49 protein-coding genes, 2 tRNA genes and 2 rRNA genes (2 of these 53 cut by a window edge) are annotated in these 47,500 nt (G+C 36.7%); 1 reads left to right on the top strand and 52 read right to left on the bottom strand.

Annotation, left to right across the window (positions count from 1 at the left end; translation table 11 throughout):
• From dusB to metG, 41 genes are all read right to left on the bottom strand, one after another.
• On the bottom strand, window positions 1-866 hold the 5' portion of the coding sequence (gene dusB, locus MHH66_RS00425; protein WP_063219511.1) for a tRNA dihydrouridine synthase DusB. The gene continues 133 nt to the left of window position 1, outside the view; only the first 866 of its 999 coding nucleotides appear in the window; the start codon lies at window positions 864-866; its stop codon lies beyond the left edge, outside the window.
• Window positions 867-889: 23 nt separating this feature from the next.
• Complete coding sequence (locus MHH66_RS00420; protein ID WP_002009706.1) at window positions 890-1,093, bottom strand: helix-turn-helix domain-containing protein; 204 nt, start codon at window positions 1,091-1,093, stop codon at window positions 890-892.
• Window positions 1,045-1,560, bottom strand: coding sequence for a 2-amino-4-hydroxy-6-hydroxymethyldihydropteridine diphosphokinase (gene folK / locus MHH66_RS00415; RefSeq protein WP_002138868.1), 516 nt, complete (start codon window positions 1,558-1,560; stop codon window positions 1,045-1,047). The genes MHH66_RS00420 and folK overlap by 49 nt, the downstream gene beginning before the upstream one ends.
• Window positions 1,557-1,919 carry a dihydroneopterin aldolase gene (gene folB, locus MHH66_RS00410; protein WP_078185801.1) on the bottom strand — a complete coding sequence of 121 codons (363 nt, stop codon included), beginning with the start codon at window positions 1,917-1,919 and terminating at the stop codon, window positions 1,557-1,559. The genes folK and folB overlap by 4 nt, the downstream gene beginning before the upstream one ends.
• Window positions 1,920-2,780, bottom strand: a complete 861-nt coding sequence (gene folP / locus MHH66_RS00405) for a dihydropteroate synthase (RefSeq protein ID WP_002091558.1) — start codon at window positions 2,778-2,780, stop codon at window positions 1,920-1,922.
• Complete coding sequence (gene pabC / locus MHH66_RS00400; RefSeq protein WP_078185802.1) at window positions 2,755-3,627, bottom strand: aminodeoxychorismate lyase; 873 nt, start codon at window positions 3,625-3,627, stop codon at window positions 2,755-2,757. Before pabC ends, folP begins: the two co-directional genes overlap by 26 nt.
• Window positions 3,621-4,208 (bottom strand): aminodeoxychorismate/anthranilate synthase component II, encoded by a 588-nt coding sequence (gene pabA, locus MHH66_RS00395; RefSeq protein WP_078185803.1) that lies wholly within the window; start codon window positions 4,206-4,208, stop codon window positions 3,621-3,623. Before pabA ends, pabC begins: the two co-directional genes overlap by 7 nt.
• A 5-nt stretch (window positions 4,209-4,213) precedes the next feature.
• Window positions 4,214-5,611 carry an anthranilate synthase component I gene (gene trpE / locus MHH66_RS00390; protein WP_078185804.1) on the bottom strand — a complete coding sequence of 466 codons (1,398 nt, stop codon included), beginning with the start codon at window positions 5,609-5,611 and terminating at the stop codon, window positions 4,214-4,216.
• A gap of 223 nt (window positions 5,612-5,834) precedes the next feature.
• The gene (gene cysK / locus MHH66_RS00385; protein ID WP_002130221.1) at window positions 5,835-6,758 is read right to left on the bottom strand and encodes a cysteine synthase A; all 924 of its coding nucleotides are present in this window, start codon (window positions 6,756-6,758) and stop codon (window positions 5,835-5,837) included.
• A gap of 118 nt (window positions 6,759-6,876) precedes the next feature.
• Window positions 6,877-7,752 carry a redox-regulated molecular chaperone HslO gene (hslO, locus tag MHH66_RS00380; protein WP_078185805.1) on the bottom strand — a complete coding sequence of 292 codons (876 nt, stop codon included), beginning with the start codon at window positions 7,750-7,752 and terminating at the stop codon, window positions 6,877-6,879.
• Between the two features lie 6 nt (window positions 7,753-7,758).
• Complete coding sequence (locus MHH66_RS00375) at window positions 7,759-8,547, bottom strand: type III pantothenate kinase (protein ID WP_078185806.1); 789 nt, start codon at window positions 8,545-8,547, stop codon at window positions 7,759-7,761.
• Window positions 8,548-8,767: 220 nt separating this feature from the next.
• Window positions 8,768-10,669: an ATP-dependent zinc metalloprotease FtsH gene (gene ftsH / locus MHH66_RS00370; RefSeq protein WP_002091565.1), complete on the bottom strand. Its 1,902-nt coding sequence runs from the start codon at window positions 10,667-10,669 to the stop codon at window positions 8,768-8,770.
• An 85-nt stretch (window positions 10,670-10,754) separates the two neighbouring features.
• Complete coding sequence (hpt, locus tag MHH66_RS00365) at window positions 10,755-11,297, bottom strand: hypoxanthine phosphoribosyltransferase (RefSeq protein WP_002124550.1); 543 nt, start codon at window positions 11,295-11,297, stop codon at window positions 10,755-10,757.
• Complete coding sequence (gene tilS / locus MHH66_RS00360) at window positions 11,294-12,724, bottom strand: tRNA lysidine(34) synthetase TilS (protein ID WP_002191385.1); 1,431 nt, start codon at window positions 12,722-12,724, stop codon at window positions 11,294-11,296. The genes hpt and tilS overlap by 4 nt, the downstream gene beginning before the upstream one ends.
• Before the next feature lie 203 nt (window positions 12,725-12,927).
• Window positions 12,928-15,399, bottom strand: coding sequence for a stage II sporulation protein E (gene spoIIE / locus MHH66_RS00355; RefSeq protein WP_002091571.1), 2,472 nt, complete (start codon window positions 15,397-15,399; stop codon window positions 12,928-12,930).
• 261 nt (window positions 15,400-15,660) lie between these two features.
• Window positions 15,661-15,732 (bottom strand) — tRNA-Glu (locus tag MHH66_RS00350).
• 13 nt (window positions 15,733-15,745) lie between these two features.
• A tRNA-Met gene (locus tag MHH66_RS00345) sits at window positions 15,746-15,819 on the bottom strand.
• A gap of 159 nt (window positions 15,820-15,978) precedes the next feature.
• On the bottom strand, window positions 15,979-16,464 hold the full coding sequence (locus MHH66_RS00340; protein ID WP_002009683.1) for a S1 domain-containing RNA-binding protein: 486 nt from the start codon (window positions 16,462-16,464) through the stop codon (window positions 15,979-15,981).
• An 87-nt stretch (window positions 16,465-16,551) separates the two neighbouring features.
• The gene (gene divIC / locus MHH66_RS00335; RefSeq protein ID WP_078185807.1) at window positions 16,552-16,911 is read right to left on the bottom strand and encodes a cell division protein DivIC; all 360 of its coding nucleotides are present in this window, start codon (window positions 16,909-16,911) and stop codon (window positions 16,552-16,554) included.
• Window positions 16,908-17,561: a spore cortex biosynthesis protein YabQ gene (gene yabQ, locus MHH66_RS00330; protein ID WP_002091573.1), complete on the bottom strand. Its 654-nt coding sequence runs from the start codon at window positions 17,559-17,561 to the stop codon at window positions 16,908-16,910. The genes divIC and yabQ overlap by 4 nt, the downstream gene beginning before the upstream one ends.
• Window positions 17,558-17,866, bottom strand: a complete 309-nt coding sequence (yabP, locus tag MHH66_RS00325) for a sporulation protein YabP (protein WP_001059101.1) — start codon at window positions 17,864-17,866, stop codon at window positions 17,558-17,560. The genes yabQ and yabP overlap by 4 nt, the downstream gene beginning before the upstream one ends.
• A gap of 58 nt (window positions 17,867-17,924) precedes the next feature.
• Window positions 17,925-18,200, bottom strand: a complete 276-nt coding sequence (locus tag MHH66_RS00320) for an RNA-binding S4 domain-containing protein (RefSeq protein ID WP_002009677.1) — start codon at window positions 18,198-18,200, stop codon at window positions 17,925-17,927.
• Window positions 18,201-18,214: 14 nt separating this feature from the next.
• Entirely contained in the window at window positions 18,215-19,675 is a 1,461-nt protein-coding gene (gene mazG / locus MHH66_RS00315) for a nucleoside triphosphate pyrophosphohydrolase (protein ID WP_002009675.1), read from the bottom strand.
• Window positions 19,676-19,687: 12 nt separating this feature from the next.
• Complete coding sequence (locus MHH66_RS00310) at window positions 19,688-21,289, bottom strand: putative polysaccharide biosynthesis protein (RefSeq protein WP_078185808.1); 1,602 nt, start codon at window positions 21,287-21,289, stop codon at window positions 19,688-19,690.
• Between the two features lie 231 nt (window positions 21,290-21,520).
• Window positions 21,521-22,057, bottom strand: coding sequence for a stage V sporulation protein T (gene spoVT / locus MHH66_RS00305; protein WP_002009670.1), 537 nt, complete (start codon window positions 22,055-22,057; stop codon window positions 21,521-21,523).
• Between the two features lie 135 nt (window positions 22,058-22,192).
• Complete coding sequence (gene mfd / locus MHH66_RS00300; protein ID WP_002130216.1) at window positions 22,193-25,723, bottom strand: transcription-repair coupling factor; 3,531 nt, start codon at window positions 25,721-25,723, stop codon at window positions 22,193-22,195.
• 105 nt (window positions 25,724-25,828) lie between these two features.
• The gene (locus MHH66_RS00295) at window positions 25,829-26,053 is read right to left on the bottom strand and encodes an anti-sigma-F factor Fin family protein (protein WP_002091576.1); all 225 of its coding nucleotides are present in this window, start codon (window positions 26,051-26,053) and stop codon (window positions 25,829-25,831) included.
• 70 nt (window positions 26,054-26,123) lie between these two features.
• Window positions 26,124-26,684, bottom strand: coding sequence for an aminoacyl-tRNA hydrolase (gene pth, locus MHH66_RS00290; RefSeq protein WP_002144538.1), 561 nt, complete (start codon window positions 26,682-26,684; stop codon window positions 26,124-26,126).
• A gap of 72 nt (window positions 26,685-26,756) precedes the next feature.
• Window positions 26,757-27,710 carry a ribose-phosphate diphosphokinase gene (locus MHH66_RS00285; protein ID WP_002091580.1) on the bottom strand — a complete coding sequence of 318 codons (954 nt, stop codon included), beginning with the start codon at window positions 27,708-27,710 and terminating at the stop codon, window positions 26,757-26,759.
• Window positions 27,711-27,728: 18 nt separating this feature from the next.
• Window positions 27,729-29,108: a bifunctional UDP-N-acetylglucosamine diphosphorylase/glucosamine-1-phosphate N-acetyltransferase GlmU gene (gene glmU, locus MHH66_RS00280; protein ID WP_002166365.1), complete on the bottom strand. Its 1,380-nt coding sequence runs from the start codon at window positions 29,106-29,108 to the stop codon at window positions 27,729-27,731.
• Between the two features lie 326 nt (window positions 29,109-29,434).
• Window positions 29,435-29,728 carry a septation regulator SpoVG gene (gene spoVG, locus MHH66_RS00275; protein WP_000454042.1) on the bottom strand — a complete coding sequence of 98 codons (294 nt, stop codon included), beginning with the start codon at window positions 29,726-29,728 and terminating at the stop codon, window positions 29,435-29,437.
• A 152-nt stretch (window positions 29,729-29,880) separates the two neighbouring features.
• A complete protein-coding gene (locus tag MHH66_RS00270) occupies window positions 29,881-30,255 on the bottom strand; it encodes a RidA family protein (RefSeq protein ID WP_000869819.1) in 375 nt (124 codons plus the stop codon).
• A 123-nt stretch (window positions 30,256-30,378) separates the two neighbouring features.
• The gene (purR, locus tag MHH66_RS00265) at window positions 30,379-31,227 is read right to left on the bottom strand and encodes a pur operon repressor (RefSeq protein WP_002091587.1); all 849 of its coding nucleotides are present in this window, start codon (window positions 31,225-31,227) and stop codon (window positions 30,379-30,381) included.
• A gap of 54 nt (window positions 31,228-31,281) precedes the next feature.
• Entirely contained in the window at window positions 31,282-32,151 is an 870-nt protein-coding gene (ispE, locus tag MHH66_RS00260; RefSeq protein WP_012260164.1) for a 4-(cytidine 5'-diphospho)-2-C-methyl-D-erythritol kinase, read from the bottom strand.
• A gap of 196 nt (window positions 32,152-32,347) precedes the next feature.
• The gene (gene sspF / locus MHH66_RS00255; protein WP_002094215.1) at window positions 32,348-32,527 is read right to left on the bottom strand and encodes an acid-soluble spore protein SspF; all 180 of its coding nucleotides are present in this window, start codon (window positions 32,525-32,527) and stop codon (window positions 32,348-32,350) included.
• Window positions 32,528-32,619: 92 nt separating this feature from the next.
• Window positions 32,620-32,883, bottom strand: coding sequence for a biofilm formation stimulator Veg (gene veg, locus MHH66_RS00250; RefSeq protein ID WP_002009653.1), 264 nt, complete (start codon window positions 32,881-32,883; stop codon window positions 32,620-32,622).
• 238 nt (window positions 32,884-33,121) lie between these two features.
• Window positions 33,122-33,985 (bottom strand): sporulation peptidase YabG, encoded by an 864-nt coding sequence (yabG, locus tag MHH66_RS00245; protein ID WP_002009651.1) that lies wholly within the window; start codon window positions 33,983-33,985, stop codon window positions 33,122-33,124.
• Window positions 33,986-34,102: 117 nt separating this feature from the next.
• Entirely contained in the window at window positions 34,103-34,981 is an 879-nt protein-coding gene (rsmA, locus tag MHH66_RS00240) for a 16S rRNA (adenine(1518)-N(6)/adenine(1519)-N(6))-dimethyltransferase RsmA (protein ID WP_002091590.1), read from the bottom strand.
• Window positions 34,978-35,535, bottom strand: coding sequence for a ribonuclease M5 (gene rnmV, locus MHH66_RS00235; RefSeq protein ID WP_002029323.1), 558 nt, complete (start codon window positions 35,533-35,535; stop codon window positions 34,978-34,980). Before rnmV ends, rsmA begins: the two co-directional genes overlap by 4 nt.
• Window positions 35,536-35,795: 260 nt before the next feature.
• Window positions 35,796-36,563, bottom strand: coding sequence for a TatD family hydrolase (locus MHH66_RS00230; RefSeq protein WP_002009645.1), 768 nt, complete (start codon window positions 36,561-36,563; stop codon window positions 35,796-35,798).
• A gap of 165 nt (window positions 36,564-36,728) precedes the next feature.
• On the bottom strand, window positions 36,729-38,711 hold the full coding sequence (metG, locus tag MHH66_RS00225; RefSeq protein ID WP_063219518.1) for a methionine--tRNA ligase: 1,983 nt from the start codon (window positions 38,709-38,711) through the stop codon (window positions 36,729-36,731).
• Between the two features lie 519 nt (window positions 38,712-39,230).
• On the opposite strand from metG, the gene MHH66_RS00220 reads away from it, so the two are divergent.
• A complete protein-coding gene (locus MHH66_RS00220; protein ID WP_002063374.1) occupies window positions 39,231-39,515 on the top strand; it encodes an AbrB/MazE/SpoVT family DNA-binding domain-containing protein in 285 nt (94 codons plus the stop codon).
• A gap of 20 nt (window positions 39,516-39,535) precedes the next feature.
• On the opposite strand, the gene rsmI is transcribed toward MHH66_RS00220, so the two are convergent.
• From rsmI to MHH66_RS00165, 11 genes are all read right to left on the bottom strand, one after another.
• Window positions 39,536-40,411 (bottom strand): 16S rRNA (cytidine(1402)-2'-O)-methyltransferase, encoded by an 876-nt coding sequence (rsmI, locus tag MHH66_RS00215; protein ID WP_002138891.1) that lies wholly within the window; start codon window positions 40,409-40,411, stop codon window positions 39,536-39,538.
• Window positions 40,380-40,670 (bottom strand): GIY-YIG nuclease family protein, encoded by a 291-nt coding sequence (locus MHH66_RS00210; RefSeq protein WP_042889529.1) that lies wholly within the window; start codon window positions 40,668-40,670, stop codon window positions 40,380-40,382. The genes rsmI and MHH66_RS00210 overlap by 32 nt, the downstream gene beginning before the upstream one ends.
• The gene (locus tag MHH66_RS00205; protein WP_078185810.1) at window positions 40,657-41,397 is read right to left on the bottom strand and encodes a tRNA1(Val) (adenine(37)-N6)-methyltransferase; all 741 of its coding nucleotides are present in this window, start codon (window positions 41,395-41,397) and stop codon (window positions 40,657-40,659) included. Before MHH66_RS00205 ends, MHH66_RS00210 begins: the two co-directional genes overlap by 14 nt.
• A gap of 120 nt (window positions 41,398-41,517) precedes the next feature.
• Window positions 41,518-41,868, bottom strand: a complete 351-nt coding sequence (yabA, locus tag MHH66_RS00200; protein ID WP_002009639.1) for a DNA replication initiation control protein YabA — start codon at window positions 41,866-41,868, stop codon at window positions 41,518-41,520.
• Window positions 41,869-41,882: 14 nt separating this feature from the next.
• Window positions 41,883-42,710 carry a PSP1 domain-containing protein gene (locus MHH66_RS00195; protein WP_002009637.1) on the bottom strand — a complete coding sequence of 276 codons (828 nt, stop codon included), beginning with the start codon at window positions 42,708-42,710 and terminating at the stop codon, window positions 41,883-41,885.
• Between the two features lie 5 nt (window positions 42,711-42,715).
• Window positions 42,716-43,699: a DNA polymerase III subunit delta' gene (gene holB / locus MHH66_RS00190; protein ID WP_002009636.1), complete on the bottom strand. Its 984-nt coding sequence runs from the start codon at window positions 43,697-43,699 to the stop codon at window positions 42,716-42,718.
• Window positions 43,700-43,734: 35 nt separating this feature from the next.
• Entirely contained in the window at window positions 43,735-44,361 is a 627-nt protein-coding gene (tmk, locus tag MHH66_RS00185; RefSeq protein WP_063219521.1) for a dTMP kinase, read from the bottom strand.
• Between the two features lies 1 nt (window position 44,362).
• Window positions 44,363-45,784 carry an aminotransferase class I/II-fold pyridoxal phosphate-dependent enzyme gene (locus MHH66_RS00180; RefSeq protein WP_033708702.1) on the bottom strand — a complete coding sequence of 474 codons (1,422 nt, stop codon included), beginning with the start codon at window positions 45,782-45,784 and terminating at the stop codon, window positions 44,363-44,365.
• Between the two features lie 79 nt (window positions 45,785-45,863).
• Window positions 45,864-46,043, bottom strand: coding sequence for a sigma factor G inhibitor Gin (locus MHH66_RS00175; protein WP_002130199.1), 180 nt, complete (start codon window positions 46,041-46,043; stop codon window positions 45,864-45,866).
• Between the two features lie 198 nt (window positions 46,044-46,241).
• A 5S ribosomal RNA gene (gene rrf, locus MHH66_RS00170) occupies window positions 46,242-46,357 on the bottom strand.
• Between the two features lie 49 nt (window positions 46,358-46,406).
• Window positions 46,407-47,500, bottom strand: a 23S ribosomal RNA gene (locus MHH66_RS00165) (it continues 1,828 nt past the right edge of the window).

Here is a 47,500-nt window from a genome sequence, read left to right as displayed (position 1 = left end):
AAATACCAAGCTGCATGCTTTCTCATCTCTCTTACGGCAACATTTTCGTTCTTTAAATCGATAAGACGATCTAGATGCAACATACATACATCAATTTTCTCACGCACTGTTGGTTCCGGCATTAACTCACCTGTCTCTAAATACTTTACCGTACGATAAATCATCCACGGATCTCCAAGAGCAGCGCGACCAATCATAACACCATCTACACCAATTTCATCAAGCATACGCTTTGCATCTTGTGGTGTTTCGACATCACCATTTCCGATAACCGGAATATTCACAGCCTGCTTTACTTGTTTAATAATATTCCAATCCGCTTTACCTTCATACATTTGCACTCGTGTACGCCCATGGACCGCTATCGCTTGTCCACCAGCACGCTCAACAGCTCTAGCATTTTCTATTGCGAAAATATGTTCTTCATCCCAACCAATACGCATTTTAACTGTAACTGGCTTTTCAACAGCATCTACAACCGCCGCTACCATCTCATATATTTTATTTGGGTCTAAAAGCCACTTTGCTCCCGCATCACACTTAGTGATTTTCGGTACTGGGCACCCCATATTAATATCAATAATGTCTGCTGTCGTATATTTATCTACGTATTTCGCAGCATCTACAAGAGTTTCTTTCTCTCCACCAAAAATTTGTAAACTTAATGGCTTTTCTCTCTCATCGATATATAGCATATCTAATGTTCTTTTGTTATTAAGTAATATTGCCTTATCACTTACCATTTCAGCACAAACTAAACCTGCACCAAATTCTTTTACCGTCAAACGGAATGCAGAGTTACACACTCCCGCCATCGGTGCTAGTACAACTGGATTTTTCATCTCAATATTTGCAATCTTTAACACCCGACTTACTCCTTCCTTTACGGTCACTTTGGCATCAATTCGTCTATTGAAACGTTTAATGTTTTAGCGACTTCTACTACAAAATCTTGGGAAGGTGATCTATTGCCCCTCTCAACTTCACCTAAAACCGATACAGATACCCCTAATTCTTTCGCAAAACCTTCTTGCGTATAGCCTTTTAGCTTTCGAAAAGCACGAATGCGTCTTCCCCATTTTTCTGCTTCCATACCGTTACTCCCTCTCGCCTTTTCATTTCTTCTACTTGTGAACGTGAAATATCTTGTTTTATATCTTGATTGATTTCTAACAACGGAACGATAACAAAAGCTCTTTCGAACATCCGCGGATGCGGAACAATCAGATTCTCTGCTTCAATATTTTCTTGATTATATAGTAAAATGTCAAGGTCGATGGTCCTCGGGCCCCATCTAATTTCCCTTTTTCTTCCTAGGTCATTCTCTACCCTTTGTGTTACTTTCAATAATTCTTGCGGTGATAAATTGGTAGAAATTTTTATAACTAAATTTAAAAAGCAATTTTGGTCAGTATAGCCAACCGGATCAGTTTCATATACAGACGAAACATCATCAACTTGGATATGCTGGTTTTTATTTAAAAACTGAATTGCTTCAGTTAAATAAGTATAACGCTCCCCAATATTGGAACCTAATGCAATGTACGCTATATTATTCATGGACGCTCTCTCGTAATTTCTACCGCTACAGCACGATAATGTCCTGGTATCGGCGGATCCGGTTTAATTACCTTAATTGTACACCGTGAAATACTCTCATATTGTTTCAATATATCTATAGCGATATTTTCAGCGATACTCTCTACAAGCTTATACGTTCTATCTTCAACAACTTTTCTACACAGCTCAAAAAGTTCCCCGTAATTGACAGAATGCTCTAAGTCGTCACTTTCTCCTGCGCGTTTTAAATCCAACTCCACCGTTAAATCTACTTTAAATCTTTGACCTAATTTATTCTCTTCTGGGAATACACCATGATAACCGTAAAACTCCATATCATGGATATAAATTTTATCCAATTACTTTACCCCCTTACCAATCATCGCGTCCATCATCTTAGCCATACGCGCCATTTCTTTCACATCATGAACACGGATAAACTCACAGCCCTTTTCAATACCAAGACAAACGGTAGCTCCCGTTCCTTCAAGACGTTCCTCCACTGGTAAATCTAACACATGGCCAATAAAGGACTTTCTTGAAGTACCTAAGAGAACTGGGTAACCCAGTACATTTAACTGTTCTAAATTGCGCATCGCTTCTAAATTTTGCTCAGGTGTTTTCGCAAAACCGATACCTGGGTCTAAAATAATATTCTCATCTCGCACACCAGCATCTTTAGCAATTTTAATACTTTCATACAAATCAGCAATCATATCGGCCATTAAATTGCGGTAATTCATATTATCTCGGTTATGCATTAAGATAATGGGCACATCATAATAGGCTGCAACTTCAGCAATCCTCGGTTCCGCCTTCGCTCCCCAAATATCATTAATAATATGAGCACCAGCTTCAATCGCTTGTTTCGCAACCTCAGCTTTATACGTATCAATAGAAATAGGTAGCTTTACTTCTTTTGACACCGCCTGAATCATAGGAACAACTCGCTTTATTTCCTCTTCTACTGAAACTTTAGCGAAACCCGGGCGGGTAGATTCGCCGCCAATATCAATAATATGGGCACCTTCACTTTTCATTTCTTTCGCATGTCGCACCGCAGCATCTACTTCATTGTAACTCCCACCATCAGAAAATGAATCTGGCGTTACATTTAAAATCCCCATAATTAATGTCTTTTCATTTAAGTTCAATGTATATTCGCCGCAGCGCAAATCATAATCCCACTTCAAACTACACATCTCCTCTTCGCAATTCATTTCTGCTCCACAATTTCTCTCTCTGCACTCCATAAAGATCCATAAGTCTTTTTGTAACCACTCCCACTTTACCCGGGAAATCTTTCTCCTCTATACGATAAAGGGGGACAATCTCTTGAATAGAGTTCGTTACGAACACTTCATCCGCTGAAAGCAATTCATCTTTTGTAAAGAAACCTTCCTTTACTTCTATATCTAGCTCTTCAGCAGCCTTTATAATAAACGCACGAGTGATTCCGTTTAAAATCCCTGTTTCTAATGAAGGAGTATATAAAATATCTCCTTTAACAAAAAAGAGATTCGAAACAATACCCTCTGCAACATAACCTGTTTCGGTAAGAAAAATACCTTCCTTATTCACAACATTTCCAATTTCGCGTTTCCCTAAAATATTATTTAAATAATGATGGGACTTCAAGCGAAATGCACCCTCTGGTGTATTTCTCACTTGCTTTAAAACAACTCCTTCTTTTTCCACTACATTCCCTGGAGCTGCTAAAGGTTTTATAAAAACAATAACAGATGGTTCTTCATATACTTCCGTTTGTAATCCTATTTCATCTATACCCGCCGATACATTTAAGCGCACGTATGCATGCTTTAACCCATTCTTAACAAGTAGATTCTTTAAAATAAGCATCACTTCATCTTTTGTCATTGTCCATTTGATTTGCAACATATCGAGCGCATCCATTAAGCGTTCATAATGATCATCCAATAAAAAGAGATGACCATTATAAATACGAAATGTCTCAAAAACCCCAAGTCCATATAGGTAACCGTGGTCATAAGGAGAAATTTTCGCTTCACTCGCTTCTACATACGCGCCATTTACGTAAATTAACACGATGTCACACTTGGGCTATATTTGCGAATGAAATTCTGTAGCAATTCTTTCCCGTGAGAAGTCATAATAGATTCCGGATGGAATTGTACCCCTTCAATCGGCAACGTTTTATGACGAAGCGCCATAATTTCACCTTCTTCAGTCCAAGATGTTATCTCTAAACAATTCGGTAACGTCTCTTTTTTAACGATAAGAGAGTGATAACGTGTCGCGGTAAATGGATTTGGGATATCAGAAAAAATCGTCTGCCCATCATGATGCATTAAAGATGTTTTTCCATGCATCAAACGCTCTGCCCTGACAACATCCCCTCCAAATACTTGTGCAATTGATTGATGTCCAAGACAGACCCCAAAAATCGGAAGCTTACCTGCAAAATATTTAATAACATCCATACTGATCCCCGCCTCATTAGGACTACATGGACCTGGCGAAATCATTAAAAAATCCGGTTTCATATTCTCAATATCCGAAGTAGTCACTTCATCATTACGCCTAACAACAAGCTCTTGTCCAAGTTCTCCAAGAAACTGCACTAAATTAAATGTAAAAGAATCATAATTATCAATCATTAATATCATTTCTCTCACCTAACCGTTTCTTCGCTACTTTCTTTTGCACGCCATAAAGCGATTGCTTTTTTTAACGACTCTTTATATTCATTTTTTGGATTTGAATCAATTACAATACCCGCTCCAGCTTGCACATGCGCTCGTCCATCTTTAGCAAGTAGTGTTCGGATTACAATATTCAATTCCGTATCTCCAGAATAACCAATCCAACCAATTGACCCTGTATAAATTCCTCGGCGAACAGGTTCTAATTCTTCAATAATTTCCATCGTACGTATTTTCGGGGCACCGGTAATTGTCCCACCAGGAAATACAGCCTTCACCAAATCGAAAGCATCTTTATCTGCTTCCACCTCACCACGCACATTAGAAACAATATGCATAACGTGTGAGTATTTTTCAATTACCATAAATTCATCTACTTCAACAGTGCCATATTTACAAACCCGGCCCAAGTCATTTCGTTCTAAATCCACAAGCATTACATGCTCTGCTCTTTCCTTTTCATTTTCAATTAATTCTTTCGCTAATTCTTCATCCTCTTGCTCACTTGCTCCTCGAGAGCGCGTACCAGCAATCGGTCTTGTACTCACTTCTTTTCCTTGCTTTTTAATTAGCAATTCAGGCGAAGCACTAACAATTTGAAAATCTCCAAACTCCAAGTAACCCATATATGGAGATGGATTAATTTCACGAAGACTTGTATATATTTCTAGTGGATGTGTTTGTAATGTTCTTTCTTGTCTTGTCGACAAGTTTACTTGAAACACATCACCCGCTCCAATATATTCTTGAATACGTTCAACGGCCTTCATAAAGCCCTCTTCCGTAAAAGCGACTGCTTCATTTTTCTTTTCAGGAGATTCAAACGGCATAGTCACTTCGGGGGCTTCTTTCATCCAAAGACCCTTCCATTCATTTAATCGTTCTTCTGCCTCTTCACACTCATCTACATAATGCGTAATAATCCATAATACTCTCTCCTGTTGATCATACACAAACACGTCATCAAATAACAAAAAGAATATGTCAGGTATATTAATATCATCCTTCGCAAGAGAAGAAAGTTTTTCAATATAACGGATACAATCATAACTAAAGTATCCAATTGCCCCACCCTGAAAAGGTGGGTACTCCGGATTATAATCCGTTTTCCATTTCTCCATATACGCTTGCATTAAATCTAACGGATTCCCTCGCTTTATTGTTTCCTTACCACTTTCACTTATATGTAACGTCTCATTCTTACCCTGAATTACCGCTACTGGCTCCAGCCCAACAATATTATAACGACCACCACGTCCACTTTCTAACAAAATATGTTGCGGCTTATCCTGAGAAAGAAATTTATATTGCTTAAAGAAATCTAACTGATATGGAATAGAAAGCGCTAAAGATTTTCTTCGTTGCATATCAACACCCCGTCTTCTGTTATCCCACCCTCTTAAGCCAATCAACTCAAACCACATAAAATTATTTATATAGAGAATGATTATACTTGAGGGCTAGTGAAAATAAATTAATTATACTACTTCTTATTTTACATGAAGTTTTCTAGTCATTCACTCTTTTCCTTTTTCCAATCAAAAAAGAAAAAGCATCCTTTTTTAAGGATGCTTTTCAAATCACATTCACTTAGGACTCAAATTGATAAAGTGGTGTACTTAAATAACGTTCACCGTTACTTGGGATAATAACAAGTACCTTTTTCCCTTTACCCAATTTCTTCGCAACTTCTGTCGCTGCATAAACGACTGCTCCCGAAGAGATACCAACTAAAATACCTTCTTCTTTAGCCACTCTTCTCGCATATTCGAACGCTTGCTCCGTTTTCACTTGAATAATTTCATCATATACCTCTACATCCAATGTCTCCGGAACAAACCCCGCTCCAATTCCTTGGATCTTATGTGGTCCTGGCTTTCCACCAGATAATACTGGTGAATCCGCAGGTTCTACCGCGTAAATTTTGATATCTTTATAAGCTTCTTTCAGCACTTCACCGGCACCTGTAATTGTTCCACCTGTACCAATACCTGCGATAAACGCATCTAATTGATCCCCCATCTGTTCAACAATTTCTGGACCTGTTGTTATACGATGGATTTCTGGATTCGCTTGATTTTGGAACTGTTGCGGTATAAAGTACCCATGTTCTTCTGCTAATTCAGTTGCCTTTCGAATTGCTCCACCCATTCCTTCAGGTCCTGGAGTCAATACTAATTCAGCACCGTAAGCGCGTAATAAATTACGACGCTCAATACTCATTGTTTCTGGCATTACTAAAATTGCCTTATATCCTTTAGCAGCTGCTACCATCGCTAAGCCAATACCTGTGTTACCACTTGTCGGCTCAATGATTGTATCGCCCTCTTTTAATAATCCTTTATTTTCAGCATCTTCAATCATAGCTAACGCGATACGATCTTTAACACTGCTCCCCGGATTCATAAATTCTAATTTTAAGTATACATCTGCGCTGTCTGATTCTACGATGCGGTTCAACTTAACGATCGGCGTTTTCCCGATTAATTCTGAAACTGATTGTGCCACTCGCATTCCTGTCACTCCTAACACCGAGTATTTTTATTGGTTTTATCTATATTTAGATTTTGTCAGAAAATTCCCTGTTTGTCAATCTATTTGGGCGGCTGATTCTCCACCTAAAACTTCTTTATTACAACTTCTCAATTAGACTTGTAATATCTTCTTTAGCGAATTTATGTCGTTCATTACAGAAGTGACAGTGAACTTCCGTCTCTTCCTCTTCTGCACGAATTTGTTCTAACTCCGCTTTACCTAAACTAATTAGCACACTTTCAATACGCTCACGTGAACATGTACAATTAAATTGAACATCCATTGTTTCTAGCACTTTCACTTTATCTTCTCCAAACACTTCATACAGTAATTCTTCTGGAGAAAGACCTTGTTCGATTAATTGTGATACTGGCGGGATTTGTTGAAGACGCTCTTCAATAAATGAAATTGTTTCCTCCTGCGCACCTGGCATAATTTGAAGAATGAATCCACCCGCCGCTAATACGCTATCATCTCCATTTACAAGAACACCAACACCTACAGAAGAAGGTGTCTGCTCAGAAACCGCGAAATAATATGTGAAATCTTCCCCTAGTTCTCCCGAAACAATGGGAGATTGACCAATAAAAGGTTCACGCATACCGATATCTTTAATTACCGTTACAAATCCTTCTGTACCTACCGCTTGATATACACGTAATTTCCCTTGTTCCGTTCCTTCAAAATCAACATGCGGATTCGTTACATAACCACGTACATCCCCATTTGCATGAGCATCGACTAAGATAGGACCAATCGGGCCGTTACCCTCTACTTTAATCGTTAACTTCTGCTCGCCTTTTAACATAGCACCCATCATTGTACCCGCAGTTAAAGAACGACCAAGTGCCGCTGAAGCTGTTCTCCATGTATCATGACGCTTTTGCGCCTCACTTACTGTATTTGTTGTACGTACACTATAAGCACGAACCTCTCCATTAAACGCTAACGCTTTTACTAAATAATCTTTCATACTTATTTATTCACCCTTCTCATGTTGTAAATTTGCATTACGCTCATATAACATATACAAACCTTTTAACGTTAAAAACGGATCTACAATATCAATTACATTTGATTCTTCTGAAATTAATTTTGCTAATCCACCTGTTGCAATAACTTTCGGTTCTTGCTTAGCTTCTTCCTTCATACGCTTAACAATACCTTCCACTTGTCCAACGTATCCATAAAGAATACCTGATTGCATTGCACTTACTGTATTCTTCCCGATAACACTACCCGGTTTTGTAATTTCAATACGAGGAAGCTTTGCTGCCCTGCTATATAAAGCCTCTGCCGAAATCATAATTCCTGGCGTAATGACGCCACCCATATAATGCTTCTCTTCGTTAATATAACAATATGTAGTAGCCGTACCAAAATCAACAATAATAAGCGGACTTCCATATAAGTGGATTCCTGCTACTGCATTTACAATTCGGTCCGCGCCTACTTCACGTGGATTTTCATATTTAATATTCAAGCCAGTTTTTATCCCAGGCCCCACTACAAGCGGTTTAATTTTAAAATACTTTTCACACATACACTCTAAAGCGAACATAATTGGCGGTACGACTGAAGACACAATAATACCTTTCACATCTTCAAAAGAAAGACCTTCATGCTCAAGTAACTGCTTTACAAGCATCCCATACTCATCTTCTGTTTTATGACGATCTGTTTCCATGCGCCAATGCTGACGAAGTTCTCCCTCTTCAAACACACCTAGTACCGCATTTGTGTTCCCTACATCCAATACAAAAATCATATTCTCACCACTTATCTTATTTAATCTATATTTGCGCAGTATGTATAAAACTTATAAAAACATCATATCACACATACTTATATAATCATTTTTTCTATACTCATCATTGTACAAAAAGATTACTCTCTATTTCAATTTTTAATAATAGTTTCATTCAATTTTTTTTGCCACTTAAATTCATTTCACAAAAAAAGGAGTGACTATTGTCACTCCTTTTTTCTTACTTATCTTCTGTATCTTCATCGTCTTTCTTCATATTGATGTTTACTTTCACATCATCTGAAGATGTTGGACGCTCAGGTAATCTGCCATAATCATATAAATGATTAATTTGCTCTGCATCTAATGTTTCTACTTCAAGTAACGTTTTCGCGATAATATCAAGCTTATCTCGTTTTTCAGTAAGAATTTGTTTCGCACGAGCATAACAGTCTTTAATAATTATTTGCATTTCCACATCAATTTCATGCGCGATTGCATCACTGTAGTTTTGTTCTGAATGGAAGTCTCTTCCTAAGAATACCTGACCACCTTGTGAGCTACCAAATTGCATCGGTCCAAGCTTATCACTCATCCCGAATTCTGTAACCATACGTCTTGCAATACCAGTCGCACGTTGGAAGTCGTTGTGAGCACCTGTACTTGCTTCACCAAATACAATCTCCTCAGCTACTCGGCCACCAAGTAAACCAGTGATTTTATCAAGTAACTCTGGTTTTGTCATGAAGTAACGATCTTCCTTCGGAAGCATTACCGCATATCCACCAGCTTGACCACGAGGGACAATTGTTACTTTATGAACGATATCTGCTTCATCAAGGACAACACCAATTACAGTATGGCCAGCCTCATGGAATGCAACGATATTACGTTCTTTTTCAGAGATAACGCGACTTTTCTTAGCTGGACCTGCAATAACACGATCCGTCGCTTCATCGATGTCACTCATATCAATTTTCTTCTTATCTTGACGCGCAGCTACTAAAGCAGCTTCGTTTAATAAGTTTTCAAGATCGGCACCAGAGAATCCTGGTGTACGAGTTGCAATTGCTCTTAAGTTGACATTCTCATCAAGCGGTTTATTACGAGCGTGTACTTTAAGTACAGCTTCACGACCATTTACATCTGGACGATCTACTGTAATTTGACGGTCAAAACGACCTGGACGTAATAACGCTGGATCAAGAATATCAGGACGGTTTGTCGCAGCGATGATAATAATACCTTCATTTGCACCGAATCCATCCATTTCAACAAGCAATTGGTTCAACGTTTGTTCACGCTCATCATGACCACCGCCAAGACCCGCGCCACGTTGACGCCCTACTGCATCAATTTCATCAATGAAAATGATACAAGGAGCATTTTTCTTTGCATTTTCAAATAAATCACGTACACGGGATGCACCGACACCGACGAACATCTCTACGAAGTCAGAACCACTAATAGAGAAGAACGGAACGCCTGCTTCACCTGCAACAGCACGTGCTAGTAAAGTTTTACCTGTACCTGGAGGTCCCACTAATAAAACACCCTTCGGAATACGGGCACCAACTTCAGCGAACTTACGAGGGTCTTTCAAGAATTCAACTACCTCAACAAGTTCTTGTTTCTCTTCATCCGCTCCAGCAACATCTCTGAAACGAATTTTTTTCTTTTCATCATTGTATAGCTTCGCCTTACTTTTCCCGAAGTTCATAACACGGCTACCGCCGCCCTGAGCTTGGTTTAATAAGAAGAAGAATAAAATGAAGATAATGACAAACGGAATGATAGAAGTAAAGAACGTTACCCAAGCACTTGTTTCTTCTGCTGGTTGATACTTAACTTCAGCCCCTTGCGCTTTATCATTAATTTTCTTTTGTAATTCCTCAGTATTTGGTGCATAAGTAACAAATTGTTCTCCTTGGCTAGAAGTCTTGAATTGTCCCTTTACCTCAAACACACCATTTTTCGGTTGAAGCTGCACATTACGCACTTCACCTTTTTCAAGTTGAGTAATGAATTTATCGTAGCTAACTGATGTCGTTTTTTGCGTCGAACCATTAAAATAGCTCACGATTCCAATTACTACTAAGAATATCAGTAAATAAAAGATGGTATTACGGAAGATACGATTCATTCCTAACCTCCTCTCACGGCATAAACACTATAGTAAATCGTAACATAAAAAAAATTTCCTATACAATTGTAACGCCTATATTTAATTAATTTGAGTAAACACTTGGTTTTAATACTCCTACATAAGGAAGATTACGGTACTGCTCTTTATAATCTAATCCATATCCTACAACAAATTCATGAGGAACAGTAAATCCAACATAATCTGCTTTCAGATCAACCTTACGGCCTGTTGGCTTATCTAATAAAGTAACAATTTTTACAGATTTCGCTTTACGATATTTAAACAGATCCACTAAATAGCTTAGTGTAAGACCGCTATCAATAATATCTTCAACGATTAAAATATCGCGACCTTCTACCGAAGTATCAAGATCTTTTAAGATTTTTACTTCGCCTGTCGAAACTGTAGAGTGACCGTAGCTAGATACAGCCATAAAATCCATTTCAAGATATGTATCTGTTCTCTTTAATAAATCTGCCATAAATGGCATTGCACCCTTTAGTACACCAATCGCAAGAGGTACTGTATTTTTGTAATCCTCTGCAATAACTGCACCTAGTTCGTGCACCTTTTCTTGTATTTGTTCTTCAGAAATTAATACTTTTTCGATATCTTGATTCATCATTTCATTATCCTCCCGGAAGACTCCTTGCTTTTGTAGTGAATAATCATGTATTTACCCTTCTTTGCTAGCTCTTTCGAAGTAGCAAACGCAGATCGTTTCAACAAGGGTACCCAAATAATATTTCCACTTGCGTCACAAACGATCGGCCATTCTTCTCTTTTTTCTTTTGGTACTTTTGCTTCGATAAAAACAGCTTTTATCTTTTTTGTACCATCCATACCTTGCATTGACATGCGATCTCCATTTTCCCTAGACCGAATACGAAGTGGATACGATATATCATTATACTTAGCAACAAATACTGTTTCATTCATGTTACTCGGTATATCTTCGCTCACCTCTGTTACAAGTTTATCCCCATTCGGCAATATAATTGTCCCAGGTACTGATAAATCTTGCGAAAAAGGAGAAACAATTTCTTGTTTAAATCCAAAACCACATTCTTCGTATGTGCGAACAATTTTCAAACCACCTGGAAAATCTAGTGAACCTGAAGGTTGTGCCCGCTTAAAAAATTCAATCACCTTGTCAATATGTATAGAAGAAAGCGAAGATGGAATCTTATATTCATAAAGATAGTTTAATATTAGTTGAATCCCTCTTCTTTGTAAAGGCATAGACATGGATTCAAAGGCAGGAATTGATAAGCTAATTTGTTTATCGCTTTTTTTTGTAATTACTTTATTCATTTTCTCAAAAGCTAATTCCTGCAAATAAGCCTCATCCTCTTGCATCTGCACGCTAAATTTTTGAAATTTCTCATGCATTTGTGGATTTTCTTCTTTCAAATAAGGAAGGACATATTTACGTAATCGATTCCTTGTATATACTTCTTTTTTATTACTCGGATCTATACGCGGAATAACTTTTAATTTATTACAGTAATCAACAATTTCTTCCTTAGTTACCCCAAGTAACGGCCTAATTAAATATCCATTATGAAAAGATCGCTTCACTGCAATTCCTGCGTATCCTTTCGGAGTACTCCCTCGTACAAGGCGCATTAAAATCGTCTCTACTTGATCATCTCCATGGTGACCAAGAGCTACATATCTCGCATCATATTTCTTCATTATTCTTTCCAAAAATGCATATCTGCATTCTCTAGCTGCAACTTGTGCATTCATTCCATATTGCTGTTGATATTGCGACACATTAATCCTTAGCGTTTCACAAATAACTCCTAGCTCTTTGCAAAGACCCTGTACAAACTGTAAATCCTCATAAGATTCATTACCTCTAAACATATGGTCCACATGTGCTACTACAATTTCTAGCTGTTTTTCTGCCCTTTTTTCTAACAAATAATATAAAAGAGCCAAAGAGTCAGGACCACCAGAAACCCCTACAACAATTGTTGAATGTTTCTTTAATACATCATGCTTCTTTACAAAGTCATCTACCTTTTCAACAAATGCATCTTTCAACTTCGCAATCACCTTTCATTAAACAAGAACAACAACATTAGTTACCTTGTATATAATGGTACAACTTTTACAAACATTGTGCAAAAAAAAGATGTACAAAATCCATATTTTTATCTTACATCCCTCCTGTATATTTAAAAAAGTAATCACATTACCTTTTTAATCAAAAAAACCTAGGCATCTACCTAGGTTTTTTGATTATTTTATTGCGCCTGCATTCCTACTATTGGAATCGTAGCCCACTTCGGCATATTTTTCTTTACTTTCGCCACCACAATAGTCATATCATCATTTATATAACCATCACCAGAGCGAATTACTTCTTCCATAATAATATCAGCGATTTCCTGTGGGTCCTCTGTTTGTAGTTCTTTAATTTTACGTTTTATCCATAATTCGTGATTCTCCACATGTTGCGCTCCCTCAAAGATGCCGTCACTCATCATGATAAGAAGATCGCCCGTTTTTAATTGCTCACCAACCACATCAACTTCAACATCTTCAATGATTCCCATCGGCAAATTACTTGCCTCAATTTTCAAAATATTATTTCCGCGTTTAACAAAACTCGGCGTCGATCCAATCTTTAAAAACTTCGCACTCGCATCCCGCAAATCTACCATAGCCAAGTCAAGCGTTGTATACATCTCCTCTGTCGTCCTTAAAGAAAGAATCGAATTGATGGACTTAATCGCTATTTCTTCATCAATACCTGATTGAAGTATCTTTTGTAATAATTTTACCGTTTCCCTACTCTCCATATGAGCCCTTTGTCCATTTCCCATACCATCACTAATCGCAAGTGCATATTTACCAACGCTCAAATCCATCATCGCGTAGGAATCACCTGAAATAAACCCACCACCTTTTGCAGCTGTGGCCAATCCTGTATCAAGAGAATATGTCTTCGCTGAACCAAATGATATTAAACTGTGCCCATTTGGATATGAGGATTTCTCTTCATGCTTAACGACGATATTCTCTTTTAAAATATCTGAAAGCATTGGAGCAACCAACTTCTCACATTCCCCATGTTCATTAGATGCAGCCGGAATCAACATTTCAATATCAATACTTCCTCTATCTAAACAATAAATATCAACATGCTCCACTTCGACACCAAAATCACGAAACGCTTGTAAAATTTGCTCCTCCTGCGCTTGATGGTTCTCTCTTTCTCGTTGTATCTCCTTAGCGAAATCCTCCATCACTTTTGATACACCTAGTAATTGCTCCGCTACAATTCTACGATTTTCCTTCATTTGTTTTCTTAATTTCTGCCCCTCATAGAAGTGATCTAATTCACCTGCTACTAAATCCGTTACTTTCTTCCCTCTCACACAATGCTTGTCCCATTCACGAACTAACTTCCGATTATGCTGCAGCGTTCCTTCTTCTGTTTCACTCATTATTTGTTTCATATAATCGTATGTTTTATCAAAATTAACTACCCAACATTGATCCTTCTTAAAGCATGTTTGACATGTTTTTGCAGTAATTGTACTTAAAAATAAATCAGCTTCTGTTTCTTTATCTTCCTCCTCCACATACCCGTATACAGAAAAGCTATTAGACAAAGCAGCAAATACATTAGCAAATTGATTGATTTTGTTTGCTGTAACATCGCGCACTCTTCTTAAATATTGTTGTTGATCCTGTGAATGTTCCTGTGTACCCGGCATAAATTTAGCAATACGATCCATAACAAGCTTCGGTGTTAATAAGAAGAAAACAATCGCTACACCAGATTCAATTAAAGTTGTTACAATACTTGTTTGCTTGTCTACATATAATGTAATTAAGCTTGTACCAATTAATAAACCTAAACTAACTCCTATACGCTTCCCTTCTTTTAACAATCCCCCAAGCAATCCTGAAAAAGCAAGGAGACTAAGTTGAGACAAGCTCGCCACATTTGCTAAACTTAATATTAACCCAGTGACAACTCCTACCGTGGACCCTGTAGCTGCCCCTGCAATAAAGGCAAATACTAATACTAAATATCTAGTGAAAATATGTTGAATAGAAGCATCATAAACAAACCAATCCGTTGTGCCCGTTAAAACAGATGCTAGTAATATAATTAAACAAACAATTTCTTCTGTTTCTAACGCTTGTTGCTTCCCTTTCCTTTCCACTAAAAGCGGAACACTTTGTAAAAATATCATCGTTAATACGAAGCTAAGCCCCGCTTCGATCGTACTGACGAGCAGATCATACATGGTGACGGTTTGCTGTGCAAAATATACAACAACTAAATGTGCGGTTAATGCGGAGATAAATACTTGGAATGGTACAAGTCCAACAGTTTTACGTGTAAACCGACTAAAGAAGATATTATAAATAAAGAAGGTAAAGATAGATGCAAAAGTAAAAAATAAATTATCTATTGAAACTGAAAGTGCTCCCCCCATTAGGGCTAAGAACGCGAGCGGCATTTTATCTCGCTTCATAACATAAACAGCAGCAAAAAACGGCAATGCAAACGGTAAAATGTTTGTTAATATATATGCTCGTCCCAAAAGAAAACCAATAACAGCAATAATGAATCCCCATCTAAAGAAAACTTTTTCAAACTTCATTCGCAACTTACTCGTCCACTTTATTGTTCCAAGCTGACTTTCATTCATCGCCAATGCACTTGTATTCATAGTATTCCTTCCTGCTTTAGGCATATTTTTAACACCACCTGCATAGTTTAATTACTGTTATTATAAAAGATGATTATTGGTTTTTTTGTCAAAACAACAGTTTTGACTTTTATAATCGTTCGACTTTTTATTCGAAATAAATCTACATATATACATAGTATTTAATTTATTTAAAGTTAGTTGAAAGAATGTTCAGAAAATATAGGGTGATTTTGTAGAAGTATTGTACGTCTTAATTTATATTTAACAAAAAAAGACCATGCAAATTTGCATGATCTTTTTAGATGACCCGTACGGGATTCGAACCCGTGTTACCGCCGTGAAAGGGCGGTGTCTTAACCACTTGACCAACGGGCCGTTAAATTAAATATAGCGGCGGAGGGGATCGAACCCCCGACCTCACGGGTATGAACCGTACGCTCTAGCCAGCTGAGCTACACCGCCATGTCGTCGTATTTAACGGACAATTAGTATATTACATCAGATATATTTTAAAGTCAATACATCTCAAAAACTTTTTTAAAAATATATTCTCTCACATAAAAAAGTACCCGAGTAATTACTCTGGGTACCTCTCTATATGTTAAGAATTAAACGGACTTATTATCCGCGACGTGCGCCACGGCCACCACGTTTAGATTCTGTGTTACGCTTTAAAGAAGTTAAACGATCTTCACTATCTTTTAAAAAGCGTGCCATCTTTTGCTCAAATGTTTCTTTTGGAGCTCGTTCGTTACCGCCACCGCGGTTATCTCTGTTGGAAGAACGATTATTACGTTGTGGACGTCCAGAACGTTGTTGATCACCACCACGTTGGTATTCACCGCGTGGACGATCTCCTTCTGTTTTTTCACGTTCTTTCGCTTTCTTAATAGATAGGCCAATTTTGCCATCTTTTTCAACATTGATAACTTTTACTTCTACTTGGTCGCCTACTTTTAAGTGATCGTTAATATCTTTCACATAATTATCAGCAACTTCACTAATATGAACAAGACCTGTTAAGCCTTCTGGCAGCTCCACAAAAGCCCCAAAATTTGTAATACCTGTTACTTTACCCTGTAACTTGCTGCCTACCTCGATTGACATAAAAAAAATGCTCCTCCTTAGTGGTTAAAAAGTCAAATTTTACTTTATTATATATAATCCTAAAATACAGTGTCAATAAGACATACTCTACTTAGAAACAGGAAAAATTATCTCCCCTTTTCCGGAGAAGAAATAATCCCTTCTAGCAATCTTTAAAACGTACTCTTCATCATTCAACTTTTGAACTTCATCTTTTAGATTCTTTTCTTTTTTCGTTAATGAATCCAGTTCTTTTTTCATGTCCTTAACTTTTGCTTCTTTTGCTTTAATGGAACTGTTTTGTTGATAAAACGTCACACTAATATTAGCAATAATTGTAAAAGCAAAGACAAAAAAAACCGCTAAACGGCGATAAAGTCGCTTCCTGTTCTCATCCGTTTGTATTATATGTTCTTTAACAGGATTTGGACTCTGTTTGTCGATTGTTCTTTGTCTCAGTTCCCTCATTTCCGAGGTCCCCCTAACTTCTTTTTTATACGCACCCATAATTGGAAGATATGTCCCTTCAATTTTGCTACATATTGCAGGAACCCTACATGCTTCATTATAAAAAGTTTAACACGATTAGGGAGAAGTTTCCATATGAGCGAAGCAATAAACCGAACAGGCGAGAAAAAAACTTTCCATATGAAAAGTAATATCCAAATCACCATTTTCCATAACACATGTCCAATTGAAAGCAGTATACGAAATAAGAATAATATAAATGCAATAAATAGCTGTGCTATAATAATAACAGGTTTTATCATGAGTAGCTGTATAATTCGAACAAAAAATTGTGTTGTTTGTACAAAAATATAGATGAGAAAATTTAACATCTTCATGTATAGTGCTTTCAATAAGCTTTGATATGCTGCAAAACCACATAGTAACGCCAAAAATACATATATACGTAGTTCGGCTTCATTTACACGCAGTAATACATAAAAAACGAATAATGCTTGGACAATCCAAAATAGTATATCATGTATAAATACAAGCCAACGTTTACGCTCTTGGCGTTTTAAAAACCGTTGGTATGTATCTAAAGAAGCACCAATCCAAGCACCCATTCCAATCATCGAAAGCATTGTATACAACTGAATTGTTAGGCTCATTTAAACAACTTACTAAAGAAGCCTTTAGTTTTCTCCCCTTGGTTCTCATCAATATACAGCATTTCATGAACTTTCCCTTTAATTGATACAACACCCTTTTCTACATCTAAATTCTTCATTTGCAAATTTTGACCACGAATTGTTAAAAAACCCATTACAGTCTCGAGTAAAAACTCTTCGCTATCAAAACTCTCTACTTGCTTTACACCAGTAATGTCGATTACACGCCTGCCACGCATAATAATATCATGCTCTACAGAAACATTTTGTTGATTAGAAGACATAGGTGAGTAACCATTATTCACGAAAATCCCCCCATAGCTTTATACTAGCTAATAGTAATGTATGAAGGGCTAACCTATTTTAGAACAAGCCTTCTTCCGCTTTCACTTTTTCCTCACGAACGAGACTATACATGTTTGCTGCATCTTCTTTTTTAGTTGTTTCTTTCAATTCATTTACTTTCACAGTTACTATTTTTTGCCCGAAACGAATTGTTAATTCATCCTCTACCTTCACATCTGAACTCGCTTTTGCCACTTGGCCATTAATCGAAATTCTTCCTTGGTCAGACACTTCTTTCGCTAATGTTCTTCTTTTAATTAAACGTGATACTTTCAAAAATTTATCTAGACGCATATCAAATCCCCCTATTAACGCTCTGTTTGTTTTGCCTCTTCCCATAAAATATCTAACTGTTCTAATGATAAATCTTGCATTTCCTTATTCATTTCAGCTACTTTTGCTTCCATGTATAAAAAGCGATCCATAAATTTCTCATTAGTTGAACGTAACGCTTCTTCTGGATCTAATTTATAATGACGAGCTATATTCACAAATGCAAATAGTAAATCACCAAATTCACCTAGCATCTTTTTCTCATCCATGTTTACAACTTCTTGTTGGAATTCTTGCCATTCTTCTAAGGCCTTCTCTATCATCGGCTGCACATCAACCCAATCAAATCCAACCTTTCCAGCTTTCTTCTGAATTTCATAAGCACGCATTAGTTGTGGCAAGCTTTTTGGAATACCCGCTAAAACAGATTCTTTCACGAATCCCTTTTCTTGTTTTTTAATTTCTTCCCAATTTGCAATCACTTCATCAGCATTATTTACATCCGTATCCCCAAACACATGCGGATGACGACGAACCATTTTCTCAGCTAAAGTCCGAATAATATCATCTATAGAGAACCAACCTTCATCCTCTCCAATTTGGGCATGAAGCATAACTTGTAATAATATATCACCTAGTTCTTCTACTAAATGATCATCATCCTCTTCATCAATTGCTTCTAGCACTTCATACGCTTCTTCAATTAAGTATTTCTTTAAAGATTGATGAGTTTGCTTTTTATCCCATGGGCAACCATTCGGTCCACGAAGATCAGCAATAATTGCTCTAAGCACATCAAACTGCTGATATAAGGACGCACGTTCCTTAACCGGCGGTACATACACACTCGTTAAATTATTTAATTCTGTTTCGTGATCTAACATGTATAACGATACCTTTTTCACTTGCTCGAATGAAGTCCCTGCAGCTGTTACGATATACACTTCGTAATCATCTGGCAAAATCTCCATTAACGTTAGCTTCACATCTGAAGCAACGAATGCATCATACACTTGGCAAAAGATTAAATGTTGACGTAATTCTAATTGTCCTCTTTCAAATGATGTAGCATCAATTAATTGGAACCCTTCAATCGGATCAATTTTTAGACTTGCAAACATCGGATCAAGGAAACTTTGTCCACCTTCAATTCGCACTTCAATATTTGCTGCTTCTCCTTTTTCCAAAAGTAGCTGAACTGTTCTTTCTGCTACAAGCGGATGACCTGGAACAGCATAAATAATTTCTGCGCCTTTAGCTTGTTCTAACAATGTATTCGCAATTGTTTCATATACGATTTCAAATGTATCATGTGCCTCATATACATTATCAAAGGCCGTATACTTTATAGCTTCTTTCTCCAATTCTTCTATAACTGGGTGTTCCTTCGTTCTAACAAACATATGGTCTGCTTCTTTTATCTTTCGATATACACCCATCGTTAACTGATCTAACTCACCAGCACCTAATCCTAAAATAGTAATGATTCCACTCACAACCAGTCACCTCTATCCACTCTTCTTCAATGAACCTTCTTTTTTCTCTTGTTTCATAACGGTTCCTAATTCTTCTTTTGTAAATACACGAAATTTTAAAATTAAAAACATATATGCTAATCCACCGATAGCTACACCTAACAGCGCTTCAAGCGTCGCAATTCCTCTATGTCCTGTATCAATTACTAATCCGGACATTCGCAACATACGCATAAAGATTATTAATACAAACCCCATACCGATACCACTAATAGCTACACCTAACATATTCCGCCTATCAATAAGCGGCTCCGATACAGCTCGCATAAGTAACACACTATTTAGCAAGGCAATTACAATAAGCGCAACTAAAGTTGCAATTGCAGCTCCCTTTACACCAAAATACGGCATTAATATATAGTTTAAAACTAACTTCAAACAACCTCCAAATACAACGAATATTGCTGGTTTTAATGTTTGTCCCACTCCTTGCAAAATGGAAGCAGTTGTAATTGACAATGAACTAAATAAAATAGATAAAGATAAAATCGATAACACATCTGATCCATCACTATTTTCAAACAACATAATATTTGTAGGTTGAATAATACAAGTTAATCCAATAGCAGCTGCAGATCCAATAACAAATGTTATTTTCATTGCTAACTTTACCTTTTCTTGAATAAATGAAAGATCTCCTCTTTCTTTCGCCGCTGTAATAATAGGAATAAGTGACAATGAGAAAGAAGTTGTCACAACAGTACCTAATTGCATAAGTGGGATACTTCTATCATAAACACCTTTTAGTACCTTTGCATTTTCAACTTGCTCTCCCGCACGAATAAGCAAAGTATACAAGGAAATAGAATCCGCCATTTGTATAAAAATAAGGACTAAATTACTAACACAAATCGCTAATCCCTGCCAAAAAAGGATTCGAACAATCCCTTTTTTATTTCTAATTCCCTTCCATCCTTTGAAGAAAATAGCATGGAAATCATGACGCATATAAAGTAAAAGTACGATAATCCCAATAAGCCCGCCTGCAATTGAACCTAGCATGGCACCCGCACCAACTGTATATAAATCAAATCCATGAGCAATAAGGAATAGTGATAAAAATACAATAATAGAAACACGAATCGTTTGTTCAATTACTTGCGAAACAGCCGTCGGCATCATATTATTGAAACCTTGAAAATATCCTCTCGCTACAGATAAAAATGGCATTAGTAGGAATGAAAACGAAATAACACGTAATAATTTATCTAAATGTATATCGCCCATAGCCGATGCAATTGTTTCGGCCCCAAAGAATAATGTGAAAAACCCTATAAATCCAATTCCTAATAAAAACCAAAAAGATACACAAATAATTTCTTCTGCTTCTTTTTGTTTTCCTCGTTCTAATCTTTCTGCGACCATTTTTGAAATAATAATGGGAAACCCATAAGTAGCTAAAATCAAACAAAATCCATAAAACGGATAAATTTGTTGGTAAATATAAAAACCAACATCACCCGCTATATTTTGATATGGAATACGGTAAAAAGCGCTTAATACCTTCGTAACAAAACTTGCGATTGTTAATATAATAGCCCCACGCCAAAAGGCTTGGTACTTCTTCGCTTCCATACAAGAAAACTCCTTTTTCTATTCTCACCCCTCGTATTATATCACAAAGAAAAACTGGCTCTCCTTCATATTCCTTACATTCACTGACTTCTTTCAACAGCAAAAATATTCAATGAAAAAAGGTAGCAAAGCGCTACCTTCGTTCAATATACTTATATCTCCAAGTAGTTAATTTCTCAAATAGAAATATCATAATTAGGAAAGATTGCTACTTATAGAAATTACACTTCGCTACTGCTCCATTTGTTTCGCTAAAAAGCTTGCAGCTGTATTTACTGATTTATGCTCTACTTCACTTATAATAGCCTCTTTAGAGAAGATAACGACAGCTCCGATTGGATCTCCATTTGCAATAATCGAGCCAATTGTATAAGAGCTCACTTTTTCTGTTACTCCATCAATAATTGAAATTTCGCTTTCATCTGTCATAATTACAGACTTACGCTCTTCCATTGTCTTCTCAATTAAATCGCCAACACTTTTATTTAAGTATTCTTTTTTAGATGCGCCTGCTACTGCGATAATAGAATCACGATCGCATACAAGCACATTATGTCCTAAGCTATCGTATAAAGCTTCCGTATATTCCTTTGCAAAATTACCTAGTTCACTAATTGGAGAATATTTTTTCAAAATCACTTCTCCATCGCGATCAACAAATATTTCTAGTGGATCTCCCTCACGAATACGTAAAGTTCTACGAATTTCCTTCGGAATTACTACCCTGCCTAAATCATCAATTCGACGTACGATTCCAGTTGCTTTCATTCTAATGCTGCCTCACTTTCTACTGATGATCAAAGTGGTGAATTTACCTGTTCATGTAAAAATCACCAACTATTAAACATAGTATTTTACACATTAGTTCTTCTATGCACGTCGAATTGTATTTTTTATCTTATATTAGGCATTTATTACTTCTTTTTTTACATCTGGCAAGCCTTTTAATAAATTTTCAGCAATTGTTAACCATTTCGACGTCTCTAATCCATTCGTTTTCATCACAATTTTCAATTGTGACCCCTCCATACCAAGACCGATCATACGGCCAAAACTACTTCCTAGCATGAATAATTTTCCACCATCTATATTTTGGCTCGCTTGTTCAGAAAACAGGAATGTTACTTCAAATTTATTTTGCTTAATTAACTCAATTTTTTCTTTCATCGCCAACACTTTAATGTTTGCAATTTGTAATAAATAACCAACTTCTTGTGGGTAATCACCAAATCTGTCGATCATCTCTTCCTGCAACTCTTCAATATCTTCAATTGCAGAAATACCTCTAAATTGTTTATACATCATAATTTTTTGTTTACTATCTGAAATGTACGCATCCGGTAAATATGCATCTACTTCTAAATCAATTTCAACATTAACGGTATTTTCAACTCCGTCTGTTCCTCTACGTTGCTCAATTGCATCTTTTAACATTTGAGAATATAGATCAAATCCGACAGAATCAATAAATCCATGTTGTTCTGCCCCTAACAAATTACCCGCACCACGAATTGATAAGTCTCTCATCGCAATTTTGAAACCAGATCCAAGCTCTGTAAACTCTTTAATTGCTTGCAGACGCCTCTCTGCAACTTCCGATAACACTTTATCACGTTTGTATGCAAAGTATGCATACGCGACGCGATTAGAACGCCCAACACGACCACGAAGCTGATACAACTGCGATAATCCCATACGATCTGCATCAAATACAATTAATGTATTTACATTCGGAATATCTACACCCGTCTCAATAATTGTCGTACTTACAAGAACATCATGCTGCCCTTCTAAAAACGATAGCATAACAGACTCTAATTCACCTTCATTCATTTTCCCATGTGCGTATGTTACACGAGCATCTGGAACTAACATCGAAATTTCATCTGCTTTTCTTTCAATATCCTCCACACGGTTATATAGGAAGTAAATTTGACCGCCTCTTGCTAACTCTCGCTCTATCGCTTCTCGCATTAACGCTGGATTATACTCTACTACATATGTTTGTACTGGGAAACGATTCTCTGGTGGTGTCTCAATAACAGATAAATCGCGCACACCAAGCATAGACATATGAAGTGTACGTGGAATCGGAGTTGCCGTTAATGTTAACACGTCAACATTTGCTTTCAATTGTTTAATTTTTTCTTTATGTGTAACGCCGAATCTTTGTTCTTCATCAATAATAAGAAGTCCTAAATCTTTATAAGTAACATCTTTAGATAAAATACGATGCGTTCCGATTACAATATCCACCGTTCCATCTTTTAAACCTTTAATCGTTTCATTTTGTTGTTTTCGTGTACGGAATCTACTTAGTAACCCTATATTAATCGGATAATCTTGAAAACGCTCTCGAATTGTTTCATAGTGTTGTTGTGCAAGGATTGTTGTTGGTACTAAAATCGCAACTTGTTTTTCATCCATAATTGCTTTAAATGCCGCACGAATAGCTACTTCCGTCTTTCCATATCCTACGTCACCACAAAGAAGCCTATCCATCGGACGTCCGCGTTCCATATCTTTCTTAATCTCTTCAATAGAACGTAATTGATCCTCTGTCTCTTGATATGGGAATAAAGATTCAAACTCTTGTTGCTCTGCCGTATCTGGTGTATATGCATAACCTTTCGAAGCTTCACGCTCGGCATATAATTTAATTAGGTCATCTGCAATGTCTTGTACAGATTTTTCAACTTTCGTTTTGACCTTCTTCCAATCATTTCCGCCTAATTTATAAACTTTTGGTTCCTTACCTTCAGACCCTACGTATTTTTGCACTTGATCAATTTGTTCAATTGGAACGTATAACTTATCATTACCTTGATATTTAATATTTAAATAATCTTTATGAACACCATTAATCTCTAATGTCTCAATACCTAAAAATTTACCTATACCATGATTTACATGAACTACATGGTCTCCAACTTTTAATTCCGAATAACTTTTAATACGTTCAGCGTTAGATAACTTTTGCTTACGTTGTGATTTTTTAACCTTCTTATGAAAAAGCTCCTTTTCAGTAATGACAACAAACTTTTGCATCGGCATTTCAAAGCCTGCATGTAAATCACCTACAGCAATTTGTAACCTTCCAGGCAATAAGATATCTGTCGCCTCTACAATGTCTGCATCAATATCATAATCACTTAAAATATGTTGTAGTTTTTTTACACGTTCATCATCTGTTCCAAGCACAACGGTCGTAAAATTACCTTCATTCCATCTATCAATTTCAGTTTTTAACAAATGCATCTGTCCGTGGAAATCTTGCATCGTTTTACATGTCACATTTACAATATTTTGAGGATGTGTGTGTGCTATATGGCGTAAGAATAACGTTAAATATACAAAACTTCTTTTTTTATTATGAAGAAACTCCTCAAACGAGTGGGAGAAAGATAAATCCTGAATAATTGTTCCTTCGCCAAGAAGTGAGATATACCATTCCGCTTCTTCTGTTTCAAGGTGTGATGCTGTTTCTTGAATACGGGAAATCTCATCTAAAATTACAACACCATTTTCTGGTAAATAATCTATCAGACTAGCAGGTTCTTTATAGAAAATAGATAAATATTTAAACATTTGTTCTATACTCTGCCCGTTTTTCAACATTTCAATTTCATGACTAACCGTCTCAAGCACAGTAGTCTTTAATTTATCATCGGAAAGCTTTTGCATCGTCTTAGTCAAACCTTCTTCAAGATGCTTAATTCCCGATTTCAATTCTTCCTGTGAAAATAAAAACTCTGTTGCTGGACCGAACTTAACACTTTCCTTTTTATCTTGAGAACGCTGTTCATCCACATCAAACAATCGAATAGAATCGACTTCTGTATCGAAGAATTCAATACGAAACGGTAATTCTTCCGTTAATGGGTAAATATCTAATATTCCCCCGCGTAAACTGAACTCTCCTGGAGCTTCTACCATTGACTTACGCTCGTAGCCAATATGATGTAAAGTATGCAAGAGTGCATCTAAATCAATCTCTTGCCCTAGATTGATTTCAATTTGCCTTTGCTTCCATAATTCTTTTATTGGTAAAAACCTACGCAGCCCTGCAACTGGCGCTACAATAATCCCATTCTCTCCTGCAGCTAAGCGATTTAACACTTCAATACGCTGTGCCTTCAATTCTGGACTTGCAACACCAACCTCCGATGCTATCAATTCATTTACCGGATATAGCCAAACATCTTTTTCACCAAGTAACGCCACTAAATCTTCATGTACTTTTTGTGCTTGGTATAAATTGTGCGTCACGATAAGTTGTGATTGCTTTGTCTTTTTATATAAAGCTGCCATTAATAATGAACGAGAGGATGTTGCCATACCCGATACAAGTTGTTCTTTCAACCCATCTTCTAGCCCATTAATAACCGATTGTATTTCTTCATTTTTATAAAATTGCTCTAATAAACCTATCATTTTCAAAACTCCTCTCAACATAAAGAGCAAGTTACTATATTTTATGCAAATATTTTGGAAAAAGAAAACAGAAAAATGCTTTGGACATGCCAAAGCGACAACATTTTATTGCAGAAATTTTTCATATTCATAATACTCAGGATAAGATGCGAGCGTTTCTTGACACGATTCACAAATCGTTTTTATATATATATTTCCATTCTCATGAAAATGAATCATATCCACTACTTCTTGCTCTGTTAGTTGAAACAAAACGTCGCTATATACTTTTTCTGCGATAATGGAGCCCACATTACTTCCACAATGTCTACAGTAATAATAACCTTCCATACTAGCCTCCTAAATATCCAATTGCTACTAGTATGTGATAAAACAAAATAAAATATTCCAGATTGTGCGCTTAACTATTAAAAGTATTCATGATTTGGAGAAAAGGTTTATTTAACCATTCCTCACATGCATCTGCTGCATTTTCAATGGATTGATTAACGCCAGATATTTCTTCAGATGTAAAACGTCCTAATACGTAATCCACTACTTTCATCCCATTTTTCGGACGATCGATTCCCATGCGGATACGTTGAAATTCTTGTGTTCCTAAATGTGAAATTGTTGATTTCACACCATTATGTCCACCCGCACTACCTTTCATGCGAAGGCGTAATTTACCTACAGGAATATCTAAATCATCGTACATAACAATGAAGTCCTCGACATCAATTTTATAATAATCCATGAGTGGACGGATACTTTCCCCAGATAAATTCATATATGTAAGTGGCTTTAGTAAGATTACTTTTTCCCCATTAACAAAACCTGCGCCAAATACCCCTTTAAACTTTTGTTCATTCAAAGAAATACTCCAACGTTTTGCAAGTTCATCGATTGCCATAAATCCAATATTATGCCTTGTTAATTCATATTCTCTACCTGGGTTCCCAAGTCCTACTATTAATTTCATTCTTGTACCACTACTTTCTTTTTTCGATACGAAAAGACGTAACCAAGCTTGGTTACGTCTCATTCTATCCAATTAATTGAATAATACACTTACAGATTCTTCTTCGTATACACGAATGATTGCTTCTCCGATTAATGGAGCAACTGAAAGTTCATGTACTTTATCAATTTTCTTCTCTTCTGGTAATACGATAGAGTTCGTTACAACTAACTCTTTAATATTCGAATTTTGAATACGCTCAATTGCTGGACCAGATAATACTGGGTGTGTACAGCAAGCATATACTTCAGAAGCACCGTTCTCAACAAGAGCGTTTGCCGCTAATGTAATTGTACCAGCTGTATCAATGATGTCATCAATTAAAATTGCTGTTTTGCCTTCGATGTTACCGATAATGTTCATTACCTCAGATACATTCGGACGAGGACGACGCTTATCAATAATAGCGATTGGCGCTTTTAGGCGATCTGCCATTTTTCTAGCACGAGTTACACCACCGTGATCAGGAGATACGATTACGATATCTTTAAGGCCTTTTGCTTCAAAGTAGTCTGAAAGAATCGGTACACCCATTAAGTGGTCGATCGGGATATCAAAGAATCCTTGAATTTGCGGAGCATGTAAATCTAGAGTGATTACACGAGTTGCACCTGCTGTTTCAAGCAAGTTTGCTACAAGTTTCGATGTAATTGGTTCACGAGAACGCGCTTTACGGTCTTGACGCGCATAACCATAGTAAGGAATAACAATATTAATTGTTTTTGCAGATGCACGTTTTAATGCATCAATCATAATAAGTAATTCCATGATATGTTCGTTTACTGGGAAGCTTGTAGATTGAATAATGAATACATCGCAACCACGGATACTTTCTTCAATGTTAATTTGAACTTCTCCATCACTAAAACGATCAACAGAACATTTTCCTAGTCCTACTCCAATATGCTTTGCGATTTGCTCAGCAAGTTCCTTATTAGAGTTTAAAGAGAATACTTTCAAATTAGAATTTAGATATTGAGTCGACATCTAGATTAACCCTCCACATTATGATTTTTTCTTATTCAGCAATTGATCAACATAGTCTTCTTTGTTAACTTGACGTGCACGTGCTACTGATAATGCTTTTGATGGAACATTCTCTGTTATTGTAGAGCCTGCTGCCACATAAGCACCATCTTCAACTGTTACAGGCGCAACAAGGTTTGAATTACATCCAATAAATACCCCGTTACCAATTACAGTTTTAAATTTATTCTTGCCGTCGTAGTTCACCGTAATTGAACCACAACCAAGATTCACGTCTTCTCCAACTTGTGCATCCCCGATATAACTTAAGTGTGAAGCTTTACTTCTATTACCAAAAACAGTTTTTTTGATTTCTACGAAGTTTCCAACGCGCACTTCATCTCCAATAACTGAATCTGGGCGAATATGTGCAAATGGACCAACTGATACTTCTGTACCAAGTTTGCTGTCATGTACAGTAGATTGACGAATTACCGTACGATCTCCAATTTCACTATCGCGAATTACTGTATGCGGTCCAATTTCACAATCAGAACCAATTACAGTGTTCCCCTCAATAACCGTTCCTGGGTGAAGAACTGTATCACTACCAATAACTGCATCCGCAGAAATGTATGTGTTACTTGGATCAATAATTGTAACACCATTTACCATGTTCTTTCTGTTAATACGATTTTTCATAATAATTTCCGCTTGCGATAGAGCGACTCTGTCGTTAACACCTAACGTTTCATCGAAGTGCTCTGTTTGATAAGCTGATACAATATGACCTTCATTTTTTAAAATTTCAATAACGTCCGGAAGGTAATATTCGCCCTGTACATTATCATTTGAAACTTTAGAAAGTGAAGCAAATAAAGCTTTATTATCAAAACAATACGTACCTGTATTGATTTCTTTAATAGCTAATTCTTTTTCATTTGCATCCTTATGCTCAACAATCTTTTCAACATGACCATTCTCATTACGAACGATACGGCCATATCCAGCAGGCTCTTCTATGTACGCTGTTAGTACCGTCGCCATTGCTCCCGCTTCTTCGTGTTGCTGAAGCAATGCTTCCATCGTTTCAGCAGTTATTAGAGGTGTATCACCACAAATAACTAAAGTTGTTCCCTCTTCATTTGCAAGTACACTTGCAGCTTGATCGACAGCATGAGCTGTACCAAGTTGTTCTGCTTGTAATGCAAACTCACTTACGTTTCCTAGCTGTTCTTGTACCTTTTCAGCACCATGTCCAACGACTGTTACAAGTTTCTGCAATCCTAATTGAGATACTTCATTGACTACATGTTGTACCATTGGTTTTCCACATACAGGATGCAGCACTTTGTATAGCTTGGACTTCATACGTGTGCCTTTACCTGCAGCTAGAATCACTGCAAATCTGTTTGACATATAGACCCTCCATCGCAACCTATTTATCCATTAACGATATTATCCTAAATCATCATATATTTCAAGAAACACATTATAACTATTAAATTTTACCATAATTCTTATAAGATGTTTTACTCTTTAGTATCTTTTTTAAGGAATAAGCTATACTATTTTAAATGATTTTGAAAAAATTAGAAGTTTTTCATCTTTATTTTTTCAAAATATGAATTTTTATAATTAGAAACGTGTATTATTCAAAAAAAAAAACAAACTCCTGTAAATGCTTACAGGAGTTTGTTACAAAATTATAAGACTTTCTTTCAAAAGCCCTTTTCATTCGAATTTTACGAAGCGCCTGCTTCTTCAAACTCAACCTCTTCTAACTCGCCTAAACGATGATACTCTGTTAAAACCGCATCTTGAATTTTAGAGCGTGTATTAGAATTAATTGGATGTGCAATGTCACGGAATTCTCCATCTGGAGTACGTTTACTTGGCATTGCTACAAATAATCCATTATTACCATCAATTACACGAATATCATGAACAACAAATTCATGGTCTAGAGTAATAGAGGCAATTGCTCTCATGCGGCCTTCTGTGTTTACGCGGCGTAATCTTACGTCAGTCACTTCCATCTTGTGTTCACCACCCTTTTCTAAATAAGCGATATATTTGTATAAATTCCACAAAATTTCTATTTTTCCTTTAATTTTTTAAAAATTTTTAAGATAAAAATTTTTATTGTAGTTGAATATAAGGATTAGTAGAGGTTATCGCTTACAAAGAGTTACTTAACTAGGGCAATTACTTCGATTTCAACAGAAACATCTTTCGGTAATTTTGCTACTTGTACACAAGAACGCGCTGGTTTATGAGTAGAGAAATAAGAACCGTATACTTCATTAACAGCATTAAAATCATCCATATCCTTCAAGAATACTGTTGTTTTTACCACTGTATCAAATGAAGCACCTGCTTCTGCTAATACCGCTTGTAAATTTTCAAATACTTGCTCTGTTTGTACTGTTACATCTCCTGTTACAAGTTCTCCACTTGCCGTTAACGGAATTTGTCCTGAACTATAGAACATATTATTTACAATAATCCCTTGTGAATATGGTCCGATTGCCTGTGGTGCTTTGCTTGTTTGAACAACTTTCATACTTTTCACCCTTTTATTATTTATTTTTACTCTTTAAAAATAGTGTAACAAAGGCAGTTTGTCCATCTATTTTGTAATTTATAAATAGGAATAAAAAAAGGTAAAGCTATCTGCTTTACCTTTTTACTCAGCCTCTACAAGCCCTTTATCAAATGGTGCAAGTGCATAATTCCCCTTTTCCACTTGAATTGCTTTTTCTTTCACATCAACTTCTGACAGACGAATTAATGATACAAAGTTATTAATAAGTCTTTCTTCAATATCCGTAGACTCTACTAATACGCCAATCCCAACAACATTAGCTTTAAACTCTTCTAGCATGCTCATCATACCTTGAATGGTTCCGCCTGCTTTCATAAAGTCATCAATAATTAAAACATTGGACCCTTCTGGAAGGCTACGCTTTGCTAAAGTCATCGTTTGGATTCGCTTAGAGGAACCTGATACATAGTTAATACTAACAGTGGGTCCTTCTGTTACCTTATTATCTTTTCTCGCAATTACTACCGGTACATCTAAGTAGTTCGCTACTGCATAAGCAAGCGGAATTCCTTTTGTCGCTACCGTCATAACCGCATCAATTGGTTGCCTAGCAAAAACAGAAGCAAATAAACGACCTGCGCCATTAATCTGGCGAGGATTACTTAAAAGATCCGTCATATATAAGTAACCGCCAGGCAAAATACGGTCTGGGTTTTCAAATAAGCTACAAAGCTCGTTAATAATCAGATTTGCCTCTTCTTCACTTATATAAGGAATATATTTCACTCCTCCTGCTGCTCCTGGTACCGTTTGCAATGTGCCGACACCTTGTTGTTCAAACGTTTGCTTAATAATAACTAAATCTTCACTAATGGAAGATTTAGCCGATTGATACCTTTCAGCAAAAAAAGTGAGAGAAACTAGCTGACGAGGATTTTGTAACAAGTAATACGTCAGATCGACCAATCTTGTACTTCGTCTAATTTTCATACTCTCACCTCAAATCACGAATATTCTAAACAAATCATAACGTATTATACGTCTTTATTCAAGCGTTTCTCGCTCTCCTAATAAACGCACTGCATATACTTGCTCGCAAAATCCTTTTAACCCGTTATATATGCGGTGCATTCGCGAATCATGGTGTACAAGACCAAATACAGTTGGGCCACTTCCACTCATTAATACGGCATCTGCCCCAAAGCGTTTCATCTGTGATTTAATACGTGCAACCTCGGGATGCATCGCAAACGTCACATCTTCTAAAACGTTACCAACAGTATCACAAATTCCTTTATAATCGCCATGGTTAATGACTTCAACCATTTTATCTACATTTGGATGAGTAACACGATTTAATTTTAAATTTCCGTACACATCAGCAGTAGATACACCAATGTGGGGCTTTGCTAAAACAACCCAACAAGAAGGCGGAGTCTTTATATGTTCAATTTCTTCTCCTCTTCCAGTGGCAATAGCAGTTCCACCATATACACAGAACGATACATCTGACCCAATTTCTGCGCCAAGCTTTGCTAATTCATCGATTGTTAGCCCTAAATTCCATAACTTATTAAGGCCACGTAATGTCGCTGCTGCATCACTACTTCCACCTGCTAATCCAGCGGCTACTGGAATCGTTTTTTCAATAGTAATAGACACACCTTTTTTTACATTAAACTTCACTTTTAATAATTTCGCTGCTTGATAAGCTAAATTGCGTTGGTCGTCTGGGACATACCGATTATGGGACAAAATTTCAATACGGTCTTCTGCTAATTCCGTAAGCTCTAAACGATCTGCCAAGTCGATTGTTGTCATAATCATTTTCACTTCATGATATCCATCTTGTCTTTTTCCCAGTACATCTAACGACAGATTAATCTTTGCTGGTGCTTTCACTAGTAGCTTCAATCTATTCACCCACTCTATGTACTCAATCTTTTATCGTTTATTTTACCATAAATTTATAGTAAGACGATGACACTTCCCTAATTATATCGAAAAGCATTCAGAATGAAACTACTTATGTCAAATGATGGCACCTTTTAGCGTGCAAAAAGCCGAGGAATCTCTCCTCGGCTACCGCAGCATAGAAAGTATCTTACAACTACTGGTTTCGTTTCATTAATTGCTGTTCTGCAATTTCTATAGCACGTTTCACCATATTACCAGCATCTTTCGCACGAATTCCGCCCCATCCTTCTTTCTGAACAACATCATAAAAGCCAAGCTCTTTTGCAAGCTCTTCTTTAAATTGATTTGACATGACTCCTCTTCGTCTACTCAATGCAGAGTCCCTCCTTATTTTGCTACGGTATAATTAGTATGCAAAATAATATAGCTTTTCATTTATGGGAATATATGTAACAAAAAAATACATTAATTATAAAATACTTCATTTTGAGATTCATCGTAAAATGTTAGCTCTACTGTCTCTGTTAAAACATCTGCATAACTATAAGATACACGTTGCAATGCATCTTCTTGCTGGTCTAATTGTACAACAAACACAGAACGATACGTTTCTGCAAGTACACCTGATTGCTCCACAGTTTTTCTTCTCCCACTATTTGCCTTTAACATAAGTCGCTGTCCAAGATGGTGATCTAATTCGCTTTTAATTTCATCTAAACGTTTTGACATATACTTTGCTACACCTCGCTGTAATTTAGATTGAACACTTAAAACACGATATATCTATCCCAATTATTAACCGCAATTCACAGACAATATCATTATAAAAGCATCGTGCGTTCAAATAGATAGAAGAAATACTATATTCTAAAAGTATCATTGTATAGTCTGCACGTTCTTGCCGCTTTTTATCCAGACTCATTTAAATCATTTCCATATAAAAAAGCAAGATACGTATGTACCTTGCTCATTCGTCATAATGTTGAAAGGGCAATCCTGTTCGTAAAATCCCTCTTGTTTCAATTCCGCCTAGTCCCTTTTCGCCAGTAATTGTATTACGCACAACGTCCCATACATTTACTCTTTCCATAAATGAAGTGAAACTAATTTTGCCAACTACATATACAGGATCTAGAGCATGAATATTAATTCTAGACGGTGAACTAGCAAAATTAGCACCTGCCCGAATCAACGCCTCAAAGTGTGATTGACAAGCCCCAGCAAAAATAACGAGTTGATCTAACGATGGATACTTTTTCCGCACTTCTCGAACGGCCTGTACAAAATGTCTAGAATGTCTATATGCTGCTAAATCTCCCATAACTCCTTTTGACTTTGTATATGCATCATGTCCTGTAATAACTAAAATATCTGGGCGAAAATGATCTATTAAGTCTACTACCTTTTCATGCATCTCCGTTTCCTTACAATGAATACCTTGAACAGGAACGCCTATTTTATTATATAAATCTAAGCACTTGCGCAAATATAAAGGATCTCCATCTATATGCAATACACGTCCTGGCATTTGAAAATAATTCACTTCACTTGTATATCCACCAGTTGAATTATGTTCATGTCTTTGCTTCATCAACACGTAATCTTGCTGAAACAACCGGTAAGTACGCTCCATCGTTTCTTTTTCACGCTTCACTCTATTTTTATGTTCTCGTTGATCTATACTAACCAAATCTGCAAGTGGTGCATCCGCCACAAGTCTAATTTCCTCTCCAAATAATATTGCCATATCGCCTTTTATTTCTATAATACGAAAAAGAATATCCCTATTATGAGAATATCGTTCAACTAATTCTCCAACATGTAAATCCATTCTCCTACCTCCAAACTCCAAACTCGTTAGGCCATCTTACCTGTTTTTAAAGTATGAATTTAGGAAAGGAAAGGTGACAAAAGGGACAGCTCAAGTTGAACTGTCCCTTTCATATTCTTATGACAATTTATGAAGAATTAATGCATTACTCAATGTTGCAAACTCTTCGATAGATAGCGTTTCGCCTCTTCGCTTCGGATCAATTCCTACTTCTGTCAAAATTCGATCCAACAGCTCTTTATCTTTCGGGAAACCATTTAAATTATTTGATAAATTATTCATTAAAGTTTTACGACGCTGTGCGAAACTCGCTCGTACTACTTCAAAGAAGAAAGTTTCATCTGTCACTTCTACAACTGGTTTAGGACGCTTTAGAAGACGAATAATCGCAGAATCAACATTTGGTTGTGGCACAAACACTGTACGCGGTACAGTCATAACTGTTTCTACCTCTGTATAATACTGAATGGCAATTGATAAAGAACCATACTCTTTCGTTCCTGGTTTAGCAGCTAAACGATCCCCAACTTCTTTTTGCATCATAACCACAAATCCACGAACCGGTAATTTTTCTTCAAGCAATTTAAATAAAATTGGCGTTGTAATATAGTATGGTAAGTTAGCTACTACCATTACATCTTGTCCTTCTTCAAATTGCTCACTAAACACTTCATGTACATCTGCTTTTAGTACATCTTTATTTATAACTGTAACGTTGCTATATGGAGCTAACGTCTCGTCTAAAATTGGTAATAATCTCTGATCAATTTCAAAAGCCACTACTTTTTTAGCACGCTTTGCCAATTGCTCTGTTAATGCACCGATACCTGGTCCAATTTCAATTGCACCACTTTCTGAACCGATTTCTGCGTGATCAACGATACGATTTAATACATTCGTATCAATTAAAAAATTTTGTCCTAAACTTTTTTTGAATGAAAATCCATACTTTTCAACAATGTCTTTCGTACGATTTGGTGTTGCGATATCCTTCATTTTTTTTCCTCCTGTATTACTTGCTTATAAGCTTCTGCAAATGATTCCTTTGAAACCTGAAACATTTGTAAACGTTTATGTAACTGTTTTGCGTTTGTATAACCAATCTTTAATAGCTTACCCACTCTTTCTCTGCGACTCTTTGCCATTTCTCCGCCCACTAAGCCCGCATCGACTAGATCACTCCAACTAATTTCACTTGTGTAAGCTTCCATTTCTTCATGTATATTCTCTAAAGCACGGCGAATCGACTCATTAGAAGCATGTTCGATTCCAACACCTTTTTTCCTTTTAGCAAGTGCTTCTTCCTTCGTTAAAAAAGCATGCTTACATCCAGGAACCTTGTCAGAAATAATTTTTCGAATACGCTCTCCAGGATAATCCGGATCTGTGAAAATAATAACGCCTCGTTTTTGCTGCGCTAATTTAACTTGCTCAATAACGTGATCACCGATTGCTGAACCGTTCGTTTCGATTGTATCCGCATCAACAGCACGTTTAATCGCAACTGTATCATCTTTACCTTCTACAACGATAATCTCTTTAATTTTCATGCTTGCCTCCACACTCTTTTCATCTCTACTTAGTAAAACAAAAAAATGACGACTTTTCCATTATTATTTTCCCAATCGTACATTTTAAAAAGTAGAAGAGAAAAATCTTTGTTCACTATCCTTATTGTAACACTTCTATCTCCATCTTAATTTATCCGCAATATTTCTACACTTATGTTATGAGTAAATAGTGGGTTCTTATCACTTCTACTGTCTCTCTTCTCAAAAAACAAAAAAAGAATGGGACTCCCCATTCTTTTTTATTCAACACCAAATAAGGATTTGGCATTCTTTGTTGTTACTTGTGCTACTTCGTCATAAGAAATTCCTTTTAAATTCGCAATTTCTTCTGCTACCAGTTTTACATAACTAGGTTCATTTCGTTTCCCTCGAAATGGGTGTGGTGTTAAATACGGGCAATCTGTCTCTATCAATAATTTTTCTAACGGAATCTCCATAGCAACTTCTTTCGGTTTCTTGGCATTTTTAAATGTTACTGGCCCACCTAATGAAATTAAAAAGTTCATATCGACACATCGCTGCGCTACTTCTACACTACCGCTAAAGCAATGCATAATGCCCCCTACTTCAGCTGCATTCTCTTCCTCTAGGATATCAACAATATCTTGAGTTGCATCGCGGTTATGTATAATAATCGGTAATTTCACCTTTTTCGCTAATGCAATTTGTTTACGGAATACTTCCTTCTGTATTTCTTTTGGAGACTTATCCCAGTGATAATCTAATCCCATTTCCCCAATTGCAACTACTTTAGGATGAGCCGCTAATTCTTCTAACCAAGCTAAATGTTCTTCTTTCATATCGATTGCATCAACAGGATGCCATCCAACTGCAGCGTAAATAAAATCATAAGCCTCTGCTAATTCAATTGCTTTCTTTATCGTTACTTCATCAAATCCAACAACAACTGTATATGTAACTCCCGCTTCTTTCATTCTCGCGATAACTTCTTGTAAATCTTCTTCAAATTGCTCTGCATTTAAATGTGAATGTGTATCAAACAACATAATAAATAACTCCTTTTATATTGAAATCAATTCTCTCATAGAAAAACTACACTCTTTCTAACTTAACGATAACAATACTTCAATTTTAATGCAAAAAACGGAATGTAAAAAGAAAAAAGACGCTTCACCAATGTTACACGTGAAACATCTCTTTTCTTGTCTCAATTACTTGATTTTTGTACCATTTGGTAAATCCTGGTCAATTGATGCTAATGACAATACGCCATTCTCTTCACCTGCTAAAATCATACCTTGTGATAATTCACCACGTAATTTTACAGGTTTTAAATTCGTTACACAAATAACCTTTTTACCTTTTAGTTCTTCTGGGGAATAGAATTTAGCAATCCCAGAAACCACTTGGCGCTTCTCTGTACCTAAATCAAGCTGAATTTTTAACAACTTATCTGCTTTTTTCACAGGTTCAGCGGATATTACTTCAGCTACTCGTAATTCTACTTTAAAGAAATCATCAATTGTAATTTCTTCTGCCTTTGGTTCTTCTGCTTTTTTCTCTTCTACTTTAGGAGCAGAACCTTGCATTTGTTCTTTAATATACCCCACTTCTACTTCCATTTCCAAACGAGGGAAGATTGGGTTTCCTTTTTCTACTTTTGTTCCAGCTGGAATACATCCAATTGTAGATAGGCTTTCCCAAGATTTATGCGCCTCTTCAGTAAGTCCAAGTTGAGCAAACATCTTACTTGGTGCTACTGTTAGGAATGGCATAAGCATAATACCTGTTTGACGAAGTACCTCAGCTAAGTGGGCCATTACAGACGCAAGTTTTTCGCGATCATTCTCATCCTTCGCTAATACCCACGGCTGCGTTTCATCAATATATTTGTTTGTACGGCTAACTAATTGCCAAATGGAACTTAGCGCTACAGAGAATTCCATATTCTCCATTGCCTCTTCTACTTTTTTCAATGTATCTTTGGCAAATGTCACTAGCGTTTCATCGAACTCAGTTACATTTGCTTTAAATGCAGGGATTTCCCCGTTAAAGTATTTATCAATCATAGCTACTGTACGATTTAATAAGTTACCTAAATCATTCGCTAAATCAAAGTTGATTCGTTCAACAAATCCTTCTGGTGTGAATACTCCATCAGATCCAAATGGAACTTCGCGAAGTAAGTAGTAACGCAATGCATCTAATCCGTAACGATCAATTAATGTAACTGGATCTACTACGTTTCCTTTTGACTTACTCATTTTTCCATCCTTCATTAAAATCCAGCCATGAGCAAAGACTTTCTTCGGAAGTGGTAAATCTAAAGCCATTAAAATAATTGGCCAATAAATTGTGTGGAAACGAACGATTTCTTTCCCAACTAAATGTACATCTGCTGGCCAGAATTTTTTATACTTCTCTTCATTTTCTGTTCCATATCCTAATGCAGTAATGTAATTAGACAACGCATCTACCCATACGTAAATAACGTGTTTTGGGTTACCTGGAACACGAACTCCCCAGTCAAATGAAGTACGAGAAACAGCTAAATCTTCTAATCCTGGTTTAATGAAGTTATTAATCATTTCATTTTTACGGGACTCCGGCTGAATGAAATGAGGGTTATCTTCATAGAACTTTAATAGTCGGTCTACATATTTGCCCATTCTAAAGAAATAAGACTCTTCGCGAACAAGTTCTACAGCGTGACCACTATCTGGGCTTTTTCCACCAACTACTTTGTCACCTTCCATAATTGGATCTACTAATTGATGCGCTGTATAGAATGTTTCATCTTGTACAGAATACCAACCTTCATATTCATCAAGATAAATATCGCCTTGATCTACTAGCTGCTTGAAGATTTTCTCAACAACATCTTTATGACGATCTTCAGTTGTACGAATAAAATCATCATAAGAGATATCCATCTTCTCCCAAAGTTCTTTAATCCCTGATACAATGTTATCCACATATGCCTGTGGTGTAACATTTAGTTCTTCTGCTTTCTTTTGGATCTTCTGTCCATGCTCATCAGTTCCTGTTAAATAATGAACATTGTATCCTTGCATACGCTTATATCGTGCCATCGCATCTCCTGCTACCGTCGTATAAGCATGTCCAATGTGTAACTTTCCACTTGGATAATAAATTGGGGTAGTAATATAAAAGGACTTATTTTCCTCTTTCATCGTTTTGGACCTCCCGAATAACCTCATATGTATTTATAAACAGTATATCAAAAACTCATATATAAAGTGAAACTTTAATCCGTGGGGAGGGTTCATCCCCCATGGATTATCAGCCCACACCAATCGGGCTTTTACGAGCAGCCCGACTCCCACTTAACTTCTTTGCTCCGGCTAAATTTTGAAGTGGGAGTCTTACTGCTCGCAAATAGCGGGATAAAAACGAGTTAATGCTCGATATCTTTATCATCTATTACTCATATTCAAAAAAATATACAATATATTTCCCGAAAAGTATAAACATTACAAAAAATAATACAAAACAATTGTAGAAATGACTTACATTCTATCATATATAAGAAGTATAAAAATCTATAAATCTTTTTTAAAAATATAGAATTTAAGAATTGACGGAAATGTAAATGATTGGTATCATATGTCCATAGGGTATTTTGTCGAAAAATGACGAATCAAAAAATAGACTCGAAACTTATAAACTATTTATTTAGGAGGAAAAGAATTATGAAATCTACTGGTATCGTTCGTAAAGTTGATGAATTAGGTCGTGTAGTAATTCCAATCGAATTACGCCGCACTTTAGGTATTGCAGAAAAGGACGCTCTTGAAATCTACGTTGATGAAGAAAAAATCATCTTAAAGAAATATAAACCAAACATGACTTGCCAAGTAACTGGTGAAGTATCTGATGGTAACCTATCTTTAGCTGAAGGTAAAATTATCTTAAGCAAAGAAGGCGCTGAACAAGTCTTAAACGAACTTCAAGATTATATCGAAACAGCAAAGTAAGCTTCTCAATTATGAGAAGCTTATTTTTTATCAACATGATAGATTTGATATACATCACGTTTCGACAAATCTCGGTCTTTAGCGACTGTTTTAATCGCTTCTTTTGAATTCATACCTTTTTCATTTATATAATGTTCAATATGATTATATACTGAAATAACTTCCCACCATTGTTCTTCTTGAGTAGGTTCTTCTGTTGAACCTGCTACTAAAATACAAAACTCACCACGAACTTCATTTTGCTTCGTCCACTCAATCGCCTCTTCAATTGTTCCACGAATAAACTCTTCAAATTTTTTCGTTAGCTCACGACATAATACGATTTCCCTATTTCCTAATACTTCTTGCATAGAGATTAAAGTGTCATCTAAACGATGTGGCGCCTCATAAAACATCATTGTAGTTGGAATATAGCGTAGTTTTTCTAATTCAAGCTTACGTCCCTTTTTATTTCTTTGCAGGAAACCATAGAAATAAAAATGTTTTGTCTCAAGTCCTGATGCAATCAATGCTGTAAGGGCTGCATTTGCCCCAGGAAGCGGGATAACATGATATTGTTCTGCTACAGCCTCTACAACGATATCATAACCAGGATCTGAAATACATGGCATACCAGCATCGCTCACAATGGCTACAGTCTTACCTTCTTCTAACTTATCTAAAATTTTCCGTCCACTTACTCCTTTATTATGCTCATGATAACTCATAACTGGTGTTTCAATTTCAAAGTAATTACAAAGTTTCTTCGTTTGCCTTGTATCTTCCGCTGCAATAATGTCTGCCTCTTTTAAAATTCGGATTGCACGAAATGTCATATCCTCTAAATTTCCGATTGGAGTCGGTACTAAATATAAAACTCCCTTTTCATTTTGCTGAAAGCTTTTTTGCTGCCACATAGCGTTCTCCTTTTTGCATATATTCTTCTTTTTTTTTCCTCGTTAACTGCTTAAAGTGATACTCAGCTTGCATAGCCGTTCGTTTATCCTCGTGATCCTCTACATATTTTAAAACAACTGGAAGTCTAGCGCGTGTATATCTAGCACCTTTTCCACTATTATGAGTCTGAATCCGTTTTGCTATATGATTCGTGTATCCAGCATAATAACTTCCATCAGAACACTCCACCACATAAAAACAATGCTTATTCTTCTCCATATAAAATTGAACGAAGCTCCCTTGTATATTCATTGTTTTCTTCATATACAAAAAGAGGTGGTAAGATTTTCAAATCTGCATTCCCATCCTTAATTCCTTCAATTAACAATGTATTCGCTTCTTTACCAGCCTTAGGATAAACAAATCGCACACGTTTCGGTTCAATTTTGTATTTACGCATTAATGTGACGATGTCGAGCAAACGACCTGGACGATGTACAAATGCTACTTTCCCACCCTGTTTCACTAGCTGGCTACTTGCGTATACAACATCTTCTAGTGTGCACATAATTTCATGACGAGCTATCGCTAAATGTTCATTCATATTCTTCTCAGAAGTTTGTGGTGTTTGAAAATAAGGAGGATTACATGTTACAACATCATATTGATGACGTCCAAGTTTCTCCGGCATATCTTTCAAATCTCCATGGATTAAATGAATTCTTTCTGCTAAATTATTGTATTGAACGCTTCTTATTCCCATATCATATAAGCGCTCTTGAATTTCTACACCTGTAATTTTCCCTTTTGTCCTTGTACTTAATAAAAGAGGGATAACTGCGTTACCTGTACACAAATCAAGTAAATTACCTTTTTGAATTGGCACCCAAGCAAAATCTGCAAGTAAAACAGCATCCAAAGAAAAATTAAATACTGATGGACTTTGTACAATCTTCATATTTTGCGCTAATAAGTAATCTAAACGCTCATCTTCATATAAATTCATATATTGCTCCCTTTCTTACACTTAACCTACCCTATTTCATCTTCTATTAATGTAAAAATAAATTTCATTCTACTCTCATGTATAAAAAATTACCTTTCCAATTATATTGGAAAGGTAATCTCACTTTTTATTTAAAAATGACAGACAGAATAAACAATCTCCCTCTTTACGTACACTTCCATAATGTAGATTGCAAATATGAAAACCTTCTTGATATAGTCTCGCTAGATTATCGTAGCCTTCACCAATATCTGTCTTCGCCTTCATTTCTTTGCGTTTTTGAGTTTTTTGCTTTTCCTTGTTCTGCACTTCTTCAAAACGATGTCGCAAATTTTCATTTTCCATTTTTATATGTTGGTTTTCTTCCAATAATTCTGCAAGATGTTGTTTTAATTCTCCCAACTGTTTGTATAAATGTCCAATTTGCTCTTCCATACTAGAAACCGATGCAAAAATATCCTTTTTCTCCACAAGCACCCACCTCATTAATCTGTGGTTTGACTCGAAACGACCCCTTTATTCATTAATTCATCTAACGTATATTCTACTATCCGTTCCTTGTCTACTAGTTCCACTTGAATTAATCTTTCTAAAATATTTAATCCGATAACACGGCCAGTACCGTGCGGTGTTTGTATACGTTGATCTAAATCAGGAAGTTGTTCCTTTGCTGCCTCATATTCATCATTCTCATATTTTAAGCAACACATTAAGCGACCACATAAACCAGAGATTTTTGCAGGATTTAATGATAAATTTTGATCCTTTGCCATTTTAATGGATACAGGTTCAAAATCTCCTAAAAAAGTAGAACAACAAAGCATACGACCACATGGACCAATACCACCAAGCATTTTTGCTTCGTCACGAACGCCGATCTGTCTCAGCTCAATTCTTGTCCTAAAAATTGCCGCTAAGTCTTTCACTAGTTCCCGGAAATCAATCCGACCATCCGCAGTAAAGTAAAAAATAATCTTATTACGATCGAACGTATACTCTACATCTACAAGCTTCATATCAAGATTATGTTCTCCTACCTTTTGTTGACAAACTTGATATGCTTCTTTCGCAGCATGCCTATTCTCTTCAACAATGGTACGATCATTTTCATTTGCAATACGAATAACTTTTTTTAGCGGTAATACAACGTCATTTTCATCAACTTGCTTTTTGGTAATAACTACTTTTCCGTACTCAATACCTCTTACCGTTTCTACAATTACAAACTCATTTTCTGAGATATCGAACTGATTCGGATCAAAGTAATATACCTTTCCGGCCTTCTTAAAGCGAACACCTACTACATCATACAAAACGGTCATCCCTCCTGCAACCGCAACACTAACTGTTCGAACACAAGCTGCGCATTTACATTAGCGTTGATTCTATTTTTTGCCTCTAATATATTAAAGAGAGCTGATACAATGCGCTTCTGAGCATAAGAAAAGGATTCAAACATCTCTTTCTGCTCATGAAAAACAAGACGATCTTCTTCTCCAAGTTGAACATATAATAAATCCTTATAAATAAGGAGTAACATATCTAAGCCTTGCTGTAATTGTTCTTTCTCTCCAAAGTGCTTCCCCCATTTTTCTTGTACAAAAAAAATAGAGGCCTTATCTTTTTCGAGCGCTTCACATAATTTTATCACTAAAGCTCTCGCTTGTGCAAACCATTCATCATTACACATTAATAAAGCTTCTTCAAAACTATTTGTAAGCTGCGCAGCAAGTGTAGATAAAGAAACTGTAATACCTTCTTCCTCTAACCTCTTAATTAAAGATTCTGTAGGCAACGGCCTAAACGTAACAACTTGACAACGAGATAAGATTGTATTTAAAATCTGATGACTTTGTTCAGTAAGTAAAATAGCTGTTGTATCACTACTTGGTTCTTCTAAAAACTTTAAGAGCGTATTCGCTGCATTTGCTGTCATACGATCTGCATGCTCAATAATATATACTTTTTTATTTGCTTCTAATCCTGTTTTTGAAAACTCTTCTTGTAAATCATGAATTTGCTGTTTTTTAATAGATAATCCATCTGGTTTTACAATATGTAAGTTTGGGTAGTTACCTGAATCAATTCGGCGACAATTCGTACATACATGACAAGGCTCTACACCATTTCTTTGTGAACAGAGAAAACTTTTTGCCATTTGAATTGCTGTGGCGAACTTCCCAGTCCCTTTCCCTCCCTCTAACAAGTAAGCGTGGGATATACGCTCTTTTGCAATGCTATTCATCAACATTTTGACACCGATGGGCTGTATAGCAGAAAGCTGCTCCCACGTATTTATCATACTGCATACCTCACTTATTTCATTCTTTCCTTCTATTATAACAATTTACCTTCTATAATCTGAACAACTTCTTCTATAAGTTTTTTCATTGGTTGATCAGCATTTACTAATACAATGCGATTAGAGAAACGCTCTACAACTTGTAAATACCCTTCACGCACACGTTTATGGAAAGAGATATCTTCCATATCTAGTCGATTTACTTCACGTCCTGCATCTTTTCCAATTCGTGCTAAACCTACCTCTGGCTCAATATCTAAATAGATTGTTAAACTAGGCATACAATCTTCCGTTGCGAAACGATTAATTTCAAATACTTTATCCATACCTAAGCCTCTTGCATATCCTTGATATGCTAAAGAGCTATCTATAAAACGATCACATAGTACAAGATAGTTTTCCTCAAGTGCTGGCATAACTTTTTCCACTAAATGTTGTCTACGTGCAGCAGCATATAAGAGCGCCTCTGTACGTGCTTCCATCATCGTATACTCTTGTTTATGTAAAATTGTTCTAATATCTTCAGAAATTGCAATACCACCCGGTTCTCTGGTCGCCATTACCTTTTGTTCCTTTTGCTCAAAATATGGTAATAAACTTTTAATTAATGTTGTTTTACCTGAACCTTCTGGCCCTTCAATTGTTACAAATAATCCCTTCATCCTAAAACCTACTTTCTATATCATACACGTTCATATATTGCGTACTACCTTGAAAACGAGCCCCTGTTTTCTCTAAATGAGTAATTTGCTTTGTATGTTCTTGAGTAATTCTCTCTCCATACATGATCAATGGAATTCCAGGTGGATACGGAATCACCATTTCTGCAGCTATCATACCAACGGCTTCTTCTATAGATACTAACTTCGTTTCGTATCTCTCTAATTGTTTATACGTATACGGTAAAGGGGAAATCTCCCCTTTATAAGTATAACGAATTGATACTGTCTTGTCTTTTACCTTATATTGCTGCATAGCTAATCGAATGATCTCTATAGCTTTCATATACCCCTCATTTACTTGTAACGGTAATATAAATAGGACGTTATATGGATCTGCCATTTCCGTATATATACCGACTTTTTCAAATACAGACTGTAATTCATACCCCGATAACTGACAGCGAGTTTGCACCGTAACTTTTAATTCATCTTGCGATGGATATTGCAAAATGGCTATTTGTGGGATAGATCGCAATCCTTCTTTAAATCGGCGTAAAAACTCAACGATTTCATCATGACCCTCTTCCTTTATAACTGCTATTGCAAAACGTGCTATATCAAGAGAAGCCATAATTGGATACGATGGGCTACTAGATTGTAGCATACTTAAATAGGAGGAAACTTTTTCTTCGCTCACCAAACGGCTATTTATATGTAAATAAGATCCCATTGTCATCGCAGGTAATGTTTTATGTGCGGAATGAACCACAATATCCGCACCATAAACTAATGCTGACTTCGGGAAGGGGTCCCCTATACAAAAATGCGCCCCATGGGCTTCATCTACTAGAACAGGAATTTTATGTGCATGTGCGTAAGCGATACTTGCCTCTAAATCAATTCCCATACCATAGTAATTAGGATGTGTTAAAATAAGTGCTTTTGCATTTGGATACTTTGTAATTGCCTCCTTAATAATTTCATCATGAACACCTACTGGTACGTTATGTACTTCATCAATCCATGGATTTAAAAAGACCGGATTAGCCCCTGCTAATTTCAAACCATTAATGATCGATTTATGACAATTTCTTTGTACGAGGACAATATCATGTTCGCCGCAGCAAGACAAAATCATTGCTAAATTTCCAACTGTTGAACCATTAATTAAAAAATAACTTTTGTGCACGCCATATACTTCAGCTAATAATTGCTGTGCTTCATCTATACATTCAAACGGGCTATGTAAATCATCTAATCCTGTTAACTCTGTTACATCAATTGATAATATGTCCTTAAACCCCCCTGAAGCTTTCTGAGGGAAGTTTAAACCATTCTTATGACCCGGAACATGAAAAGATAGTAGTCGCCTTTCTTTAAATTCCATTAGCGCCTCATATAAAGGCATACGATTTTGATTCATATATATCTCTTCCTTATTATTCATTCTGTATCTATTATACAGATATTAGGGCAAAAAAAATAATAGGCATAATGCCTATTTAAAAATATGATACTTCTAATTTTCGCAGTTGTTTTAAATAATGTATATACTTCGGGTCAGTTGTCTCAGTATTCACCAGATTTCTTTCGCACTCGTAACATATTAAATTATTATATACATATATTCCTTCCCCTCTTTTTGTCTCACAAACGATGCAAATTTCACTTGGTAATTTCATAATCTTTCCTCCCTTTTTAAATAAACATATTATATACCTCTATTCCTTAACAAATTTCCGGAAAATATACATCAATTTTTTATATAATATGATTTATTCTTGGGCAACGTGTTTGTATTACTTATGTATTCCCTTTACTTCTTTCATGTACTGTTTAAAAACAAAAAAACACAAGTCAAAAGACTTGTGTTTTAGCTTGCTTGGCGACGTCCTACTCTCACAGGGACAAGGTCCCAACTACCATCGGCGCTAGAGAGCTTAACTTCCGTGTTCGGTATGGGAACGGGTGTGACCTCTCTGCCATCATCACCAAACTATGAAGGTATATTCCTTCAAAACTAGATAACATTTGCTTCATATTATATGGTTAAGTCCTCGATCTATTAGTATTCGTCAGCTCCACATGTCACCATGCTTCCACCTCGAACCTATCAACCTGATCATCTTTCAGGGATCTTACTAGCTTACGCTATGGGAAATCTCATCTTGAGGGGGGCTTCATGCTTAGATGCTTTCAGCACTTATCCCTTCCGCACATAGCTACCCAGCTATGCCCTTGGCAGAACAACTGGTACACCAGCGGTGCGTCCATCCCGGTCCTCTCGTACTAAGGACAGCTCCTCTCAAATTTCCTGCGCCCACGACGGATAGGGACCGAACTGTCTCACGACGTTCTGAACCCAGCTCGCGTACCGCTTTAATGGGCGAACAGCCCAACCCTTGGGACCGACTACAGCCCCAGGATGCGATGAGCCGACATCGAGGTGCCAAACCTCCCCGTCGATGTGGACTCTTGGGGGAGATAAGCCTGTTATCCCCGGGGTAGCTTTTATCCGTTGAGCGATGGCCCTTCCATGCGGAACCACCGGATCACTAAGCCCGACTTTCGTCCCTGCTCGACTTGTAGGTCTCGCAGTCAAGCTCCCTTATGCCTTTGCACTCTACGAATGATTTCCAACCATTCTGAGGGAACCTTTGGGCGCCTCCGTTACACTTTAGGAGGCGACCGCCCCAGTCAAACTGCCCACCTGACACTGTCTCCCGGGTCGATGAGACCCGTAGGTTAGAATTTCAATACAGTCAGGGCGGTATCCCACCAGCGCCTCCACCGAAGCTAGCGCTCCGGTTTCAATGGCTCCCGCCTATCCTGTACAAACTGTACCAAAATTCAATATCAGGCTACAGTAAAGCTCCACGGGGTCTTTCCGTCCTGTCGCGGGTAACCTGCATCTTCACAGGTACTATAATTTCACCGAGTCTCTGGTTGAGACAGTGCCCAAATCGTTACACCTTTCGTGCGGGTCGGAACTTACCCGACAAGGAATTTCGCTACCTTAGGACCGTTATAGTTACGGCCGCCGTTTACTGGGGCTTCAGTTCAGAGCTTCGCTTACGCTAACCCCTCTCCTTAACCTTCCAGCACCGGGCAGGTGTCAGCCCCTATACTTCGCCTTACG

This window comes from Bacillus sp. FSL H8-0492 (genome assembly GCF_038006145.1).
Lineage (GTDB): Bacteria > Bacillota > Bacilli > Bacillales > Bacillaceae_G > Bacillus_A > Bacillus_A mycoides.
Note: the sequence above shows the minus strand (reverse complement) of the source record. Positions and strands in the feature narration are given on the sequence as shown.

Bases quoted from the DNA above. Each gene is read 5' to 3' on its own strand.
- MHH66_RS00420 (WP_002009706.1), bottom strand. From the start codon at position 1,093: ATGGAAGCAGAAAAATGGGGAAGACGCATTCGTGCTTTTCGAAAGCTA.
- folK (WP_002138868.1), bottom strand. From the start codon at position 1,560: ATGAATAATATAGCGTACATTGCATTAGGTTCCAATATTGGGGAGCGT.
- folP (WP_002091558.1), bottom strand. From the start codon at position 2,780: ATGAATTGCGAAGAGGAGATGTGTAGTTTGAAGTGGGATTATGATTTG.
- pabA (WP_078185803.1), bottom strand. From the start codon at position 4,208: ATGATATTAATGATTGATAATTATGATTCTTTTACATTTAATTTAGTG.
- trpE (WP_078185804.1), bottom strand. From the start codon at position 5,611: ATGCAACGAAGAAAATCTTTAGCGCTTTCTATTCCATATCAGTTAGAT.
- cysK (WP_002130221.1), bottom strand. From the start codon at position 6,758: ATGCGAGTGGCACAATCAGTTTCAGAATTAATCGGGAAAACGCCGATC.
- hslO (WP_078185805.1), bottom strand. From the start codon at position 7,752: ATGAAAGATTATTTAGTAAAAGCGTTAGCGTTTAATGGAGAGGTTCGT.
- MHH66_RS00375 (WP_078185806.1), bottom strand. From the start codon at position 8,547: ATGATTTTTGTATTGGATGTAGGGAACACAAATGCGGTACTAGGTGTG.
- ftsH (WP_002091565.1), bottom strand. From the start codon at position 10,669: ATGAATCGTATCTTCCGTAATACCATCTTTTATTTACTGATATTCTTA.
- hpt (WP_002124550.1), bottom strand. From the start codon at position 11,297: ATGATGAATCAAGATATCGAAAAAGTATTAATTTCTGAAGAACAAATA.
- spoIIE (WP_002091571.1), bottom strand. From the start codon at position 15,399: ATGCCTAAAGCAGGAAGGAATACTATGAATACAAGTGCATTGGCGATG.
- MHH66_RS00340 (WP_002009683.1), bottom strand. From the start codon at position 16,464: ATGTCAATCGAGGTAGGCAGCAAGTTACAGGGTAAAGTAACAGGTATT.
- divIC (WP_078185807.1), bottom strand. From the start codon at position 16,911: ATGAGGGAACTGAGACAAAGAACAATCGACAAACAGAGTCCAAATCCT.
- yabQ (WP_002091573.1), bottom strand. From the start codon at position 17,561: ATGAGCCTAACAATTCAGTTGTATACAATGCTTTCGATGATTGGAATG.
- MHH66_RS00320 (WP_002009677.1), bottom strand. From the start codon at position 18,200: ATGCGTCTAGATAAATTTTTGAAAGTATCACGTTTAATTAAAAGAAGA.
- MHH66_RS00310 (WP_078185808.1), bottom strand. From the start codon at position 21,289: ATGGAAGCGAAGAAGTACCAAGCCTTTTGGCGTGGGGCTATTATATTA.
- spoVT (WP_002009670.1), bottom strand. From the start codon at position 22,057: ATGAAAGCAACTGGAATCGTACGTCGAATTGATGATTTAGGCAGGGTA.
- mfd (WP_002130216.1), bottom strand. From the start codon at position 25,723: ATGATAGGTTTATTAGAGCAATTTTATAAAAATGAAGAAATACAATCG.
- MHH66_RS00295 (WP_002091576.1), bottom strand. From the start codon at position 26,053: ATGGAAGGTTATTATTACTGTAGACATTGTGGAAGTAATGTGGGCTCC.
- pth (WP_002144538.1), bottom strand. From the start codon at position 26,684: ATGAAATTAATAGTAGGACTTGGGAACCCAGGTAGAGAATATGAATTA.
- MHH66_RS00285 (WP_002091580.1), bottom strand. From the start codon at position 27,710: ATGTCGACTCAATATCTAAATTCTAATTTGAAAGTATTCTCTTTAAAC.
- glmU (WP_002166365.1), bottom strand. From the start codon at position 29,108: ATGTCAAACAGATTTGCAGTGATTCTAGCTGCAGGTAAAGGCACACGT.
- spoVG (WP_000454042.1), bottom strand. From the start codon at position 29,728: ATGGAAGTGACTGACGTAAGATTACGCCGCGTAAACACAGAAGGCCGC.
- MHH66_RS00270 (WP_000869819.1), bottom strand. From the start codon at position 30,255: ATGAAAGTTGTTCAAACAAGCAAAGCACCACAGGCAATCGGACCATAT.
- purR (WP_002091587.1), bottom strand. From the start codon at position 31,227: ATGAAAATTAGACGAAGTACAAGATTGGTCGATCTGACGTATTACTTG.
- veg (WP_002009653.1), bottom strand. From the start codon at position 32,883: ATGTCAAAACGTTTAGATGAAATTAAAAGCGAATTAGATCACCATCTT.
- yabG (WP_002009651.1), bottom strand. From the start codon at position 33,985: ATGGATTTACATGTTGGAGAATTAGTTGAACGATATTCTCATAATAGG.
- rsmA (WP_002091590.1), bottom strand. From the start codon at position 34,981: ATGAAGGATATCGCAACACCAAATCGTACGAAAGACATTGTTGAAAAG.
- rnmV (WP_002029323.1), bottom strand. From the start codon at position 35,535: ATGAAAATTAAAGAGATTATCGTTGTAGAAGGTAAAGATGATACAGTT.
- MHH66_RS00230 (WP_002009645.1), bottom strand. From the start codon at position 36,563: ATGTTGTTTGATACACATTCACATTTAAATGCAGAGCAATTTGAAGAA.
- metG (WP_063219518.1), bottom strand. From the start codon at position 38,711: ATGAAAGAGGAAAATAAGTCCTTTTATATTACTACCCCAATTTATTAT.
- MHH66_RS00220 (WP_002063374.1), top strand. From the start codon at position 39,231: ATGAAATCTACTGGTATCGTTCGTAAAGTTGATGAATTAGGTCGTGTA.
- rsmI (WP_002138891.1), bottom strand. From the start codon at position 40,411: ATGTGGCAGCAAAAAAGCTTTCAGCAAAATGAAAAGGGAGTTTTATAT.
- MHH66_RS00210 (WP_042889529.1), bottom strand. From the start codon at position 40,670: ATGGAGAAGAATAAGCATTGTTTTTATGTGGTGGAGTGTTCTGATGGA.
- MHH66_RS00205 (WP_078185810.1), bottom strand. From the start codon at position 41,397: ATGAATTTATATGAAGATGAGCGTTTAGATTACTTATTAGCGCAAAAT.
- holB (WP_002009636.1), bottom strand. From the start codon at position 43,699: ATGATAAATACGTGGGAGCAGCTTTCTGCTATACAGCCCATCGGTGTC.
- tmk (WP_063219521.1), bottom strand. From the start codon at position 44,361: ATGAAGGGATTATTTGTAACAATTGAAGGGCCAGAAGGTTCAGGTAAA.
- MHH66_RS00180 (WP_033708702.1), bottom strand. From the start codon at position 45,784: ATGAATCAAAATCGTATGCCTTTATATGAGGCGCTAATGGAATTTAAA.
- MHH66_RS00175 (WP_002130199.1), bottom strand. From the start codon at position 46,043: ATGAAATTACCAAGTGAAATTTGCATCGTTTGTGAGACAAAAAGAGGG.